General features: G+C 56.4%; 45 protein-coding genes and 1 tRNA gene (1 of these 46 running past the window's edge). 39 read left to right on the top strand and 7 right to left on the bottom strand.

Annotated elements, in window-relative coordinates; all coding sequences use genetic code 11:
* The first annotated feature begins 354 nt into the window (after positions 1-354).
* Both A6M21_RS18145 and A6M21_RS17040 read left to right on the top strand, forming a co-directional pair.
* Positions 355-735: a helix-turn-helix domain-containing protein gene (locus tag A6M21_RS18145; protein WP_201721921.1), complete on the top strand. Its 381-nt coding sequence runs from the start codon at positions 355-357 to the stop codon at positions 733-735.
* Positions 681-1,814 (top strand): site-specific integrase, encoded by a 1,134-nt coding sequence (locus A6M21_RS17040; RefSeq protein ID WP_078060840.1) that lies wholly within the window; start codon positions 681-683, stop codon positions 1,812-1,814. The genes A6M21_RS18145 and A6M21_RS17040 overlap by 55 nt, the downstream gene beginning before the upstream one ends.
* A 72-nt stretch (positions 1,815-1,886) precedes the next feature.
* Here A6M21_RS17040 and A6M21_RS17035 read toward each other — a convergent pair.
* Positions 1,887-1,974, bottom strand: a tRNA-Leu gene (locus tag A6M21_RS17035).
* Positions 1,975-2,204: 230 nt separating this feature from the next.
* Between A6M21_RS17035 and A6M21_RS17030 the strand changes: the two genes are divergently transcribed.
* The 5 genes from A6M21_RS17030 (at position 2,205) to ychF (ending at position 6,555) form a co-directional block, all read left to right on the top strand.
* Complete coding sequence (locus A6M21_RS17030) at positions 2,205-2,810, top strand: RNA polymerase sigma factor (protein WP_066671638.1); 606 nt, start codon at positions 2,205-2,207, stop codon at positions 2,808-2,810.
* 3 nt (positions 2,811-2,813) lie between these two features.
* Positions 2,814-4,109 (top strand): DUF4349 domain-containing protein, encoded by a 1,296-nt coding sequence (locus A6M21_RS17025; protein WP_078060839.1) that lies wholly within the window; start codon positions 2,814-2,816, stop codon positions 4,107-4,109.
* 221 nt (positions 4,110-4,330) lie between these two features.
* The gene (locus A6M21_RS17020) at positions 4,331-4,552 is read left to right on the top strand and encodes a NifU family protein (RefSeq protein ID WP_161486107.1); all 222 of its coding nucleotides are present in this window, start codon (positions 4,331-4,333) and stop codon (positions 4,550-4,552) included.
* Positions 4,553-4,618: 66 nt separating this feature from the next.
* Positions 4,619-5,470, top strand: coding sequence for a carbon-nitrogen hydrolase family protein (locus tag A6M21_RS17015; protein ID WP_066671634.1), 852 nt, complete (start codon positions 4,619-4,621; stop codon positions 5,468-5,470).
* Positions 5,464-6,555 carry a redox-regulated ATPase YchF gene (gene ychF / locus A6M21_RS17010; RefSeq protein ID WP_078060838.1) on the top strand — a complete coding sequence of 364 codons (1,092 nt, stop codon included), beginning with the start codon at positions 5,464-5,466 and terminating at the stop codon, positions 6,553-6,555. The genes A6M21_RS17015 and ychF overlap by 7 nt, the downstream gene beginning before the upstream one ends.
* A 590-nt stretch (positions 6,556-7,145) precedes the next feature.
* On the opposite strand, the gene A6M21_RS17000 is transcribed toward ychF, so the two are convergent.
* Together A6M21_RS17000 and A6M21_RS16995 are read right to left on the bottom strand one after the other, a co-directional pair.
* On the bottom strand, positions 7,146-7,805 hold the full coding sequence (locus tag A6M21_RS17000; RefSeq protein WP_066671627.1) for a response regulator: 660 nt from the start codon (positions 7,803-7,805) through the stop codon (positions 7,146-7,148).
* 30 nt (positions 7,806-7,835) lie between these two features.
* Entirely contained in the window at positions 7,836-9,017 is a 1,182-nt protein-coding gene (locus tag A6M21_RS16995) for a sensor histidine kinase (protein ID WP_078060837.1), read from the bottom strand.
* Positions 9,018-9,205: 188 nt separating this feature from the next.
* On the opposite strand from A6M21_RS16995, the gene A6M21_RS16990 reads away from it, so the two are divergent.
* The 19 genes from A6M21_RS16990 to A6M21_RS16895 all read left to right on the top strand — a co-directional run bounded on the left by A6M21_RS16990 (position 9,206) and on the right by A6M21_RS16895 (position 26,181).
* Entirely contained in the window at positions 9,206-9,427 is a 222-nt protein-coding gene (locus A6M21_RS16990) for a hypothetical protein (protein WP_066671624.1), read from the top strand.
* A 24-nt stretch (positions 9,428-9,451) separates the two neighbouring features.
* The gene (locus A6M21_RS16985; RefSeq protein ID WP_066671621.1) at positions 9,452-9,766 is read left to right on the top strand and encodes a spore coat protein; all 315 of its coding nucleotides are present in this window, start codon (positions 9,452-9,454) and stop codon (positions 9,764-9,766) included.
* Positions 9,767-9,948: 182 nt separating this feature from the next.
* Positions 9,949-11,133 (top strand): DNA polymerase IV, encoded by a 1,185-nt coding sequence (gene dinB, locus A6M21_RS16980; protein WP_066671618.1) that lies wholly within the window; start codon positions 9,949-9,951, stop codon positions 11,131-11,133.
* Positions 11,123-11,416 carry a hypothetical protein gene (locus A6M21_RS16975; protein WP_066671615.1) on the top strand — a complete coding sequence of 98 codons (294 nt, stop codon included), beginning with the start codon at positions 11,123-11,125 and terminating at the stop codon, positions 11,414-11,416. The genes dinB and A6M21_RS16975 overlap by 11 nt, the downstream gene beginning before the upstream one ends.
* A 232-nt stretch (positions 11,417-11,648) precedes the next feature.
* Positions 11,649-13,085, top strand: coding sequence for a SpoVR family protein (locus A6M21_RS16970; RefSeq protein WP_078060836.1), 1,437 nt, complete (start codon positions 11,649-11,651; stop codon positions 13,083-13,085).
* A 69-nt stretch (positions 13,086-13,154) separates the two neighbouring features.
* On the top strand, positions 13,155-13,784 hold the full coding sequence (locus tag A6M21_RS16965; protein ID WP_066671611.1) for an AAA family ATPase: 630 nt from the start codon (positions 13,155-13,157) through the stop codon (positions 13,782-13,784).
* Positions 13,785-14,304: 520 nt separating this feature from the next.
* Positions 14,305-14,583, top strand: coding sequence for a hypothetical protein (locus tag A6M21_RS16955; RefSeq protein WP_066671604.1), 279 nt, complete (start codon positions 14,305-14,307; stop codon positions 14,581-14,583).
* A gap of 25 nt (positions 14,584-14,608) precedes the next feature.
* The gene (locus A6M21_RS16950) at positions 14,609-16,156 is read left to right on the top strand and encodes an acyl-CoA carboxylase subunit beta (protein ID WP_066671602.1); all 1,548 of its coding nucleotides are present in this window, start codon (positions 14,609-14,611) and stop codon (positions 16,154-16,156) included.
* A 14-nt stretch (positions 16,157-16,170) separates the two neighbouring features.
* Positions 16,171-16,950 (top strand): enoyl-CoA hydratase-related protein, encoded by a 780-nt coding sequence (locus A6M21_RS16945; RefSeq protein WP_066671600.1) that lies wholly within the window; start codon positions 16,171-16,173, stop codon positions 16,948-16,950.
* A 373-nt stretch (positions 16,951-17,323) separates the two neighbouring features.
* Positions 17,324-18,334 carry a beta/alpha barrel domain-containing protein gene (locus tag A6M21_RS16940; RefSeq protein WP_066671598.1) on the top strand — a complete coding sequence of 337 codons (1,011 nt, stop codon included), beginning with the start codon at positions 17,324-17,326 and terminating at the stop codon, positions 18,332-18,334.
* Positions 18,335-18,605: 271 nt separating this feature from the next.
* Positions 18,606-18,932, top strand: a complete 327-nt coding sequence (locus tag A6M21_RS16935; protein ID WP_078060835.1) for an ArsR/SmtB family transcription factor — start codon at positions 18,606-18,608, stop codon at positions 18,930-18,932.
* Between the two features lie 108 nt (positions 18,933-19,040).
* Complete coding sequence (locus tag A6M21_RS16930) at positions 19,041-19,295, top strand: sulfurtransferase TusA family protein (RefSeq protein ID WP_066671596.1); 255 nt, start codon at positions 19,041-19,043, stop codon at positions 19,293-19,295.
* A gap of 1 nt (position 19,296) precedes the next feature.
* On the top strand, positions 19,297-19,725 hold the full coding sequence (locus A6M21_RS16925) for a hydrogenase iron-sulfur subunit (RefSeq protein ID WP_066671595.1): 429 nt from the start codon (positions 19,297-19,299) through the stop codon (positions 19,723-19,725).
* 4 nt (positions 19,726-19,729) lie between these two features.
* The gene (locus tag A6M21_RS16920; protein WP_066671592.1) at positions 19,730-22,438 is read left to right on the top strand and encodes an FAD-dependent oxidoreductase; all 2,709 of its coding nucleotides are present in this window, start codon (positions 19,730-19,732) and stop codon (positions 22,436-22,438) included.
* Positions 22,435-24,156, top strand: coding sequence for a CoB--CoM heterodisulfide reductase iron-sulfur subunit A family protein (locus tag A6M21_RS16915; protein WP_066671590.1), 1,722 nt, complete (start codon positions 22,435-22,437; stop codon positions 24,154-24,156). The genes A6M21_RS16920 and A6M21_RS16915 overlap by 4 nt, the downstream gene beginning before the upstream one ends.
* Position 24,157: 1 nt before the next feature.
* Positions 24,158-24,391: a transcriptional regulator gene (locus A6M21_RS16910; protein ID WP_066671588.1), complete on the top strand. Its 234-nt coding sequence runs from the start codon at positions 24,158-24,160 to the stop codon at positions 24,389-24,391.
* A 13-nt stretch (positions 24,392-24,404) separates the two neighbouring features.
* Positions 24,405-24,707: a 4Fe-4S dicluster domain-containing protein gene (locus A6M21_RS16905; protein WP_066671586.1), complete on the top strand. Its 303-nt coding sequence runs from the start codon at positions 24,405-24,407 to the stop codon at positions 24,705-24,707.
* Between the two features lie 12 nt (positions 24,708-24,719).
* Positions 24,720-25,676: a (Fe-S)-binding protein gene (locus A6M21_RS16900; protein WP_066671576.1), complete on the top strand. Its 957-nt coding sequence runs from the start codon at positions 24,720-24,722 to the stop codon at positions 25,674-25,676.
* A 37-nt stretch (positions 25,677-25,713) separates the two neighbouring features.
* Entirely contained in the window at positions 25,714-26,181 is a 468-nt protein-coding gene (locus tag A6M21_RS16895; protein ID WP_066671573.1) for a DsrE/DsrF/DrsH-like family protein, read from the top strand.
* A 40-nt stretch (positions 26,182-26,221) separates the two neighbouring features.
* Here A6M21_RS16895 and A6M21_RS16890 read toward each other — a convergent pair whose 3' ends face one another.
* Positions 26,222-26,854, bottom strand: a complete 633-nt coding sequence (locus A6M21_RS16890) for a MarC family protein (RefSeq protein ID WP_078060834.1) — start codon at positions 26,852-26,854, stop codon at positions 26,222-26,224.
* Positions 26,855-27,416: 562 nt separating this feature from the next.
* Between A6M21_RS16890 and A6M21_RS16885 the strand changes: the two genes are divergently transcribed.
* From A6M21_RS16885 to A6M21_RS16825, 11 genes are all read left to right on the top strand, one after another.
* Positions 27,417-28,802 carry a cytochrome ubiquinol oxidase subunit I gene (locus A6M21_RS16885; protein WP_066671684.1) on the top strand — a complete coding sequence of 462 codons (1,386 nt, stop codon included), beginning with the start codon at positions 27,417-27,419 and terminating at the stop codon, positions 28,800-28,802.
* A complete protein-coding gene (gene cydB / locus A6M21_RS16880) occupies positions 28,793-29,797 on the top strand; it encodes a cytochrome d ubiquinol oxidase subunit II (protein WP_066671570.1) in 1,005 nt (334 codons plus the stop codon). The genes A6M21_RS16885 and cydB overlap by 10 nt, the downstream gene beginning before the upstream one ends.
* Before the next feature lie 157 nt (positions 29,798-29,954).
* Positions 29,955-31,691, top strand: coding sequence for a thiol reductant ABC exporter subunit CydD (gene cydD / locus A6M21_RS16875; RefSeq protein WP_066671567.1), 1,737 nt, complete (start codon positions 29,955-29,957; stop codon positions 31,689-31,691).
* A complete protein-coding gene (gene cydC, locus A6M21_RS16870; protein WP_066671561.1) occupies positions 31,688-33,445 on the top strand; it encodes a thiol reductant ABC exporter subunit CydC in 1,758 nt (585 codons plus the stop codon). The genes cydD and cydC overlap by 4 nt, the downstream gene beginning before the upstream one ends.
* A gap of 245 nt (positions 33,446-33,690) precedes the next feature.
* Positions 33,691-34,587, top strand: a complete 897-nt coding sequence (gene gnd / locus A6M21_RS16860; RefSeq protein WP_066671557.1) for a phosphogluconate dehydrogenase (NAD(+)-dependent, decarboxylating) — start codon at positions 33,691-33,693, stop codon at positions 34,585-34,587.
* Between the two features lie 21 nt (positions 34,588-34,608).
* Positions 34,609-36,231: a glucose-6-phosphate dehydrogenase gene (gene zwf, locus A6M21_RS16855; protein WP_066671554.1), complete on the top strand. Its 1,623-nt coding sequence runs from the start codon at positions 34,609-34,611 to the stop codon at positions 36,229-36,231.
* Between the two features lie 214 nt (positions 36,232-36,445).
* The gene (locus tag A6M21_RS16845; RefSeq protein WP_078060833.1) at positions 36,446-37,123 is read left to right on the top strand and encodes a cyclase family protein; all 678 of its coding nucleotides are present in this window, start codon (positions 36,446-36,448) and stop codon (positions 37,121-37,123) included.
* Positions 37,124-37,129: 6 nt separating this feature from the next.
* Positions 37,130-37,642: a DUF1003 domain-containing protein gene (locus A6M21_RS16840; protein ID WP_066671546.1), complete on the top strand. Its 513-nt coding sequence runs from the start codon at positions 37,130-37,132 to the stop codon at positions 37,640-37,642.
* 35 nt (positions 37,643-37,677) lie between these two features.
* Entirely contained in the window at positions 37,678-38,592 is a 915-nt protein-coding gene (locus A6M21_RS16835) for a hydroxymethylglutaryl-CoA lyase (RefSeq protein ID WP_201721920.1), read from the top strand.
* A gap of 91 nt (positions 38,593-38,683) precedes the next feature.
* A complete protein-coding gene (locus A6M21_RS16830) occupies positions 38,684-38,944 on the top strand; it encodes an AbrB/MazE/SpoVT family DNA-binding domain-containing protein (protein WP_066671542.1) in 261 nt (86 codons plus the stop codon).
* Positions 38,941-39,360, top strand: coding sequence for a putative toxin-antitoxin system toxin component, PIN family (locus A6M21_RS16825; RefSeq protein ID WP_066671539.1), 420 nt, complete (start codon positions 38,941-38,943; stop codon positions 39,358-39,360). The genes A6M21_RS16830 and A6M21_RS16825 overlap by 4 nt, the downstream gene beginning before the upstream one ends.
* 25 nt (positions 39,361-39,385) lie before the next feature.
* On the opposite strand, the gene A6M21_RS16820 is transcribed toward A6M21_RS16825, so the two are convergent.
* From A6M21_RS16820 to fliK, 3 genes are all read right to left on the bottom strand, one after another.
* The gene (locus tag A6M21_RS16820) at positions 39,386-39,661 is read right to left on the bottom strand and encodes an EscU/YscU/HrcU family type III secretion system export apparatus switch protein (protein WP_066671682.1); all 276 of its coding nucleotides are present in this window, start codon (positions 39,659-39,661) and stop codon (positions 39,386-39,388) included.
* A 74-nt stretch (positions 39,662-39,735) separates the two neighbouring features.
* Complete coding sequence (locus A6M21_RS16815; RefSeq protein WP_066671537.1) at positions 39,736-40,053, bottom strand: hypothetical protein; 318 nt, start codon at positions 40,051-40,053, stop codon at positions 39,736-39,738.
* 50 nt (positions 40,054-40,103) lie between these two features.
* Entirely contained in the window at positions 40,104-41,045 is a 942-nt protein-coding gene (gene fliK, locus A6M21_RS16810; RefSeq protein ID WP_078060832.1) for a flagellar hook-length control protein FliK, read from the bottom strand.
* Between the two features lie 153 nt (positions 41,046-41,198).
* Here fliK and A6M21_RS16805 point away from each other — a divergent pair, with 153 nt between their 5' ends.
* Positions 41,199-41,978: a carbohydrate deacetylase gene (locus A6M21_RS16805; protein WP_066671532.1), complete on the top strand. Its 780-nt coding sequence runs from the start codon at positions 41,199-41,201 to the stop codon at positions 41,976-41,978.
* Positions 41,979-42,141: 163 nt separating this feature from the next.
* Positions 42,142-44,572, top strand: partial view of a PD-(D/E)XK nuclease family protein gene (locus tag A6M21_RS16800; RefSeq protein WP_066671530.1) — the 5' portion only. Its footprint extends 971 nt past the window's final position; 2,431 of the gene's 3,402 nt are visible here — the first part of the coding sequence; the start codon lies at positions 42,142-42,144; its stop codon lies off the right edge, out of view.

Below are 44,572 nucleotides of genomic sequence, written 5' to 3'. Positions count from 1 at the left end.
GGCGCCTTCTACCCACTCTATGTTATTATGTAACTAATGAGTTTTCAGAGGCGAAATATTTATCGCCCTGTCGGGCGATGCCTCTTTCATCCCACCCCACAAGGGGATGGGTTTTCAGAGGCGGTTTCTATAAGCTCCTTGAAAATTAAAGAAAATTTTTTGCTGCTGGCCCAGTTGCCGCGGGGTGAGCCGAGGCCCCGGTCGGGCAGGTGCTGGACAAAAGTGACGACGGGGGAAACAGCGCCCCTGGCGGAGGCCAAGCGCAACAGAGAAGCGCAAAGCAGCTCCCCGCCCGAGAGGGCGGATCGGCCGTCGTATGCCCCGTGCCTCGGGCCATGGGGGCGCGGGTACGTCGTGAAAGCACCGTCGGATCAATATTCGTCGCAAACTGCCGGTGGGATGGCCACCGCCGTAGAAGATTTTATTCTTCAAGTATTTGGGGGCAAAATGGGGGTTGATATTATGCCAGAATCAAAAATACTCACCGTTTTTGAAGTAGCGCAAATTCTACGAATTAGCCGTACCCATGCTTATCACCTGGTGAAACAGGGTGTTATCCCATCGATAAAGATTGGTCGGAGTGTCCGGGTTTATGAAAAGGCCTTCATCGAATGGCTTGAAAAATCCTCCTATCAGAGTGATATAATTAGCTTGTCCGAACCGCAAGAAAGGGGGAAACCATGGCCAAGCGGGATACGCGAAATCTCGTCCAAAAAGGTGATGTCTGGTATGTAGTTATTTCCGTAATGGTTGGCGGTAAGCGCAAAAAAATATGGCATAAAGCCGGCAAATCCTTGAAAGAAGCTCAAAAATTACGTAATGAGTTATTGCATAAACTGCAGACTAAAACCTACTCCTACTCTGGAAAGAAAACTTTCAAGGAGTTTTTACTCGAAAAATGGTTGCCTGATTATGCGGAAGTCGCCCTAAAAATCAGCACAATTGAAGGATACAAAAGCATAATCAGTAACCACATTATCCCTTGTATTGGTGATCTTAGAATGGACAGGTTATCACCATCTGACATACAGGGCTACATTGCCGATAGAAGACGTCATGGGTTATCTAATCGTACTATATTGCAACACTACCGGATAATTCATCAGGCTTTAGATCATGCCATTCAATGGGAGTTGCTAGCTACAAATCCGGCCGACAGGGTTAGACCACCTAGTTTTAGAAGCGAAAAGTTTAAGCCAGTTCTGCCGCCGATAAAAGAAGTAATCAGGATTTTAGAAACATTAAAGAACACTATTTTTTATGTCCCATGCAAAATTGCGTTCTATACTGGTATGCGGCGAGGTGAAATACTAGCGCTTAAATGGTCAAATGTAAACTTTGATGAAGAAGCTTTCATTGTAAACGAAACGATTTTTCCTTCAGAAAACGGGTTGGTACGGCAACTTCCCAAGAATGAAACCTCTATCCGGGTGGTAGCGTTTCCCCATTCACTGGCGTCAGTATTACAAGAGCAGAAGGAATGGCAAAACAAAAACAGGCTTAAATTTAAAGAATACTATCAAGAGAACGACCTCATTTGCTGTAAGGAGGACGGTTCCCCAATTAACCCGGATAGCTTCTCCAAGAGATTCGGGGAGACCTTGAAGAGGTATGATCTACCGCATATCCGGTTTCATGATTTGCGTCATTTGAATGTTACGGGCTTAATCGCTACAGGGGCTGACCTGGGTATAGTGCAAAAACAGGTGGGACATAGCTCCCTTGGTACTACGCTGGACTATAACCACCCGTCTTTTCACCTGCAAAAAAAAGCTGTCGAAGCCCTCGACAACACACTGCAAGACTTACGGTAGAATACGGGTAGAAAACGAGCGCGAATCGTTTTCTACCCCATCCTTATGAAAACCGTAAGCCCTTATCATTCCTGGTGCCGAAGGTGGGAGTCGAACCCACACGGGTGGTTAGCCCGGCGGATTTTGAGTCCGCTGCGTCTGCCAGTTCCGCCACTTCGGCATATCCTATTCATGGCGAGTCCAATTTTATCATAAATCAATGAGGTCTGTCAATGCCCGGACGTCAATTTGCCGGTGCTTCCGGTGCCCGGTCAGCCATATATATGCCGGGAGATTGTTCAGGTGCGGTTTTACTGGAAAATCTTTTTCCGGCAGAATCCGGCAGGATTGGCTTATAAATGTGTCGAATTAAATGAACCAGCGGAACTGCCGCATTAGGAGTGGATCCTTTTGTGTTTGGATGACATGGAGTTGGTTGCGCGCAGCAGGTCCGGTGACCTGGACGCTTTTGAGAAACTGATCGGCCGGTATGAAAAAAAAGTTTTTACAACCACTTACCGGTTTGTAGGGAATTATGCCGATGCCAGCGATCTGTCCCAGGAGACATTTATCCGGGTCTACCAGTCGCTGGCTTCTTTTCGTGGGGACTGTAGTTTTGCCACCTGGGTCTATCGTATCAGTGCCAACGTTTGCCGGGACGAACTGCGGCGCCGGGGCCGGCAAAAGAATGTTTCCCTGGAGGAGATGGCTTTCAGTCCGAATGGCAAAGAGCGTCCGGGTGGCGGCGTCCGTTCACCCGAAGAAATTTATGAGTGCAGCGAATTGCAGTGCATGGTGCAGGAATGTCTGCGTGAGTTGCCGGAAGAGTTCCGGTTGGTATTGATTATGCGCGAACTGCAGGGGCTTACTTACGACGAAATTGCGGCAGCGCTGGATGTTTCCCCGGGAACGGTAAAATCCCGTCTCAGCCGGGGCCGTCAGGCTTTAAAACAAAAAATTACCGACCGGCGGGAACTTTTGGGACTGCATCCGCGTCTATCAGGTAAGGGGGGATGAGCAATGCGATGTCAACAGATCCAGGAAATGTTTTCCGCCTGCCTGGACGGTGAACTGTCACCCTCCAAAGAAGCCCGGGTAAAAACGCATTTGATTTCTTGCGCCGCCTGCCGTGCCCGGTGGGAAGAACTTCAGTCGACGATGGAATTGGTGCGTAGCCTGCCGGAATTGTCACCCCCGCCGGAATTCCGGTCGCAGGTAAAGCAAAAGCTGGCCATGTTGCCCGCACCGGCGAATACATTGCCGGCGCGGGCGGGATTCCTATCCCGGCTTGTTCGGCGGCACGGTTTGATATCTGCCGCGGCGGCCATGCTCCTGGTGTTGGGGACCGCTTCCCTGCTTTGGTCTGGAGATCTGGCCGGCCGTTTGGGAACCGGACATAATCCGGTGAGGCGAAATTCACAGGTGGCTGATGTCAACCAGGGCGGCATTGCTTCCTCGAAAGCGGAAAAATCAGGACTGCCGGCAGCCGGCCGGAAAAAGGAACCGTTCAGCCCGAACAGCACAGTCCGGGACGGTAATATACCGGTCCCCTTCGGGGGGGGCCGGGCGGACGGCAATAACGTTAAAACAAATCAAACACAGGTTGACAATACCGCTCCGGTTCCGCCGGCACAGAAAGGCAATGATCAAAAAACCACCTTTATGGCCTTGTCCCTCCAACCCCGGGCACACCTTTCCGGTAACGACCCGGGTAGCCGGGGGACGGAACCGGCCGGGATGCGCCTAGTCCCGGGCGGGTCGGGTACCGATCCGGTACGGAAAAACGCTCCGTCGGGAGCGGATTGCGGGAATACCGGCGGGCAAACCGGCACCGCCGCTTTGAGTGATTCCACTGGTTTGTCCAGGCCGGCCAAAACGGTGCGTCAGGCCGGTGTTACCCTGCAGGCCGGGGACCGGGAGCAGGTCCAAAAAGGAATCGGTTTGCTGGCACAGCGCTATAACGGCATGATTAACCCGGATCCGGGCGGCAGTATCTTTACCGTGGTGTTGCCTGTAGATGCACTGGAGCCTTTTTTGGCCGGGCTTGCTGATTTGGGCCGGGTTTCTGAAGAAAAGATTGAAGGGCGTGATGTTTCCAAAGATTATTATGAGGCCGTAGACCGGTTGTCTGTATTGCAAAATGAGTTGACCGGCCAACAAGCGACCGGAGCCGGCAGCGCCTTCAATACAGCGGACGCCCAAACTGCCGGGGTGGACAACCGGATACTGCAGAGGGAAATTAACTGTCTAAAGGGCAAGATACAAAGTCTGGATGACGCCGTAAGCCGGGCTACGGTAAAAATTACACTTGATTGAGGCCGTGATTTTTGCACACAACCAATAAATGAGGAGGTCCGGCGTTTCAGTCGCTCCTCCGGCATGAGCGCCATCTTCAAGAATGGCCATTTTCAACGTAAATATTTTTCTTGCCAGAGAGACCGGAAAAAGGTAGAATAATAAGTGTTTTATGCCGTCCGGCTAATAATGGCGGTTCAATTGGCTCATAATAATATACAGCACGGAAAGGAGGCAAAACCTTGCGCGAGAAGGTGGAGGAGGTTCTCAACCGTGTGCGCCCGGCCCTGCGGGCGGACGGCGGTGATGTGGAACTGGTTGACGTCACTGATGACGGTGTGGTAAAAGTACGCCTGAAAGGGGCCTGCGGCGGGTGAGCGATGTCCACGTACACCCTGAAGATGGGGATTGAGCGGTCGCTCAAGCAGGCTATTCCGGAAGTGAAGGAAGTCATCCAGGCTTAGTCAAGAAAAGCCTCTGCAGCGGCAGGGGTTTTTTTCATCAATTATATTTTACCGGGGGAGGGTGCCATGTCATTTAAAGTGGCTGTTTGTCAACTCAAGGTCACTGAAGATAAGAAAAATAACTTGACCCGGGCCGGGGAAATGATCCGGCAGGCCGCCGCCCGGGGTGCCAGGCTGGTGGCTTTGCCGGAAATGTTTAATTGTCCGTATCTTTCCCATTTATTTCCCCGGTACGCGGAAAGTTACCCGGATGGCGAAAGCATTGCCATGCTGTCCGCGGCGGCCCGGCAGGGGAAGGTTTACCTGGTCGGCGGTTCCATTCCGGAGCGGGACGGAGATAAAGTTTTTAATACCAGCTTTATTTTCGGCCCGGACGGGCGGTTACTGGGGCGTCACCGCAAAGTGCATCTTTTTGACGTGGATCTGCCCGGCGGGTTGCGGGTTAAAGAGTCCAGCACTTTGGGAGCCGGCAACCAGGTGACGGTTATACCTACGGAAATGTGTCCGGTCGGGGTGGCCATCTGTTATGACGTGCGTTTTCCGGAATTGATCCGGTTGATGGCTTTAAAGGGAGCCAAATTAATCGTGATTCCGGCCGCTTTTAACATGACCACCGGCCCCGCCCACTGGGAACTGATTTTCCGTACCCGGGCCGTTGACAATCAGGTTTATTTTATCGGCGCCTCACCGGCCCGGGATGTCCGGGCCGCCTATGTAGCCTACGGGCATTCCCTGGTTGTTGATCCCTGGGGCCGGATTGTTTCCGGCGCCGGTGAAGCAGAAGAAGTCGTGCTGGCAGACATAGATCTCGATCTGGTGGAAAAAGTCCGGCAGGATTTGCCCCTGCTGCGTCACCGCCGCCTGGATCTTTATAGTTTGGCCGGAAACAATTTTAATGGGAGTGATCGCTGGTGTTAACATTTGGCATGGTGGGTTTGCCCATGGTCGGAAAGACCACCATTTTCAACCTGGTCACCGAATCGGGAGCCGAAACATCCAATTTCCTGACCGGAAAGACGGAAATCAATACCGGTATGGCCCGGGTGCGGGATGAACGGGTCGATTATCTGACTGCCGTATTCAAACCCAGGCGCACTGTTTATGCGCAGGTGCAGTGCAGTGACGTGCCCGGACTGGTCAGGGGGGCCAGTCAGGGCCAGGGGGTGGGAAACCAGTTTCTGGACGGCATCCGCGAAGCCGATTTGCTGGTGCATGTGGTGCGGGCGTTTGAAAATGAAAATGTGCCCCATGTAGACGGCGGGGTGGATCCATTACGGGATATTGAAACTGTGAGTATGGAACTGCTTTTTGCCGACATGGAGTTGCTGGAAAAGCGCATTGACCGGATTAAAAGCGGCAAAAAAGTTAAGAAAGAGGCGGCCGCGGAACTGGCGGTGCTGCAAAAATGCCTGGCTGCGTTGGAAAATGAAATTCCCCTGCATAGTGCCGGACTGTCAGAGGAAGAGCGGTTATCCCTGCGCAATTATAACTTTTTTACGGAAAAGCCGGTGATTCTGGTGGTTAATACTGATGAAAGACAGTTTAAAAGCCATGATTATCCGCAAAAAAACGCCCTTGAAGCCATGGCCCGGGAAAAGGGTCTGGAACTGGTGGAAGTCTGCGGCCGCCTGGAAATGGAGATCAATGAGCTGCCGCCGGAGGACCGGGAGCTCTTTCTGGCCGATCTCGGTGTTAAGGAGTTGGGCGTGGATCGCCTGGTCAGGGCGGCTTACGGACAACTGGGGTTGATTTCTTTCCTGACGGCGGGGGAGGACGAAGTGAAGGCCTGGACCATCCACCGGGGCAGCACGGCCAAAAAGGCGGCCGGCAAGATCCACTCCGATATTGAGCGGGGATTCATCCGGGCCGAAGTGGTTGCTTTCGAAGACCTTCACGCTCTGGGTTCCATGGCCATGGTAAAAGAAAAAGGCCTGGCCCGGCTGGAGGGAAAGGACTACATCGTGAAAGACGGGGATATTATCAACTTCCGCTTCAACGTGTAGCGGGACAGGCCATGAGGAATGATGCCGGGCGCGTAAATCACGGTATTATATGGCGTATCAGTTGAAAAAATATATGTATGAACAGATAGACTACACCAAAAAAAATAATATGAGGGTAGCACCGGGTTAAATACCGGTCGAGGAAATTATACACCGTCTGCACCACATCCGCCTGTCGGGACGGATGTAAATCCCAACAGGCCAATTTATTCTTCCAGTGATGCTTTAACCGCAGGCCGGCGGTTTCTGTCGCCATCGCCTTCAGCTCTGCTTCGGGTAAATAAATGGTCCGGCAGCTCAACAATTTCACCTCGGAACGTTATTCACCGGGTGTATCGGCGGTGGAATGCCCGTTTTCGCCGGCTATGCTCGCGCAAACAAAATTAAACAGAAAATGCCCGTTTCGGCCATCGTTCTACATTATATCCTAGCAGTTATTGTCGTAATTTTACATCATGCATAGGCCTCAATTACTTTCTCACTGTGGACTTAAACTTGGACAAGGCCATAGTCCCGGGTGTTGTTGGTCCGGAAATAACGACCGGGGGTAAAAACAGCCAAAAAAAAAGTGCCCGGGGGCACATAATCCGTTATATATGCACAATCTTGTTTTTTATGGCGTACAGGGCGGCCTGAGTGCGATCCGTAACGCTCAGCTTGCGGAAGATGCTGTACATATGGTTTTTTACCGTTTTTTCGCTGATAAAAAGCTTTTCGGCAATGCCGCGGTTGGTTTCGCCCCGGGCAACCAGCCGCAAAACCTGTAATTCCCGGGTGGTCAGGGCGCGACTGTCTTTGCTGCCGCCCGGGTTTTCCGGGGTGGATAAACGGCTGAATTCCTCAAAAACCCGGGCCATCAGGCGGGGCGAGATGAATGATTCTCCCCGGGCCACCCCCAGAATGGTGCGAATCAGATGGTCCGGACTGATATCCTTGAGCAGGTAGGCCGAGGCGCCATTCCGGATCATTTCGAACAGGTAGTCTTCCTGGTCGTGAATGGTCAGGGCAATAACCCCGATCTCCGGTTTTTTTTCCTTGATTGTCCGGCAGACGGCAATACCGTTTATTGTGGGCAGGTTGATGTCGAGCAAAATTATGTCCACGTCCATATTGGTGGCCATTTCCACCGCTTGTGGTCCGTCGGCGGCTTCTCCGATTACTTCGATCTGTGGTTCCAATGAGAGCACTTTGCGTAATCCTTCACGGATCAAGGCATGATCGTCGGCAATCAGCACCTTGATAGAATTCATGCTATCGCTCCTTTGTTTTGAAGTTTCCTGTTAAACAGGAACAGAAACACTGATCGTCGTTCCCTTTCCGGGAGCGCTGCTGATGGTCAGTTCTCCCTGTAAAATCTGTATTCTTTCCCGCATCCCAACCAGACCGTAACCATGTTCCTCCTGGTTTTCCGCAGCTGCTTCCGGATTGAAACCGCACCCGTCATCTTTGATCACCAGATTGATTTTTTTGGGCAATGTCTCCAGCTTGACCAGTACATGGCGGGCGCGGGAATGCTTATGTATATTGCTCAAACTTTCCTGAAAGATCCGGAAAAGGGCCACTTCCACCGCCGCGGGCAGGCGTTGCTGACCGCCCAGGACCAGTAGTTCCACCGGCAGGTTGTACCTGTTCTGGAATTCCGTTTGATAGCGCTTGATGGCGGGGATCAGGCCCAGATCATCAAGCACCATTGGCCTTAGATCGAAGATGATTTGCCGGACATCCGCCAAACCCTGCCGGACCTGTTGTTGCAAGGATTTCAGCTCTTCCTTCACCCGCGCCGGTTCAACGTCCATTATGGCCTGCAGATATTCCGTACGCATAACGATGTTGGCCATGGCTTGAGCCGGTCCGTCGTGGATTTCCCTGGCCACCCGGCGCCGCTCTTCTTCCTGCGCCCGCATGATGCTCAGGCCGAGTTGATGAATCTGTTCCAGTTCGCCGATTTTAGAGCCCAGATCCTGTAAATCGCCGGCCAAATAATTCAGCACGGTGCCCAACTGGGTGAGCATTTTTTCCGCCTTTTCCTGCATGGCCCCCAGTCGGCGCAGGTTTATCTCCAGATGATCCCGCCGGTAGCGCAACAATTTCTCCTGACTGCGTAACTCGGCCAGTTTGAGCTGCGCCCTCTGTGCTTCCTCATAAGCGCTCTTGATATCCAATTCTCCGTATTTTTTAAAATCCCGGCTTACCTCGGCCAGGCGGATGCGGGCACGCAATTCTTCTTTGGCCTGGTTGTCCACCTGCTCGATAATGGCTTTTACTTCTTCATATATTCCGTTCAGTTCATTTTTTACCTGCTCATATTCGGCCCGGGTACTTTCCGCGATGTCAAAAATATTGCGTTTTCCGTTTTCAATGGCGGTCAGGGTTTGTTTGAGCACGCGGTCCAGTTCCGCCGGATCGTAGCGGAAGGTTTTAAAATGTATTGACTTCCTGCCGTTCTTAGGTGGCGCTGCCATTTTCCAGCTCCTGTTCCGGTATTGAAACCCCAACCAAAAACTTATTCGTGACGAACCTTGACATTTCCTGCCGGGTCAGGTGCAATCATGTAAAAATATTGTCGAATTTGCTTTGTTGACGGAAAAATGGGAATAAAACGGCGATGGCGGAAAAATAATAGGGTTGAAAAAGGGGAGGTGACAAAAGCATGCATCATTGGCGGATGACGGAAATGGAAAAGTTGCACATTATGGAGCAACTCAAAGCTGAGGAGTTGTGCGCCAGGAAGTCGCAGTTCTACCTCAACCAGACCCGGGACCCGGCCGTCCAGAGCCTGCTGCAACAGTGTGTGGATAAAGGGCAGCGGCACATCAGCACATTGAACAATCTTTTGCAGGACGCCGGTCTTTCCGGCATGGCGCAGCATTAAAAACCAGGACAGGAGGTGTGATCTGTGCAGTTCAGCGATCGCGACATTCTTACCGATTTGATCACCGGTACCAAGATGATCTCCACCGGTTATCACACGGCCGTTTTAGAAGCGGCCAATGACCGGATCCGCAACACGTTGATCCACATCAACAACGAAGAATTGAATGCCCAGAAGCAGATCTTCGACTTGATGCATTCCCGCGGCTGGTACCCGCTGGATCCGCTGTATACCGGCGCCCCGATGGGCGCCGAGGCCACCGGTATCCGGGGACCGGAAGGACCCATGGGGCGTATGGGCCCGGGGATGCCGCCGGGCGGGGAAGTCCGCAACTGGTGAAACCGTTTAAAAGGGCTGGCCTTTTGGGGTACAGCCCTTTTAAATTTTTATGGTCATGATTTTATCCCGTCCCGGAATAAAAATTCCCTCTTGACCGCAAACGTAAGTTTTGGATATAATAGCCTAAAACATATGTTTCTGAAAAATATGTTTCCGAAATACGTTTTTGGGGGGAGGTGTTTATGTCGCGGACTATTTTACTGGCCGATATGAACGCCTTTTTTGCCAGTGTGCATCAGGCACTGGATCCGGCTTTGCGGGACAAGGCGGTGATTGTGGCCGGCGATCCGGCCAAACGGCACGGAATTGTCCTAGCCGCCAGCTACCAGGCCAGGGCCGAAGGCGTAAAAACGGGCATGACAGTGGGCGAAGCCGTGCTGACCTGTCCGGACGGCGTTTTAATCAAGCCGCAGTATCATCTTTACGTCGGTTTTTCCAGCCGCATCCTGCGTATTATGCGGGACTTCACCCCCCTGGTGGAACCGTTTTCCATTGATGAAGCCTTTATGGATGTTACCGGTTGCCGGAACCTTTTGGGTTCACCGGTGGAAATAGCCCGGAAGCTAAAAGAGCGCATCCGTAATGAGGTGGGCGTTACCTGCAGCGTGGGCATCGGACCGAACAAACTGCTGGCCAAAATGGCGGCCGGGTTGCAAAAGCCGGACGGTCTGACTGTACTGGAAGAAAAAGATGTTCCCGTCCGGTTGTGGCCACTGCCGGTGCGGAAGCTTTTCGGGGTGGGTCCCCGTTATGAGCGGCACTTGCGGCAGTTTAACATCCATACCATTGGAGACCTGGCCAATTTCCCGGTGGACGTCCTTAAGAGACGCTTTGGAGTGAACGGTGAGGTGCTCTGGCTCTGCGCCCGGGGGGTTGACTACAGTCCCGTCGACCCGGGCAGTTTGGAGATGGTGAAAAGTGTCGGGCAGCAGATTACCCTGCCCCGGGATTACCGGGGCGGGGAGGTCAAGGTGGTCGTCCTGGAACTGGCCGACCAGGTGGCCCGGCGGGTGCGGGCCGGCGGTTACGTGGGCAAAACAGTGGTATTATCTTTGAAGGATGCCGATTTCGCCTGCTTGTCGCGCCGGCGGACACTGCCCGGATATACCGCCCTGGCGGCCGAAATCCACCGTGCGGCGGTAATGCTGCTGGAAAGGCACTGGCCCGCCGGTTGGCCGGTGCGCCTGGTGGGAGTGGCCCTGGCCAATTTGATTCCGGCCCGGCAGGAGCAGCTTGCTTTGTTCGGCAGACAGGAGAAATTGGACCGGTTTGAACGGGGCTATGACCGGGTAAGAAATAGATTCGGGGAAAAGGCCATTTGCCGGGCCGCTTCCCTGACCGGGGCGGGCGCCTGGCATGCAAGGTAACAAATTGTGGGAAAGCCACCGTTTAATCCTGCCGGAAATGCGGGAGGTGGCTGCGCATACCTGCCGGGAATGCCGTTTTCTGGTCCGGATCCGGGGACGCGGGGAAAGCAGGCCGGGCTGCGTGGCCGCTATTTCCCGTTACGGCACGTTGCAAAACAGGGTGCCGCCGGAAATACACGCTCTGGATATCTTAAAGCTGGCCGGCCGGTCCGGCCTGGCGGAGGTTCTGGCCCGCGGGCGCCCGGAAGACCGGGCCTGTGGTTTGTTTATGGAGCGGTGCTGAGCGGAAATCCGCAGCCGCCCTTCACCGGCGGTGCGGCCGTTGAAAACTTCCGCCCGGAAGGGCGGGATTGTTTGTATGCTTTCCGGACCGCCGGTAAAAATAACGGTTTTTCTTTTGCCGGGAGACAATTCCCCCCGTTGCGGCACATAATCTATAAACAGGATGACTGACTGCAGCCGGAAAACAAGTTTGCCTGGAGAAAAGACGGCATTTTATACCGGGGGTGATTGCTTTGGCCAGGGATGAGCTGAGCCTTTTGAACGAAGCGGTGGAAAAGATTACCGCCAAGGCCGGGGAGTTTGGCCTGGATTTTTACAACATGTATTTTGAGATTTGCCCGGCGGACATCATTTATACTTTTGGTGCCTACGGCATGCCCACCCGCTTTTCACACTGGACTTTCGGCAAGGCCTATCATAAAATGAAGACCCAGTACGACTATAACCTGAGCCGCATCTATGAGATGGTGATCAATTCCGATCCCTGCTATGCATTTTTATTGGAGGGCAATTCACTGATTCAAAACAAGATGGTTATCGCCCATGTACTGGCCCACTGCGATTTTTTTAAAAACAACGCATATTTTCAGCATACCGCCCGCTATATGGTGGAGTCCATGGCCAGTGCCGCCGAGCGTTTCCGGAACTACGAATTCAATTACGGCAAAGAAAAGGTGGAGTCCTTCCTGGATGCGGTAATCTCACTGCAGGAGCATGTGGATCCCCGTCAGCGCATCAGACAACGGCCGAAAGATGATGAAGAACAAAAGAAATGTGGTTGCGGCCGGGGGTCGTGCGGCGGACACCAGCATCAAAAGACGCCATACGATGACCTCTGGGAACTGGACCGGTCCGAATGTCAGGGGCACTGCGCGGAAAAACCAAAAAAGTTTCCCGCACAGCCGGAGAAGGATTTGCTGACATTTATCATGGAAAACGCCCGGGATCTGGAGGACTGGCAAAGGGACGTCATTGCCGTGATCCGGCAGGAAATGCTTTACTTCTGGCCGCAGCTGGAAACCAAGATTATGAACGAAGGCTGGGCCACCTACTGGCATTTGCGCATTATGCGTGAAATGGACATGACGGAGGATGAGGCCGTCGAGTTTGCCAAGATGCACGCCGGAGTGATTGAAACTTCCCGCATGCGCTTGAATCCGTATCATCTGGGGCTTAAAATCTTCGAGGACATCGAAAAACGCTGGGATAAACCCACGGAGGAGGAGAGGAAAAAATACGGCCGTCCCGGAGGTGAAGGCCGGCAAAAAATTTTCGAAGTACGGGAAACGGAAAACGATATCTCCTTCCTGCGCAATTATTTGACCAGGGAATTGATCGAAGAAATGGATTTATACCTGTATAAAAAAGTGGGTTACGACTGGAAAGTTTCCGACAAGGAATGGGAAAAGGTACGGGACGGCATTGTGGCCGGCCTGACCAACGGCGGTTTTCCCTGTATCGTGGTGGAAGACGGTGATTTCAATAAGCGGGGGGAGCTTTATTTAAGGCATTGCTATGAAGGCATCGAACTGGACGTTTTTTACCTGGAACGGACTTTGCCGTACGTCTACCGGTTGTGGGGCCGGCCGGTGCATCTGGAGACGGTGGTGGACAATAAAAAAGTACTGTTTACCTATAACGGGGAGAAAAACAGCAAGAAATTTTTATAAGCATAACAGCCGCCGGAATTATGATATAATAACAGTTAATCAGTTGTACGAGGGGGAGCAGAAGTATTCATGGCGGAGCACAAGCAAACCAAAAAAATAGCCATTCTGGGCGGACCGGGTACGGGCAAGACCACTTTATGCAAACAGCTTGATGTGGACTTCAGTATGGCCGGATACATCAGTGACGTGTGCCTGGAATTTGCCCGCTCCTATATCGCCTGGTACGGTGTGCCCACCACCATCTTCGAGCAGTTCCTGCTTTACGAAGGGCAGAAGCGCCGGGAGGAAGAACTGGGATATTGTGATATTATCTTTTGCGATAACGCCACCATTTTGAATTATGTTTACGGCCTTTTGAGCTGCGATTTCAAAAACCCGCGGGAGGTTTACGCCCTGATGAAGCTGTACGAATGGGCTATGCGCGACCTCCCCGGTTACGAGGTTTTTTACATTCCACGCGAGTTTAATGTAGAAAAAGACGGTATCAGGTATCAGGACAACGATTTTGCCGTGGTGGTGGACACCAAGATTAAGAACTTCCTGGATATCATGAATGTGCCTTACACCATTATTAAAGGCGATTTGGAAACCAGGGTGCAGCAGATGAAGGAAAAAATCGGCTTCGTGGAGAAGCGCAAGCGCTGTCCCGCCGTTCATGAGGTGGCGACGGTAAAGGAAGACGGCACGTGTGAAAGCTAAGGCGGAAAAGGAAGGCCCGCAAGGCCCTTCCTTTTTTGATCTGAAACAGCCGTTCTTGCCGGCGTCGGACGTTCCGTGTAGCAGTTGGGGCATAAGTTCCGGAAAACAAAACAAGACCGGTGCATTCAGCAAGCGGACCGGCGGCGCCAATCGCGCGCCGGAAAATATTACCGGACTCCGGGGGGGGGGCATATTGGAGCTGTGATTGGAGATGTGTATCATTTTGGCCGGCATCCGGCCGGTTAAAATTAAGTGTAAATTAATAAAGACATAGCCGGCCGGGTCCGTTTAAGTTGGGGGTGTGCCGGTTTTTATCCTCTTCCGGAAACAGTATCCGTGCTGGTCGGAGTGTAAATAAACGATAACACTTTTGTCCTTGTCCCCGGCCGTTCGTGTGAATAGTCTGAAGCCGCTTAGGGTAATATTCAGCCTTTTACCCTATAATATCAACTGTTAAGGGAAAATAATTGGTTTCGTGCCGGCCTGTTGCGAGATGAAAGCGCCAAATGGGGGGATGGTCATGTTTTCCGGCGCTGATGGAGATGAAGAACTGCAATTTTTTGATGACCGGCGCCTTTATCCTTCCGGAGAGGAAGAGGAAGATTTTATGCCCCCGGTGTGTTGCGGAGTGCGGCCACAGGTGGTGGCCGCCATCGTGAGCGTTCTCCTGGGCGGCGGCCTGTTGCGGGAGGGGGAGAGAGTCACCGGGATCCGTCCCTGTTCGCCGCCGAAGGCATGGAAGTGGGCCGGGGTGCTGGCATTGATGCGTCAACGGGAGCGGGCTGTGGACAGAATTTGAAAAGCCGGACAAAGGGGTTGGGACGATGGAAGAAATCAACTTGAGACAACTTGAATCTGAATTGTTGGAAAAGGCGGAAAAGATTAAAAAAGGGGGCGCGCCCAAATATCACGAGAGCAATGCCGCCCGGGGCAAAATGTTTGTCCGGGAGCGGCTGGAGCTGTTACTGGATCCCGGTTCGCTAATTTGTGAGGACGGCTTCTGGGCCAACAACATGGCCGGGGATCTGCCCGCCGACGGGGTGGTCACGGTGGTGGGCAAAATCCACGGCCGTACGGTCTGCGTAATGGCCAACGACTCCACGGTCAAGGCCGGTTCCTGGGGCTGGCGCACGGTGGAAAAGATTCTGCGCATCCAGGAAACGGCACAGGACCTGAAGGTACCCATGCTTTACCTGGTGGATTCCGCCGGGGCGCGCATCACCGACCAGGTGGAGATGTTTCCCGGCCGGCGGGGCGCCGGGGCCATTTTCTATAATGAAGTGAAAATGTCGGGTATGATTCCCCAGATCTGCCTGCTTTTCGGACCATCGGCAGCCGGCGGCGCCTATATTCCGGCTTTCTGCGACGTGGTCTTCATGGTCAACGGCAACGCCAGCATGTATTTGGGCTCGCCGCGTATGGTGGAGATGGTGATCGGGGAAAAGACCACTCTGGAGGAACTGGGCGGGGCACACATGCACTGCAGTCAGAGCGGCTGCGGCGACCTGCTGGCCATGAGCGAGGCTGAAGCCATTGAGTCCTGCCGGCGCTATCTAACCTACCTGCCCCAGAACTACCTGGGCCGTCCTCCGATGGCCATGGCCCGGGCGGCGGCGTCCGGACGTTCCATCGAGGATATCGTGCCGGTCAAAGAAAGCGAACCCTTTAACATGTATGAGCTAATCGACTGTTTGATTGACGAGGGCACCTGGTTTGAAATTAAAAGACTTTTCGCCCCGGAACTGATCACCGGCCTGTGCCGCATCGGCGGCCGGGTGGTGGGCATTCTGGCCAATCAGCCGAAAGAAAAGGGCGGCGTGCTGTTCGTCGATTCCGCCGACAAGGGCGCCCGTTTCATGAGCCTGTGCGACGCCTTCAACATCCCCCTGCTGTTTTTGATGGACGTGCCCGGCTTCATGGTCGGCGGCGCGGTGGAAAGGCAGGGCATCATCCGCCACGGGGCCAAGATGATCTCGGCCATGTCCGAGGCCACGGTGCCCAAGATCTCGGTGGTGGTACGCAAGGCCTACGGGGCCGGCCTGTATGCCATGTGCGGCCCGGCTTTCGAACCGGACTGCTGCATGGCCCTGCCCGGCGCCCAGGTGGCTGTGATGGGTCCGCAGGCGGCGGTGAAGGCGGTTTACGAAAACAAGATCAACGCCCTGCCGCCGGAGGAAAGGCCGGAATTTATCCGGCAAAAACAGACTGAATATTTGCAGGATGTGGACATCTACCGCCTGGCTTCGGAACTGGTGGTCGATCACATCGTCAGCGGGCGCGATTTGCGCCAGGAGCTGATCGCCCGCTTTACCCTGTACGAATCCAAACGGCAGAAGTTCGCCGAACGCAAGCATCCGGTTTATCCGGTTTGAGGTGGTGACGGGGAGTGGATTACGAGACTATTAAATTGCAGCGCGGACCGGTGGCGGTCATTTCATTTAACCGGCCCCAGGCCATGAATGCTTTGAGCACGCAAATGGCTGCTGATTTGCTGGCCGCGCTGGAGGAACTGGCCCTGGACGATACTGTGTTTGCCGCCGTGCTCACCGCCGAAGGGGAGAAGGCCTTTTGCGTCGGGGCGGACCTGAAAGAAAGAAAAAATATGAGCCACGTGGAGATGAAGAAACAGCGTGCTCTTTTCGTACGCGCCTTCACAGCCGTGGCCATGTTTCCCAAGCCGCTGGTAGCGGCGGTGAACGGCTACGCCCTGGGGGGAGGGACGGAGTTTGCCCTGGGCTGCGATTTCATCATCGCCGCGGAAAATGCCGTCTTCGGCCTGCCGGAAGTGGGGCTGGCGATCATTCCCGGCGGCGGCGGGACGCAGTTGTTGCCCCGGGTAATCGGCCGCAACAAGGCCAAGGAATTGATCTTCACCGGCCGGCGGATCACCGCCGCCGGTGCGCTGGAGTTGGGTCTGGTGAATTACGTGGTGCCTGCGCCGGATTTGATGGAAAGAACGATGACCCTCTTGCGGGAAATTGCCAAAAACGGCCCCGTTGCCCTGCAGCAGGCCAAGCGGGCGATCAACCTGGGGGTGGAGCTGGATCTGCACACCGCCCTGGCCCTGGAGGCCGAATGTTACAACGTCTGTCTGACCACGGAGGACCGGGACGAGGGATTGAAGGCTTTTAACGAAAAACGTAAACCGGTTTACCGGGGACGGTAAGAAAAACGTCCGGCCAGTCTATTCCGGTTCACCTGACAGCAAAGCAAGCTAAATAATTGAAACGTGCCTTCCGGTTTTGTTCCGGCCGGCGCCGGGTTGGATAGAACAACCTGCAGGGCAAGGGAAGGCAAGGCAAGATATAAATCCACCCGCTCCGGGAGGGCGGAATCAGGAGAACGGTATAAATATTCTTTTGCCGGCGGTTAAGACATCAACATGCCGGTACGGATGTGCACGGGTCTTTGCCGCCGGGGGCCGTTTAATCCGTCCGCGGTTGCTGCGTCATTATTAATGTGTAGCGAACCGTCAATCCTGATTCGGCCGGTTTTACCGGTGGCAACCGGGAGCGGGCTTTTATTAGGGGGGCAATATCATGTTCGATTATCCGAAAAAAGTGATCCTGGGTGAGATCACCGTGCGGGACGGCTTTCAGCACGAGGAAAAATTCATTCCCACCCGGGCCAAGCTGTGGTGCCTGGAGGAATTGATCCTGGCCGGTTTTAACCGCCTGGAGGTGACCAACTTCGGCAACCCCCGGGGCATGCCCCAGTTTGCCGATGCGGATGAACTGTTCAAGCTGATCCGCACCAGCAAGCGGGTCAAGGACCGGCTGGCCGGCGTCGAGCTGACGGCCGTGACCATCCGGGAAAAGGCGGTGGACCGGGCCATCCGGGCAAAGAACGAAGGTTACGGGCCGGATCGCATTTTGATGATGGTGTCCACCTCTCCTTCCCATATGGTCAGGAATTCCGGTCTGGGTCACAAGGAGTACTGGGCGGAAGTGGAGCGCTGCATCAAAAAGGCGCACGATGCAGGTATTAAATTCAACGGCACGGTAAGCACCATTTGGGGCTGTCCGATTGAAGGACCGACGGAATTAAAGGCGGCGGTGGAAGTGACCAGGCGTTTTCTGGCACTGGGGGCCGACGACATCGAGCACGCCGACCACGATGGTTCGGCGCCGCCGGACAAGGTTTACGAATATTTTTCCCTGATCCTGGACGCCTTCCCCAATCCGGAGCTGCACATCGCCCATTTCCACGTCACCCGCGGCTGGGGGCTGGCCAATGTACTGGCCGCCCTGCAGGCCGGCGTCACCCACTTCGAAAGCACCCTGGGCGGCACCGGCGGCCAGCCGGCCAACTTTGTGGACGGGGTGCCCGTGGCCGGCACCGGCGACTATTATTACCAGGATCCGAATATCGTCGGTCTGGTTTCCACCGAGGATATGGTGGTGATGATGGACGAAATGGGCATTGACACCGGCGTTGATGTGGACCGCGTGCTGCAAATCGGCCGGACGGTGGAAAAAATCACCGGCCGGCGCCTGCGCAGTGAATGCATCAAAACCGGGCGCATTCCCAAAGGCCCCACCGGGCATTGAAGCGATCAAAATAACCGGCCGGTGAACGGTGTTTTACCGTACGGCCGGCGATCAAAACAATCGTTTATTTTACCGGTTTACCGGCGGGCATGATCCGTCCCGGCGGTTGGAAACGCTGATTTCCGCTGCACCCGGCCTGACTACAGGAGGATTCTTTCTGCGGTCAGGTTTTTTGTTTTTTGATCAAAAAAGCTATTGACAGGGCAGACTAAGGTGTGGGATAATACATTAAAGTTTTAATGATCATTAAAATGTTAATGGGTGATGACTGATGAACAATGCCGAGAACATGAACTTCAACGAACTGCCCATGCCCACCTGGGAGGAATGCCAGCGGGTGGCCGACTTTCTACAAGGTTTCTCCAACCCGGTGCGGGTGAAAATCCTCTGCGCCCTGCGGGAAGGGGAAAAAAGCGTGGGGGAAATCGCGGAATACTTGAACGCCAAACAGTCCAACATATCCCAGCAACTGCAGATTCTAATGGCCAAGGGTTATGTAGTCAAAAGGCGGGAGGAAAGGAACGTCTACTACAGTGTGCGTGACCGCCGGATTTATGCGGTCATGGAACAAATCCGCCGGCTTTCACAGGAGGAGTAGCGGTTTTTGCGGACGCAACCGGCAGTGAGAACGTTGGCCGGGGTTATTCAACTAACTGGCAAACTTTTTTAAAAAACATACTTAAAAAATGCCAAGGGGGAGATTTACATGACGCCGGAAGAACTGAAAAGCATCAAATCAAACAAAGTGGTGGACGCCAGGGGCACGTCCTGCCCGGGACCGATCCTGGCGGCGAAAAAGGCAGTGGCCCAGATCAAGCCGGGGGAAATCATGGAAGTGCTGTCCTCGGACGCCGGTACCAACAAGGATATTCCGGTGTGGACCAGGAAGGCCGGGCATGAGTTTTTGGGCACCGTGGAGGAGTCGGGCTACTGGAAATTGTTTATTAAAAGGATGAAGTAACATGGCGGAAAAAATGAGCGCAAAAGACAAGGATTTGCCCAAAATCCTTGTCTTTTCCACCAACAACATTTCCGATCCGGGCATCGACCTGGCGGGCAGTTCGCACATGCATTACCCGCCTTCCGTAGTGGTGCTCAGCATGCCCTGCACCAGCGGCATTAAGCCGGAATGGATCCTGTACGCCCTGGAAAAGGGGTTTGACGGCGTCTTTATCGCCGCCGACGGTGAGGAGTGTGCCTATCTTTCCGATTGTACGGAGCGGTCGGGCAAAATTGTCGCCCGGGCGCAGGAAATGCTTCAGGAGAAGGGTTTCGAGCCCCAACGGCTGCGCATGTCGGCCATCTGCTCGGTTTGCGCGGAACCGTTTACCAACCAGATTAAAGAATTTTCCGAGACCTTGCAAAATCTCGGGTCTGCCAGGAAGGGATAAGCCTATGAATTACGATATTCTCGTGGTCGGCAGCGGTATCGGGGGCATGGAATCGGCACTTAAACTGGGGGATATGGGCTACAAGGTTCTGCTGGTGGAGAAGGAGCCCAGTGTGGGCGGCAAAATGATCCTGCTCAGCAAGGTATTTCCCACTTTGGATTGCGCCAGCTGTATTTCCACGCCTAAAATGGCGGCCGCCGCCCACCACCCCAATGTAAAGGCCATGGTCTATTCGGAAGTACAGCAGATCCAAAAGCAAAAAAACGGCAAATTTAAAGTTAAAGTACGGCAAAAACCGACTTTTGTCAACCCTTCTTTATGCACCGGGTGCCGGCAGTGTGAAATGAGCTGCAACGTGGCCGTACCGGACGAATACAACTTCGACCTGGTGGCCAGGCGGGCGGCTTTCATCGCCTTTCCCCAGGCCGTGCCCAAAAAGGCCGTAATTGAAAGGCAAGGGTCCTCTCCCTGTTCCTTCACCTGCCCGGCCGGGATCAAGGCACACGGCTATGTGGCCCTGGTCAGAAGCGGCAAGTACAAGGAAGCTTTTGACCTGATCATGGAAACCACGCCCCTGGCGGGCAGCCTGGGCCGGGCCTGCTATGCCCCGTGTGAGGGGGAGTGCACCCGCGGGGGGCTGGAAGGACCGCTGCCGATCCGCAAGCTGAAGCGCTTTGTTGCGGATCAGTATTACCAGGAGCATGCCGAAACGGAATACAAACAACTGCCGGCGTCCACCGGCAAAAAGGTGGCTGTGGTCGGTTCCGGTCCGGCCGGTCTGACCGCTGCTTTTCACCTTGCCCAAAGCGGCCATCAGGTAAAAATTTTCGAAGCGGCGCCTGCGCCCGGCGGTATGCTCAGACTGGCCATTCCCGCCTACAGGCTGCCCAAAGAGGTGGTGGACCGGGACATTAAAAACCTCACCGCTTTGGGAGTGGAAATTGAAACCGGCGTGCGGGTCGAAAACCCGGCTGAGTTGAAGGAAAAGGGTTTCGACGCCGTATTCATCGCCACCGGCACCCAGTCTACCCGGGAGATGCGGGTGGAGGGGGAAAACCTGGACGGTGTGATCATGTCGCTGGATTTCCTGCGCGCAGTCAACCTGGGCGACAAGACTTCCCTGCAGGGCAAAACGGTCATGGTGGTCGGCGGCGGCAACGTGGCCATGGACTCCGCCCGGGTGGCCGTAAGGCTGGGGGCCAAAAAGGTGTTTGTCCAGTACCGGCGGAGCCGGGCGGAAATGCCGGCCCACCGCTGGGAAATCGAGGCGGCGGAAAAAGAGGGTGTCGAATTTCAGTATCTGTGCGCCCCCCAAAAGTTCATTGGTAAAAAAGGCAAGCTGACTGCCGTGGAAAGCATCAAAATGGAACTGGGTCCGCCCGATGCCGGCGGCCGGAGAAAACCCGTGCCGGTGGCGGGCTCTGAACAGACCGTACCGGTCGACCTGGTGATTACTGCCGTCGGTCTGTCCCCGCAGACGGAAAGTTTGCAGGGGCGGCTGGAATTGAATAAAAACGGCACCATCAATGTCAACCCGGAAACGCTGCAAACATCTGTGCCTCATCTTTTTGCCGGCGGTGATGTGGTCACCGGGCCTTCCATGATCGTGAATGCGGTGGCCCAGGGCAGAAGGGCGGCCTTCTTCATCGACCGCTATTTGAAGGGGGAAAGCCTGGCCGGGGTTGCCTTTGACGGACGGTTGCCGGTGGTGGACAAGGAACAGGTGCTGCAGAGGCAGCAGGGTTACCGCACCCTGGCGCCGGTGGAAAACAATGAGCCGCTGCAGCGCGGGGTGAATGACTTCAGTGAGGTGGAGCCGCCCCTCAGCGAGGAGGAAGCCCGGTACAGCGCCGGCCGGTGCCTGGATTGCGGCGTCTGCTCGGAATGCCATCAATGCGTGTCCGTTTGTCCGGCCAACGCCATTGATATGGAAATGCGGGCGGTAGAAGAAGAAGTGGAAGTGGGTTCCGTCATTGTCTCCACCGGATTCAGATTATTTCCCGCCCAGCTGAAAACCCAGTACGGGTACGGGCAGTTCAAAAATGTGATTACCGGCATGCAGATGGACCGCCTGCTGGCTCCCACCAGGCCTTACAATACAGTTTTGCGGCCGCACGACGGCAAGGTGCCCGACAGCGTGGCCTACATTCTCTGCACCGGCTCACGGGATCAGTCGGTGGATAACCCCTTGTGCTCCCGGGTTTGCTGCATGTACTCGGTGAAGCAGAATCAGCTGATCATGGGTGCTTTGCCCCTGGCTGACGTGACCGTATACTATATCGACGTACGTGCCTTCGGCAAGGGTTATGAGGAGTTTTACCAGCAGGCCAGGGCCATGGGGGCAAACTTTGTCAAGGGCCGGGTGGCCGGGATTGAAGAAAAGGAAGACGGCAACCTGATCCTGACTTACGAAGACATTGACAATGGTGGCACGGTGGCCAGGGCGGAACACGATTTGGTGGTACTGTCCGTTGGTCTTTTGCCCAATACGGAAGTGTTCAACCTGTTTTCTGGGGTGGAGCTGGCGGCGGATGAATACTTCTACGTCAAAGAAGTTGACGAGGACATCAATCCCGGCAAGACCAGTATCGACGGCGTTTTTGTAGCCGGCACCGCCTCCGGGGCCAAGGATATACCTGATTCCATACTGCACGCCGGTGCGGCCGCGGCCCAGGCGGCGGCCTATGTGGAAAGGACAAGGATCGGCACATGAGCAATAAAAAAATAGGTGTTTACATCTGCCATTGCGGCGGGAACATTTCCGATTATGTGGACGTGGAAAAGGTCAGGGAGGCCGTGGCCGGCGAGCCGGGCGTGGAGGTGGCCAAAACGGCCATGTTCACCTGCTCCGACGCCACCCAGCAGGAAATGCTGGAGGATATCCGGGAAAAAAACCTGGACGGCCTGGTGGTGGCTTCCTGCTCGCCCAAGCTGCACCTGTTCACCTTCCGGGGGGTGGCCAAAAGGGCCGGTTTGAACCCCTATCAGTATACCCAGGTGAACGTGCGGGAGCAATGTTCCTGGACACACACGGACGATCCGGCCGGAGCCACGGAAAAGGCCATCCGGCTGATCAGAGCCGGCATCGCCCGGACCAATTTGACCGAACCTTTGGAGCCTATTGTGGTCAACACCGTGCCTGCCGTGCTGGTGGTGGGCGCGGGCATAGCCGGGCTACGGGCGGCCGTCGGGCTGGCCGATCTGGGCCTGTCCGTCTGGCTGGTGGAAAAGGCCGCGTCGCCCGGTGGATGGGTGGCCGGGTTTGGGAAAATGTATCCCTACGACCGGTCAGGTAGTGATTTGATCAGCCAATTGACAGCCGAAGTGAAAAAGCGCAACAACATCACTTTATTCACCAATGCCGAACTGGTGGAAAAGTCCGGCAGCATCGGCGATTTTAATGTGGTCATCCGGGTCAACGGCGGGGAAGAAATCAAAGCCAATGTGGGCGCGGTCATTGTAGCCGCCGGTTTCGATGCTTACCAGCCCGGGGATGGTGAATACGGCTATGGCACGGACGGGGTGCTAACCCTGCCCGAGTTCAAGGCGCTGGTGGACAGTTCAGACGGCCGGCTGATGTATCAGGGCCGGGAAGTCAAAGACGTGGTCTACATCTACTGTGTGGGCAGCCGGCAGCCGGAGGGGGAAGACAGAACCTATTGCTCCCGTTACTGCTGCAACGCTGCCGTTCACGCCGCGCTCACGGCGCTGGAAAAAGATCCCGGACTGCACCAGTTCCATCTTTTCCGGGACATCAGAACTTACGGCAAGTTCGAACTGCTTTACAATCAGTCCCGGGAAATGGGTGTGCGTTATCTTAAATTTGATGAAAATGAGCCGCCGGTGGTGGAAAAGGACGCCGCCGGGAAGGTCAAGGTTACCGTCAAGGACCTGCTCACTTACAGTGAAGAAGTGGAAATCCGGGCCGATCTGGTGGTGCTGGTCACCGGCATGGTACCGCGGGAGAACAGCGGTTTGACAGACGTATTGAAGCTGCCCGTAGGCCGGGACGGATTCTTCAATGAAATCCATCCCAAGCTGCGGCCGGTGGAAACGGTGGTGGACGGCGTGTTCATCTGCGGCACCTGCCAGGGGCCGAAAAACTCCGCGGAAAGCGTGGCCTCGGCCCTGGCGGCGGTAACCCAGAGCGCTTCCATTCTCAAGAAGGGCTATGTGGAATTGGAGCCGTTGATTGCCGCGGTTAATCCGGAACTCTGCCAGTGGTGCGGGGAATGCGCCCAATCATGTCCCTACACGGCCATCGGCAAGGAGCAGTACCAGGGTAGGGAGGTGGCGGCGGTAAACCGGGCCGTCTGCAAGGGATGCGGCGGCTGCGCGCCGGTCTGCCCGCGAAACGCCATTGACCTCAAGGGCTACACGGATGCACAGGTTAGGTCGATGATCGACGCCTTTTTAAAGGAGACGGGCTAAGATGAACGGTAAAGCAAGAGATCCGCGGGAAGTAATCCGGGAGGAAATGCTCATGCACGGCCGGATTCTACAGGTGTTGCAGGACGGGCCGAAAACTGTGCCGGAAATCGCCGCCGCTGTTGATTATCCCACCCATGAAGTGATGTTCTGGGTGATGGGGATGCGCAAGTACGGCCGGGTGGCTGAAACCAAAGAAGTGACCGACGACGGTTACTACAAGTACCGGGCGGTATAAAGGAGGGGTAACGGTGGCCCAGGTTAATCCGGAATTCATCGATGAAGTGAAGCGGCCGGGGGAATTCAACGCCTCTGCTTGCATGAACTGCGGGGTGTGCACGGCCGTATGCGAAATGGGCATAGAGCTACTCCCCAGGAAGCTGTTCCGGTATGTTTTGTTGGGGATCAAGGACAAGGTGCTGGAAAACACCGAGACCATTTATTCCTGCCTGCTTTGTAAAATGTGTGAAGTAAACTGTCCGGCCAATGTGCATATTGCGGAAAATGTGCGTTCTTTAAGATATTACATTAATAAAAAGGTTTACAACCTTTAAGGAGAGGTAACCATGGCCTTACCGACCGGCGAAACCATCGGCATACTGGCGGATAACCTGCGCCTGCGCAATTCCGTCCTGCCCATTCCCGGCAAAAACGCCACCCGGTGGGCGGGCGGCCTGGGCATTCCCCGGGGCGGCGAAACCGTCCTGTATACCGGAATGATGTACCAGCTTATTCCTTACATCGAAGCAGTGAACAAATCGCAGGAAAAAATTGAAGATACCTGGCTGGTCAATTTTATCAAAGTAGGGCGGCTGATGAACCGGGTGATCAACATTTCCGGTTTCATGGGCCGGCCGTCCAAGAGCCTGCAGGCGGATTACAACAAAATGCTGGCCAACATCGCCCGTCTGCTGCGGCAGGCGGGAGTGGAATTCGGCTACCTATATGAGGACGAACTGTACTCCGGCGCACTGATCTACGACCTGGGGATGGATGATGTGCTGGCTGCACACGCACAAAAAGTATATGCCATTTTTAAGAAATACGGAGTGAAAAATTTAATCACCGTCGACCCGCACACCACCAACATGCTTCGTTCAGTGTACCCCGCCCTGATCAAAGGTTACGACCTGAAAGTGAAAAGCTACCTGGAAGTGCTGGTGGAGCGCGACATAAAACCGAAGCACAGCCTGGGGGCGGAAGTGGCCATTCACGACTCCTGTGTCTATGCCCGGTATGAAAATGTGCTCAACGAGCAGCGGACGCTTTTGGCCGGAGCGGGAGTCAAAGTCAGTGAACCGCCCGGGGCCGGGCTGTTCACCCACTGCTGCGGCGGCCCTGCCGAGTCGCTGTTTCCCAAAAAGGCCAAACAAAAGGCCCGGGAAAGGGTGGAGCAGATTAAAAGCGTGGCTCAAAATGGTGTGACCATGTGTCCGATCTGCTTCGTCAACCTGCAAAAGGCCGCCCGCGGGGAAATAAAACTGGACGACATCTCCAACTATCTGGTGCGCGCTTATCTCTAGAACCTGCCGGAAATCCACCGGGAGAGGAGGTGCGGATTTGAAAAAAACCATTATTGTTTTCAGCGGCGATCTCGACCGGGCCATGGCCGCGTTCATCATTGCCAACGGCGCTGCGGCCATGGGGGACGATGTGACCATGTTTTTCACCTTCTGGGGCTTGAATATCCTGCGCAAGCCGGAAAAGGTGAAAGTGAAAAAAGGCTTCCTGCAGGCCATGTTCGGCTGGATGATGCCCCGGGGCGCCGGTAAGCTGGGTTTGTCCAAGATGAACTTCGGCGGCATGGGCGCCTCCATGATGAAGAGCGTGATGAAGCAAAAGAATGTGGCCACCCTGCCTGAATTAATCGCCACCGCCAAGGAGCAGGAGATCAAAATGATTGCCTGCACCATGTCCATGGATGTGATGGGCATCACGGAAGAAGAAATGATCGACGGACTGGAATTTGCCGGTGTGGCCACCTACCTGGGCGAAGCCGACGAAGCCAATGTGAACTTGTTCATTTAAGGAAAGAAAGGCCTGCCGCGGCAGGTCTTTCTTTTATCCGTCAGCTCAGTCCCGGGAAGAGGCCGGTCAATCCGGCGGCCGCCATCTGCACGGCAATGACGGTTAAGAGCAGGCCCATCATGCGTGTGATCAGATTGATGGTGGCCTGGGGTAAAAGCTCTTTAACCCGGGGCGCATTGAGGAAAAGAATCAGCGTAATTAGCAAAACTGCCGCAAAAGCGGTAAAGGTCATGGCCGTGCCGGCCCAGTAATTTTGATAACTGCCGTCTAAAGCCAGCACCGTGGAAATGGTGCCCGGTCCCGCCAGGATCGGTGTGGCCAGGGGGGTGACTGAAACGTCTTCCTTGTTCAGCTGTTCGGCGTGTTCTTCGCGGGTGGGATGATGAACGTGGGACGGCCTTCCCTGCAACAGATTGAAGGCGATAAAGAAGAGCAGAATCCCTCCGGCGACCCGGAAAGCATTCAAACTAATGCCCAAAATACGAAAGATAATCTGTCCCGCCAGGGCAAAAAACAAAACGATCATTAAGGCAATCAAAGCGGATTTGCGGGCGGTGGCCCGCTGTCCGGCCCCGGACTCACCGGCTGTCAAAGCCAGAAAAATGGGCACATTGGCCACCGGATTCATGACGGCAAATATGGAGGCGAAGGCGTGCAGCCAGAAAACAGCCAATCGCAAGACACCTCCGGTCGGATGGATTAGTGTGCAGTATAGAGTTTATGTTTTCGACAGAACAAAATGTTATTCCTTCAAATTACCTTTTTTAAACTTTTGCCCGGCTGTAAGGGTGCACCCGGCTTTTATGCGCCCTTTTTCGTTTTTTGATGGGAAAAACTTGACAGTGAAAATAAAAGGAGTTATAATTTGCATTAATAGTATACCGGTTGAATATACTTTTACGGGCGCCTGATCATGGCTCAAGTGCGTCCGGGTGCCGGTTAAGGTAGCGGCTTTTTACGCTTTGCGCGGCAGGAGGATAACGCAGAAGAGAGGGGGGAGATCAGGCGATTAAAGTATACTGTTCCGGTTTAGATTAAAACCCTATTTTGAGAGGGTCGGCTTTGGGGCCGGGACGGTTGACACGGCCGGTGTGCCGGTGACGGTGGTTTTCCGTCAGCCGGTTGATTGATTGGAACACATGCCGCTGAAGCGTACCAGGAAGGAAACATGCGCCGCCGCTGATCAAGCGGCCCGTTTGCGGACGCAAACGCAAAACGTTCCGGGAGGGAAGTCCATGCTTGAGCTCTTATTATCCAGATGGCAGTTCGGTATCACCTCGGCCTATCATTTTCTGTTCGTCCCCCTCACCCTGGGGCTGTCGGTCCTGGTGGCTGTCATGGAAACCGTCTACGCCCGGACCGGGGACGAAACGTATAAGAAGATGACCCTGTTCTGGGGCAAGCTTTTTGTGATTAACTTCATTATGGGTGTGGTTACCGGTATCGTGCAGGAGTTCCAGTTCGGCATGAACTGGTCTGGTTATTCCCGTTTTGTGGGAGACATATTCGGCGCGCCGCTGGCCGTGGAAGCCCTGGCCGCCTTTTTCCTGGAGTCCACCTTCCTGGGCCTGTGGATCTTCGGCTGGGATAAGCTGCCCCGGGCCTGGCATGCCGTGACCATCTGGCTGGTGGCCCTGGCCAGCAACCTGTCCGCCTTCTGGATCCTGGTGGCCAACTCTTTCATGCAGGAGCCGGTGGGATACGCCCTGCGTAACGGCCGGGCGGAAATGACCAGCTTCGGCGCCCTGCTCACCAACCCGAATGTTTTCTACCAGTTTCCACACACCGTGCTGGCCGGGTTCACCACCGCCGCCTTTTTCGTCATGGGCATCAGCGCCTATCACCTGGTGCGTAAAAATCACCCCGGCTTTTTCCACCGTTCCTTCCGTTACGGTTTGACTCTGGGGGTGATCGCCCTGGTGCTGGTTATGGCCGTCGGCCACCTGCAGGGGCAGCACCTGGTCAAAGCACAGCCGATGAAAATGGCGGCGGCGGAGGCGCTCTGGAAAAGCGCCGATCCGGCCCCCTTCAATGTAGTGGCCTCAATCGATCAGAAAAATCAAACCAACGGCTTTGAGCTCCAAATACCATACCTGGTCAGCATTCTTTCCTACAATACTCCCTACGGGGAAGTAAAAGGGATCAAAGAACTGCAGGCTGCCGATGCAGCCCGGTACGGGCCGGGCGATTACATCCCGCCGGTGGCCCCCGTTTTTTGGAGTTTCCGGATCATGGTGGCGGCGGGAGTCGTCATGCTGCTGCTGGTACTGTATGCGCTTTATCTGAACCACAAGGGGCGGCTGGAAAACGGGCCACGTTTTCTTAAAATCATGCTCTGGGCCATACCACTGCCCTACATCGCCAACACCACCGGCTGGTTTATGGCTGAAATCGGCCGTCAGCCCTGGATTGTCTACGGACTGCAAAAAGTGAACAATGCTGTTTCACCTGCCGTTTCCGCCGGGGCGGTGCTGGCCACCATGCTTGTTTTCACCCTGCTCTACGGAGTGCTGGCGGTGGTGGATGTGTACCTGTTGAGCAAATACGCCCGGCTGGGGCCGGATGGAATCTCCGCGGACCGGGCGGCTAAATCCGGCGGGGAGGTGTCGTTATGGACTTGAACACGCTCTGGTTCATTTTGCTGGCCGTATTGTTCACCGGTTTTTTCTTCCTGGAGGGTTTCGATTACGGCGTGGGCATACTGCTCCTCTTTCTGGGGAGGGATGATATGCAACGCCGGATGATCATCAACTCCATCGGTCCGGTCTGGGACGGTAACGAGGTGTGGATGATCACCGCCGGCGGAGCCATGTTCGCCGCTTTTCCCAACTGGTATGCCACTCTTTTCAGCGGGTTTTACCTGGCCCTTTTCCTGATGCTGGTGGCGCTGATCCTGCGCGGGGTGGCCTTTGAATTCCGCAGCAAGGACGAACGCCCGGCCTGGCGCGGTCTGTGGGACTGGTTGATCTGGGGCGGCAGCCTGGTGCCGGCGCTGCTCTGGGGGGTGGCCATGACCAACCTGATCCAGGGAGTGCCCATCAACGCCCAAATGGAATACACCGGCACCTTCTGGACACTGCTCTCCCCCTACACTCTGGTGGGCGGCGTGGCGTCGCTGCTGATTTTCACCCTGCACGGCGCGCTTTTCCTGACCTTGAAGACCACGGGCGAACTGGCGGAGCGTGCCCGCCGGGCGGCCCTGGGGGCGGGCGCACCGGCCGTATTGGCCCTGCTCATCCTGGTGTTGATGAGCTATACCCGGACCGGCATTTTCGACCGGGCCGGGGCGGCGATCATGCTCTGGGTCGCTTTTGCCGCCCTGGTCCTGGCCTGCTGGTTTTTGTTCTACCGCCGTTACGGCCTGGCTTTTGTCGCCAACGGCCTGACTGTCGCCCTGGCCACACTGTCGCTTTTCACCGGCCTGTTTCCCCGGGTGATGGTTTCCAGCCTCAACCCGGCCTGGAGCCTGACCATCTATAACGCCTCCTCAAGTCCTTATACGCTGAAAGTGATGACCATTGTGGCCTTAACCCTGGTGCCGGTGGTGCTTGCCTACCAGGTCTGGACCTACTGGGTTTTCCGCCGCCGGGTGGACGGCCGGCATCTGGAGTATTAGGTGCTGTATGCGGTAACTGCCGCCCGGGATAGCGGGGGTTGCAGGGGCCAGACTGCTTTGGGACGGCTGCAGGGCCGGAAAATAATGAACGGGATACCGGGAGCGGGATTGCCGCTTCTGTCGGGCATTTTCATACTGGTAGAAGGGGGAAGCGGGGATGCTGGATCGGCGGCTCTGGCGCGAGGCCCGGGCGGCGCGCTTGTACCTGGCGCTCACCGTTGGTCCGGGGTTGGGTGCCGGCCTGCTGGCGGTGTTGCAGGCCGGCGTCCTGGCCCGGGTGGTGAGCCTGGTTTTCCCGGGCGGACAGGGGCTGGCGGCGGTCCGGCCCTGGCTGCAGGTGATGCTGGGCCTCATCCTGCTGCGGGCGCTTCTGGCCTGGGCCAGCGAGGCGGCGGCCCGCCGGGCCGCCGCCATAGTCAAACAGGACTTGCGCCGGCGGCTGCTGGATCACCTGCTGGCTCTCGGGCCGGCGTATGTGCGCGGGGAGCGTACTGGTGAACTGGTCAATGTGCTGGTGGAAGGGGTGGAGTCCCTGGAAGACTATTTTGCCCATTACCTGCCCCAACTGGCCCTGGCCGCGCTTCTCCCCCTGATGATCCTGGGCTTCGTCCTGCCCCTGGATCTGACCACCGGGCTGATCTTGCTTTTTACCGCCCCCCTGATCCCACTGTTTATGATTTTGATCGGCAAATGGGCGGAAAGGCTTTCCCGGCAACAGTGGGAGGCATTGAGCCGCATGAGCGCCCACTTCCTGGATGTACTGCAGGGACTGACCACCCTCAAGCTGTTCGGCCGGAGCAAAAGTCAGGCGGCAGTGATCGCCCGGGTGAGCGACCGTTTCCGGGAAACCACCCTGGGGGTGCTGCGGGTGGCTTTTCTTTCCGCCTTGATGCTGGAGTTGCTGGCCACCATCAGCACCGCCCTGGTGGCGGTGGCTCTGGGACTGCGCCTGGTTTACGCCCGCATTCCTTTTGAACGGGCCTTTTTTCTTTTGCTTTTGACTCCGGAATTCTACCTCCCCTTGAGACAACTGGGCGCGCGCTTTCACGCCGGGCTGGCCGGAGTCAGCGCGGCGGACCGTATTTTTGAGATCCTGACCCTCCCCGTTCCCGGGGTGCCTGACCGGGTGGTAGAGAAGACAGACCCCCCGGTGCCGGCGGAATTGCACATTTCTTTCGACGGTGTGCACTACGCCTATGAGGGGGGTACAAGGCCGGCTTTAAACGGGGCTTCCTTCGACCTCCGGCCCGGGGAGCGGGTAGCCCTGGCCGGCGCCAGCGGGGCGGGAAAGACCACCGTGGCCCGCCTGCTTTTGCGTTTTATGGAGCCGGACCGGGGGGAGATCGTGATAAACGGAATTCCCCTGCGTCAAATCCCTGCGGAACTGTGGCGCCGGCAGGTGGCTTATGTGCCCCAGCACCCCCATCTTTTTTACGGCACCATAGCGGAAAACATCCGGCTGGGCCGTCCCGGGGCCACCCGGGAAGAAGTAATGGCGGCGGCCGGACTGGCCGGGGCCGGTGAGTTCATCCGCCGCCTGCCGAAAGGATATGACACCCCCGTGGGTGAAGAAGGAATCCGTCTCAGCGGCGGTCAGGCACGCCTGCTGGCCATTGCCCGGGCTTTTCTGATTGATGCCCGCCTTTTGATTTTGGACGAACCCACCGCCGGCCTGGATGCCGGAAGCGGGCAGGTGCTCGAAGACGCGCTGGCGCGCCTGATGCACGGGCGTACGGTACTGCTCATCGCCCACCGCCCGGCCGCCATCCGCGGGGCGGACCGCATCGTGGTGCTGGCGGACGGCCGGGTGGCGGAGGAAGGGCGGCATGTTGAACTGATGGCCAAACAAGGGGTTTATTACCGTCTGATGACGGCTTTGCGGGGTGCGGCATGAATACTTTCCTGCGTTTGTTGAAGCTAATCGCCCCCTACCGGTGGCCGGTGCTGCTGGCGGCACTGCTCGGTTTTTTCAGTGTGGGCGGCAACATCGCCCTGCTGGCCGCCTCGGCGCTGCTCATCGCCCGGGCGGCACTGCATCCGCCGGTGGTGGCACTGATGCTGCTTATTGCCGGAGTGCGTTTTTTCGGCCTTACCCGGGCGGTATGCCGCTACCTGGAGCGTTATGTTGCCCATGACGTGACTTTCCGCGTGCTGGGCCGGATGCGGGCCTGGTTTTACGGGGCGCTGGAGCCCCTGGCCCCGGCCCGCCTGACGGAGTACCGCAGCGGGGATATTTTAAGCCGTATCGTGACCGATGTGGAAACACTGCAAAACTTTTACCTGCGGGTGCTGGCGCCGGTGCCGGTGGCCCTGTTGGTGCTGCCGGCGGTGTTTGTTTTCCTGGCTCAGTTCGAGTTCGGGGCGGCTCTGGCCTTTGCTACTTTCTTTCTGCTGGCCGGGGCGGGTATACCGTTGGTAATCATGCGGCATAGCCGGGAGCCGGCCCGCACTGTGGGGCGGGTCAGGGCGGAACTGAACGCCCGTCTGGTGGACGGCATCCGGGGGATGACCGAACTGGCGGCCTTCGGCCAGGCCGGCCGCTACCGGGAGCAGGTGGCGGCGCTGGGCCGGGAACTGGCCGGCCGGCAGGGGCGGTTGGCGGGGATTGACGCTCTGGGCGGGGCTTTAACCAGCCTGGCCGGGAACCTTGCCCTGTGGGCGGTGCTAATGTTGACTGTGACGGCGGTGGGGCGGGGGAAATTGGACTGGGTATACCTGCCCATGCTGGTCCTGGCCGTCCCGGGCGCTTTTGAAGCAGTGCAGCCCCTGCCGTTGTTGTTCCCGCAGCTTGAAGAAAGCCTGGCGGCGGCCCGGCGCCTTTTTGAACTGGCCGGCGCCCGGCCCGCCGTCCGGGATCAAGCCGGACCGGCAGGCGGGTCTCCCGTCCGGGATTTTTCCGGCCCGGCCTGCGAGCCCGCCGGGTATGATCTTGAAGTGGCCGGTTTACGCTTCCGCTACGCTCCGGATGAGCCGGCGGCGCTGGACGGTCTGGATTTTGTCCTGTCCGCCGGAGGGAAGTTGGCTGTTGTCGGCTCCAGCGGGGCGGGGAAGAGTACGCTGATCAACCTGCTGCTGCGTTTCTGGGATTACCGGGAGGGTTCCATCCGGCTGGGCGGCTGCGAATTAAAGACCCTCCCCCGGGAACAGGTGCGCCGGTTGATGGGGGTAGTCGCCCAGCATACCCACCTTTTTAATGCCACCATCCGGGAAAATCTCCTGCTGGCCCGGCCCGGGGCCACGGTGGAGGAAATGATCCGGGCCGCCCGGGAGGCCAGTATCCACGAATTCATTCAAAATCTGCCCCGGGGATATGACACTTACGTGGGGGAAGGCGGTTTCAAACTTTCCGGCGGTCAGCGCCAGCGCCTGGCCATTGCCCGGGCGCTGCTCAAGGACGCGCCCATTCTGGTTTTGGACGAAGCCACGGCCGGACTCGATCCGGTTACGGAGCGGGAAGTGCTGGCAGCCATCCGCCGTTTGACGGCGGGGCGCACCACCCTGGTGATCACCCACCGTCTGGCCGGCCTGGAGGAGATGGACGAAATTCTGGTCATGGACGGCGGCCGGGTGGTGGAACGGGGAACACAAGAGGAACTTTTGCGGCGGGACGGGCTGTTCCGGCGGATGTGGAAGCTGCAGCACCTGTAAACCGGGAATTTCGCTGCATTTTTCGGGCCCGGGGAAGGCATACTTTAAATGACCGGCCGGCTTTTATCAGTAGCACCCGCTGGCTGTTATACACCTGCCGGACGCTTCAAACTGAACCGGGCTGCTTTCTTCAGCGGTATTTTAGTTTTTTGCGTATGTTTGCTGTGCATACTTTAAGTAAACCGGGCCGCTTTATTTAGAGACACGTTGGCCGGGGCGATATTGATGCGAAGGGTGAGAAGGCTATGGAAATCGGTTTGGTTGGATTGGGCAAAATGGGCTTCAACCTGGTTCTGAACATGCTTGAAAAAGGCCACCGGGTAGTTGCTTATAACCGTTCACCGGAAAAGACCGGAAAGGCGATCGCGGCCGGGGCCGCCGGCGCTTACAGCCTGACGGAACTGGTGGAAAAACTGGCGCCGCCCCGGGCGATCTGGCTGATGGTGCCGGCCGGCGCGCCGGTGGATGAGACCCTGGAAAAGCTGGCGCCTTTGCTGTCGCCCGGTGATACGGTGATCGACGGGGGCAATTCCGATTACCGTGATACGCTGCGGCGGGCAAAAGAATGGCAAAAGAAAAACATTAACTTCGTTGACGTCGGCACCAGCGGCGGTACGGAAGGTGCCCGTCACGGGGCCTGTCTGATGGCCGGCGCCGGCGGGGAAATTTTTGCCCGGCTGGAGCCGCTGTTCAAGGACATCAGTGTTCCTGGCGGCTATATACATACCGGTCCCCCCGGCAGCGGCCATTTTGTCAAAATGGTACATAACGGTATTGAGTATGGGATGCTTCAGGCCATCGGTGAAGGGTTCGAGATCCTGGAGCGGGGACAGTTTAATCTGAATTTGCAGGCGGTTGCCCGGGTCTGGAACCACGGCTCGGTCATCCGCGGCTGGCTAATGGAGTTGGCTGAAAAAGCTTTTGCCGGAGATCCCCGCCTGGATAAAATCAAAGGAGTGATGCATTCCTCCGGTGAGGGCCTGTGGACGGCCGAAACAGCCCTGGCCCTGGGGGTGCCGGCGCCCGTGATCACCACTTCCGTATTCATGCGTTTCCGCTCGGAGCAGGAGGACAGTTTTGCCGGCAAGGTGGTGGCCGCCCTGCGCAACCAGTTCGGCGGCCACAAGGTGGAACAGGCTTGACAGCGAGGGGGCTTTACCGGTATGGCCGGCCAAAGTGAAGCGTGTATTCTGGTTATCTTCGGGGCTACAGGGGATCTGGCCCGGCGAAAATTGTACTCGGCGCTTTACGCCCTTTACCGGGACGGTATGCTTTCCGCAAATTTTGCCGTGGTGGGGGTGGCCCGGCGGGAAAAAACAGCGGACGGGTTCCGGCGGGATATTTTTCAATCCCTGCAGCAATATTCCCGTTATAAGCCATCTGAAGACCAAACATGGCCTGACTTTGCCGGGCGCTTTTATTATCTGCCCTTCGATCTTCGGGATAGATCCGGTTATGTCCGGTTAAAGGAACTGCTCGCTGAATTGGATGAACGCTACGCCGTACCGGGCAACCGCCTTTTTTACCTGGCCGTGGCGCCGGGGAATTTCGAGGCGGCCATCAACAACCTGGCCGTCGCCGGCCTGGCTGTCAACGAACCTCCCGCCTGGCAGCGCCTGATGCTGGAAAAACCTTTCGGCCGCGATTTGGCGTCGGCGGAAGCGCTGAACCGGCAGATCCGTAAATTGTTTGCGGAAGAGCATATCTTCCGCATCGATCATTATCTGGGCAAGGAAATGATTCAGAATATCACCGTGCTGCGCCTGGCCAATACCTTTTTTGAACCGGTGTGGAACAGGAACTATATAAACAACATCCAGATCAACTCGGTGGAGACGGTCGGGGTGGGGGAGCGGGGGGCCTATTATGAAAAAGCCGGTGCCCTGCGTGACATGATCCAGAATCACATGTTGCAGCTTTTGACATTAATGGCCATGGAACCGCCGGCCGGTTTGGAGGGCCGGGTGGTGCGGGACGAAAAAGTAAAGGTATTGCGGTCGCTGCAGCCGCTGACGGCGGAACGGGTGATCAAAGATACGGTCCGCGGGCAGTACGGGCCGGGTTGCATCAATGGAGAAAGTGCGGCTGGTTACCGGGCGGAGGCCGGAGTCGCTTCCGCATCCAATACCGAAACCTTTGCGGCCATGAAAGTTTTTATTGAGAACTTCCGCTGGGCCGGTGTTCCCTTCTATTTGCGCACGGGCAAAAGACTGGCGGTTAAAGGGACGGAGATCTTCATCCAATTCAACTCCCTGCCGGAGATTAACTATTTCAAGGACTACGGCGTGCTGACGCCCAATCTGCTGGTGATCAGGGTCAACCCTGTGGAAGGTGTACATTTGCAACTTAATGTGAAAAGACCGGGCACTAAAAACCTGATCGTTCCCATCACCATGGATTTTTGTCAGAACTGCGGTTTGGACATCAACTCACCCGAGGCCTACGAGCGGCTGCTTTTTGATGCCATCCAGGGCGATCCCGCCCTGTTTACCGGCTGGGAAGAGGTGGCCCTGGCCTGGCGCTTCGTCGACCCGGTGGCGGAAGTTTGGGCGCAGAGCGACGTGCTCTTTCCCAATTATGCCGCCGGCAGCTGGGGGCCGGCACAGGCGGCCGATTTACTCCTGCGCGACGGGTTGCGCTGGTGGCCGGTATGCGGCGGCAGGCGGTCGGACTTACCGGACTGCTGGCGCAATGCCGGTACGGCCGGCTATAACATTGCCCCGGCTGTTAATGCCGGCCCGCCGGACGGGCAGGCGGGTGAAGCAGCGGTATACGGGCCGCATTAAGGTCCGGGGCCGGCGTATTATCACCCGTTCCGCCAGCGAAGCAGCGGATGGTATACGCACCGCATTAAGCTGCGCCACGCCCGGCCATGCCCAACCCCGCCGTGCCGTGAAGCACCGGCCTACCGGCCGCATTAAAGTGTTAGCGGCCGGACGTTTACGGACTCCCATTAAATGAGGTACCGGGTATGCCGTACAGATTGAGGAGCAGTTGAACATGCTGAAAATATATGACGTCTCCATGGCCATTCATCCCGGTATGGCGGTTTACAAAAACAAAGCGGAAAAGCGGCCGGCCATGGAGGTGAGCAGGGATGAAAGCAAAGGCATCCTGGAAACCCGTCTTTATCTTGATGCGCACACCGGTACCCATGTGGATGCGCCCCTGCATGTCATCCCCGGCGGCCCCGGGGTGGAAAGCCTGTCTCCGGCGGCTTTTTTCGGCCCCTGCCGGGTGCTTGATTTAACCGGCGTGCCGGAGAAGATCGAGCGCCGGGATCTGATGCCTCACGGCCTTTCGGCCGGCGATTTTATCCTTTTCCAGACCAGGAATTCCTGGTCCACCGATTTTGACTTCAACTTTGTCTACATTTCCGCCGAAGCGGCCCAATATCTGGCCGAAGCGGGAGTGCGGGGAGTGGGCCTGGATGCGCTGGGCGTGGAGCGTGATCAGCCCGGTTACCCCACCCACCGCACTTTGCTGGCCCGAAACATCATGGTCATCGAGGGTCTGCGCTTGAAGGAGGTGCCGCCGGGCAGCTATTTCCTGCTGGCCGCCCCGTTATTACTGCCTGGCGTGGAAGCGGCCCCGGCGCGGGTGCTGCTTGCCGGGCGGCAGGATTTTTATTCATTTCTCTCGAATATGAATGAATCGCGAGAAATGAGATCGGAGTGATGATATTTGAAATGTGATTACTCTCCTGCAGATCAACAAGCAGAGAGCTGCGATCGAATAAATCAAAGAATTGACCGGTTGGTTAATGATTATGAGGAAAAAATTTTACTGCGCATAAACGGTGAATACCGGAAAAAAACCAAATGGTCGGACCGCCTGGCCGATAGAATAGCCGCCTTTGGCGGGAGCTGGAAATTTATCATTATTTTTTCCGTGTTCTTAACGTCGTGGATGGTTTGGAACGTGCTGAGTTTTACCAGGCATTTTGACAATCCGCCGTATATCCTTCTAAATTTGATTCTTTCCTTTATCGCCGCTTTTCAAGCCCCGGTGATCATGATGAGTCAAAACAGGCACGCTGAACAGGACAAACAGGAGGCTGTAATTGACTTTGCCATTAATTATAAGTCAGAGCAGGAAATCGATGACATTCAGAGTCACCTGCACCGGCTGGAAGCGGATATGAAGGAAATTAAAAGCATGCTCCATAATATGGTAACAGGGATGGAAAAAAAGTAAATGGTTACTATAACATATTCAGGGAGCGGATGCCTTTGCACTGGCCGGAAAAGGTACTGATACGGGAAGTGGGACCCCGGGACGGGCTGCAGAATGAGGCTGCTTTTGTCCCCACCGCGGTAAAAGTTCAATTGCTTGCGGCGTTGGCCGGGGCCGGGGTGAAGGCTATAGAAGCTACTTCCTTTGTGCATCCCCGGGCGGTGCCCCAGTTAAGGGACGCCGAAGCGGTGATGGAAGGATTGGACCGGCTTTTCATGCGGGGGAATGATGGGGTGAAATCACCGGCAGCGCCGGTGATCAGTGCGTTGACAGGCAATATGAGGGGTCTGGAAAGGGCCGTGCGTGCCGGGGTGAAAGAAGTGGTGGCAGTGGTTTCGGCCAGTGAGGCGCACAACCGGGCCAATATGCACATGTCCGTGGAAGCATCGCTGCGGCAGGTGCGTGAAATGGGCGCTGCCGCCGCTGCCGGCGGAGTGCGGTTGCGGGGGGCCGTGGCCACGGCCTTCGGGTGCCCCTACCAGGGCGACATTGCTCCCGGCCTGGTGGCCGGGGTGGTGGAAGGGATGTTACAGGCGGGTGTTGATGAAATCACTCTGGCCGACACGGCCGGCCTGGGCAATCCACGCCAGGTCTATGACCTGGTGACTTTACTTGCCTCCTGCTACCCGCGGGTTACCTGGGCATTGCATTTTCACGACAACCGGGGACTGGCCCTGGCCAACTGTGTGACCGGCCTGCAGGCGGGGGTGCGTATTCTGGAAGGTTCGGTGGCCGGGCTGGGCGGCTGCCCCTTCATTCCCGGCGCTGCCGGCAATGCGGCCACGGAAGACCTGGTTTACATGCTGCACCGCATGGGTATAGACACGGGCATCGACTTGGATGCCCTGGCCGGGTGCGCCGGCTTGCTGGAAGAACATCTGGGACGAAAAATATGCCGCAACCGTGTTTAGCGGTTTTTTAATTTTTACCGGTAAATATTGACAGGTAAGGAATGCAGTGATATGCTTTATGTAAGATGGTATTACCAGGGAGTTGATTTTAATGAGTGAAAGTTATATTGGACGAATAACCACAAAGGGGCAGGTAACTGTTCCGGTGGAATTGAGAAAGTCTCTGAACATTAAAGAAGGCGATTACATTCTCTTCGAAAAAAAAGGTTCCCGCGTAGAAATAAGGAAGATGATTCCTTCAAATGATTTTGAGGATTTTGCCAGGCCGATTAGAGAAAGGTTCCAGAGTGAGGGCATAACACCCAAGGACGTTGAGGAAGCGATCAAGTGGGCACGTCAGGGTGTAAAATGAAAATAACGGTAGATACCAATGTTCTTACTTCCGCCCTTGGGTGGAACGGTCCGGAAGCTGCTGTTATTGAAATGGTTCTGGAATCAAAAATAGAGCTTTGTCTTTCAGTTCAGATACTCGGTGAGTTTTACCGGGTTGTCCAATACCCTAAATTTGGCTTTAATGATGAGGAAGTCGATGGTTTTGTGGGCAGGCTTTTACCGGTAGTTACGTTTATATCTCCCATGCAAAAAATTAACGCTGTTACCGCAGATCCTGATGACAACAAAATCATTGATTGTGCGGTTGCCGGCGAAGCCAATTACTTAATCTCCGGCGATAAGCATTTATTGGAGTTAAACGAATACAAGGGAATAAGAATACTAAAAGCTTCAGATTTTTTACAGTTGTTATTGCACAATGATTTCATGGATTAATACCGGGGACAGGCCATTTTATTATTCAGTCGTCGTTCCCCGTTTTCTTATCCAGTTCATACACCCAGGCGATTATTTCCGCCACCACCCGGTAGAGTTCCGGGGGGATTTCCCGGCCGGCGCCCAGACCGGTCAGGGTCAGGGCCAGGTTTTCGTCCCGGTAGACGGGCACGTTATTTTTCCGGGCCGTTTCTTCGATTAATTCCGCCAGCCGGCCGCGGCCGGCGGCCACCACCTGCGGGGCGGCATCCTTTTCCGGGTCGTAGGCCAGGGCGGCGGCCGCCTTTGGTTTATCAGCCATAGAATTCACATCCACTATTAACATATCCGGGTACGTAAGCAATCCCGGTACCGCTTCGAGAAAATATGTGTCCATTATATGTTTTCGGCGGCTATAATCACTAAAAAATAAATCGTTATGACTGCCTGAGGCAAAAGGAAAAGCCACGCCAGCCAAACTTTCCGTTGATGCACGGAAAAAGCCGCACATAAGAGCAAAACAGGTAACAAGTAACCGGCTGGTTTAAAAACCGGGTGAGGTGAAGCCGTCAGATACCATGCAAATCCAAAAACCAGCAGGGCGGCAAGAATTAGCGCGTAGGCACGTCGCCGGATGATTCCGGCGGCGCCGATTAATAGTGATGCGATTATTACCGGCCAGTTGAGTAGAAGTTTAACTAAATACCAGCCCATATTTTCACCACCTTCCGGTCCGGGTGTTACAGGGGGGAAAACAGCTCTTTTCAAACGGTGGTATTCAGCGGTTGGTAAGTCGGTTCCAGGTCTGGGCGCAGCAGTTCACAGATGCTGTGCACCGGCCGGGCGGTTACCTGGATTTCCCCCACCCGGTAGCCCAGAGCGGTCAGCTTCGTGCGCAGGTTGTGCGCAGCCTGCTGTACCGGATGCACAAAACGTTCTTCCGCCACGGCGACCCGGGCAGTCAAAGTGCCGTCGTTATGGACCAGGTGGACCCATGTTTCCCCCAGCGCCGGGCTGTGCACCCGGACCACCAGGCCGGAAGGGAATTTTTGCGCCTGTTTTTTACCGTCCCGGTCATCAACTATATATAGCTCACCGTTAAAATTTGCTCCCTGGAAGGTAAAAAAACTAACCGCCTCCTGCCCTGGGAACAAAGGCTGGGCCTGGTTCAAAACCTCCTGACCTTTCGGAGTGGCACTGTCGTTACCCAACAGGTAATTGATTGCCTGATGCACTTTGGCGGCATCGGCGTGAATGTCCAGGGTTTCCAGCCAGGCCCGGACCGGCCAGTAGACCGCTTTCTCTGCCGCGGTCAAGTTCTTGCCCGCGGACAATAGCCCCAAAAGCAGATGGCGGTCCAGGGGCAGCTGCCATTTGAGCAGTTCACCCAGCAGTTTCGGTCCGTCCGGGCCGGGGGGCAGATCCAGCAGCCGGACCAGGATGGCGGGCGCCGGGGGTTTTACCGGCGGCCCGTCTAGCTTACGCAGTTGTAGTACGTCCGGCTTGACCGATTCCACCACGGCCCAAAAGCTCTGCCCTGCCGGCGGCAGTTCTCCCGTGGCCTGGAATAATTGGCCGGCTAGCCGTACAGTGGCCTGTGCACCGTTTACTTCCAGCACTTCTACTGCTACAGTCCGCCCCGGCTGCAAAGATACGGACAAATCTTGCTGAATTCCAGGTTGCAGGATAATTCCCGGTATTTGCATGGCTGAACATCCTATAAGCTTTTCTTTTATTTTAGCAATTGTTGCTATGTAGAACAATGGAAAATTGACCTTTGACACCACCTGCTTCTTTTGCTATCCTGCAGTTGTCTGGAATGACATAAACGAAATATTAAAAAGGAGAGACCGGCTCCAATGTTATTGATCATTAATGCCGATGACCTCGGCTATACACCGGGGGTAAACAGGGGCATTGTCAGGGCGTTGCAGGCAGGTGTGGTCACCAGTACCAGCTTGATGCTCAACCAGGCGGGTACGGATGATGCCCTGACCCTGCTGCGGCGGGGTTTGGTGCCGGCCGCCGGTGTGCACCTGTGTTTGACTGTGGGGCGCCCGTTGAGCCCTCCGGAGAGTGTGCCTTCCCTGGTGGACGAATCCGGGCGGTTTAAAAGCCGGCAGGCGTTGGGGCAGGAAACGCCGGCGCTGGATGATGTGCGCCGGGAATTTTACGCCCAGGTGAAAAGGGCATTAGAAGAAGGGATTAAAGTAACCCATTTGGATACCCACCATCACATGCATGCCCTGCCCGTGGTACTGGAGGCCTTGATCGAGGTGGCCGGGGCCTGCCGGTTGCCGGTGCGTAGTATTGATGAACAGACGCGCGCCCGTTTAAAAGCGGCCGGTGTCCCGTCACCGGATTATTTTTGCGGAGGCTGGTTTGCAGATGCCGTTTCCGCCGTTTCTCTGCAACGGTTCATCAGCGGGGGTTTGCGGCGTGGAGTACGTTCAATGGAATTGATGACCCATCCCGGTGAGGCGGACGAACTGTTGTTACGGATAAGCAGCTACTCCCGGGGGCGGGAAAAGGAACTGGCCCTGCTCTGCGCTCCGGCGTTCAAGCAGTGGCTGGCCGGGCAGGATGTGCAACTGGCCGGGTTTGCGGATATTTGCCCGGGTGAACGAAAAAAGAATTGACATACAGTTGTCCCGGCGCAAAGGTTAATATTATCATTATCGGACACCATATGTTTGTGCCTGTCATTGGGCAAGGATGGTAGCGGGACCGGCCGCGGCCGGTCTGGTGTCATATGAGATTATTAGTTGACCGGTGACTCCGGGAAAGGGGGGTCGTAGTTTTATGAACCGGCTGTTGTCTTATCTTGATTCTATTTGCCGGCGTTTTCCCGTTACTGAAAAGATCCTGGTGGTACCCGATCCGGTAAGCGGCAATGAAATTGGCCTGGCCCTGGCCCGGTCCGGGTGTGGCTGGGCCAACCTGCGCGGCGAAACCACAACCGGCCTGGCCATGCAGGTGGCCGGGGCCGCCCTGTCCCGGGAAAAGATCCGTTTTTTACCGGGGCACCTGACCGAACTGGTGCTGGAGGAAGTATGGCAGGAACTGGAGGCCGGTAATATTCTGCGTTACTACCGCCGGACGGGCGGTGCAGCCGGCCTGGTGCGGGCGCTGGCCAATACGGTTTTTGAACTGCGTATGAACGGTCTTACCGCCCGGGATGTTCCGGGGCATGGTCTGGCCGCCGCCGGCAAGGGGAGTGATTTGCGGGCCGTATTGGGCGCCTTTGAGCGCTATCTGGCCGACCGTGGTTATATTGATTTCCCCGGCTTGTTAAAGCTGGCTTTGAAACTGCCGGCTGCTCCCGGGAAAACCGGCGTCTGGAAAGGCGATAATGCAGCGCCGTTGAATATCCCGACCGAAGACGGCTCCGCTCCGGAGAGGCTTTTTCTGGTTCCATCCTTTATTCATTTTTATCCTCTGGAAAAGAAACTGATCGCCCGGTTGGCCGGCCGGGAACTGATCGTCATACCGGCGGAACCGGTTTACGGGCTGGCGACGCCGGATGGGTACTGGCCGCTGCCGGAAGGGACGGCGGACGGTCACAGTTGTCCACCGGGAGCAAACCGGCCGGGCGGCGGGGTGCCATCCACGGGGGAGGCGTCTGATGCGGCCGGCGGGCCGGCACGACGGGATGGATGCAGCGGTATTCAGTACCGTACCGCTGCCGCGGAAGCTGAGGAGGGGTCCGGGTGGCCGCTACCCGGAAACGGACCGGCAACCGCGGTTGGAACCGGCGAACGGCCGCCGGTCGCTTCCGGTGTGGAGCGTCTGGCCTGGCTGTACCGGGTGGCGGGGGCGCCGCCGCCCGCCTGCGACGGGTCTGTACAGTGCTTCCATGCCCACGGGATCACGGCCGAGGTGCGGGAAGTCTTGCGGCGCATAATGGCCGCCGGCCTGTCCCTGGATCAGGTGACGGTGGTTTATACCAGTGAAGCGTACATACCACTCTTTTATGAGCTAACCCGGCGTTTTGGACTGGGATTGACCGTGGCCGGGGGCATCCCCGTATCTTTCACCCGCCCCGGACGCGCCCTGCAGGGGCTGGTGGAATGGATCAAAAGTGGTTTTTCCGCCCGGGTGCTCGGCGATCTGCTGACGGGCGGTGATTTACAGCTCAGACTGCCGGTGAATGCCGGTGCCGGCCGGAACGGATCCAGCGGCCATACCCGGACTGTTCCCGGCATAACCGTGGCCCGGCTGCTGCGGGACGCCGGCATCGCCTGGGGCCGGGAGCGCTACCGCTTGCTGTCGGATCTGTCGCTCGCATACCGCCGGCGGGCGGAGTTCCCCGGCGAAGGTGAAGACGGCGGCCGGCGGGATTGGCTCCTGGAGCGGGCCGCTTTGGCTGACCAGTTGTTCACGCTGCTAGCGGAACTGCTCGCCATGATTCCCCGGCCGGATGAAAGGGGAAGGGTGGATTTCGCCGCCCTGGTTGAAGGGATGGCCGGCCTTTTGCGCCGGTTGGCGGCAGTCAGGGACGAAATGGATAAACCGGCATTGCATTGTTTGTTGCAGTATCTGGAGCAGGCCGCCACCTTTCCTTTCCTCGCCCTGGATCTGGAGGAAGCATTGAAAAGGGTGGGGGAGACGGTTGGCGGGTTGCGGGCCGGCGCCGGCAGTTCCCGTCCCGGTTCCCTGCACCTGGTCGATTATCAGCGTGCCGTCTGGACGGACCGGCGGTGCACCTTTTTTGTCGGGCTGGATGCCGGCGCCTTTCCCGGGGTTGGCCGGCCGGATCCGGTGCTTCTGGATGACGAGCGTGACTGCTTTATGCGTCCCCTGCCCCGCAGCAGCAGCCGGCTCCGGGAAGGCCGGTACGCCTTGGCCCAGGCACTGGCTTCCCGGCGCGGCCGGGTATGGTTGAGCTACTCCTCCTGCGATGTGATGCAAAACCGGTTGTCCGCCCCTTCTCCGGTGCTGCTGCAGGCCTGCCGCCTGCTGGCGGGCGATCCGTTCCTGGATTACAGCGATCTGGCCCGCCGGTTGGGGGCGCCTGCCGCCTATAGTCCGCCGGGGGGTGAACCGGCGCTGGATGATACAGAGTGGTGGCTGCACCGCGCCCTGGCCGGTCCGGGAACCGGCGGGGTGGAAACGGTGGCTTTATGCTATTCCGGCCCGGGGCGGGGGTTGAGGGCGGCCGCGGCCAGACGGGAAAACAGGTTGACGGAGTATGACGGCAAACTGGCTTCGGTAAACGGGGATTTCGACCCCG

It is taken from the genome of Desulfotomaculum copahuensis, assembly GCF_001655685.1.
GTDB lineage: Bacteria > Bacillota > Desulfotomaculia > Desulfotomaculales > Desulfovirgulaceae > Desulfotomaculum_G > Desulfotomaculum_G copahuensis.
Note: the sequence above shows the minus strand (reverse complement) of the source record. Positions and strands in the feature narration are given on the sequence as shown.

What these genes read in the sequence shown, in the direction of transcription:
- A6M21_RS17040 (WP_078060840.1), top strand. Translation starts at nt 681, where the DNA reads ATGGCCAAGCGGGATACGCGAAATCTCGTCCAAAAAGGTGATGTCTGG.
- A6M21_RS17025 (WP_078060839.1), top strand. Translation starts at nt 2,814, where the DNA reads ATGCGATGTCAACAGATCCAGGAAATGTTTTCCGCCTGCCTGGACGGT.
- A6M21_RS17015 (WP_066671634.1), top strand. Translation starts at nt 4,619, where the DNA reads ATGTCATTTAAAGTGGCTGTTTGTCAACTCAAGGTCACTGAAGATAAG.
- A6M21_RS17000 (WP_066671627.1), bottom strand. Translation starts at nt 7,805, where the DNA reads ATGAATTCTATCAAGGTGCTGATTGCCGACGATCATGCCTTGATCCGT.
- A6M21_RS16995 (WP_078060837.1), bottom strand. Translation starts at nt 9,017, where the DNA reads ATGGCAGCGCCACCTAAGAACGGCAGGAAGTCAATACATTTTAAAACC.
- A6M21_RS16990 (WP_066671624.1), top strand. Translation starts at nt 9,206, where the DNA reads ATGCATCATTGGCGGATGACGGAAATGGAAAAGTTGCACATTATGGAG.
- dinB (WP_066671618.1), top strand. Translation starts at nt 9,949, where the DNA reads ATGTCGCGGACTATTTTACTGGCCGATATGAACGCCTTTTTTGCCAGT.
- A6M21_RS16975 (WP_066671615.1), top strand. Translation starts at nt 11,123, where the DNA reads ATGCAAGGTAACAAATTGTGGGAAAGCCACCGTTTAATCCTGCCGGAA.
- A6M21_RS16965 (WP_066671611.1), top strand. Translation starts at nt 13,155, where the DNA reads ATGGCGGAGCACAAGCAAACCAAAAAAATAGCCATTCTGGGCGGACCG.
- A6M21_RS16955 (WP_066671604.1), top strand. Translation starts at nt 14,305, where the DNA reads ATGTTTTCCGGCGCTGATGGAGATGAAGAACTGCAATTTTTTGATGAC.
- A6M21_RS16950 (WP_066671602.1), top strand. Translation starts at nt 14,609, where the DNA reads ATGGAAGAAATCAACTTGAGACAACTTGAATCTGAATTGTTGGAAAAG.
- A6M21_RS16940 (WP_066671598.1), top strand. Translation starts at nt 17,324, where the DNA reads ATGTTCGATTATCCGAAAAAAGTGATCCTGGGTGAGATCACCGTGCGG.
- A6M21_RS16935 (WP_078060835.1), top strand. Translation starts at nt 18,606, where the DNA reads ATGAACAATGCCGAGAACATGAACTTCAACGAACTGCCCATGCCCACC.
- A6M21_RS16930 (WP_066671596.1), top strand. Translation starts at nt 19,041, where the DNA reads ATGACGCCGGAAGAACTGAAAAGCATCAAATCAAACAAAGTGGTGGAC.
- A6M21_RS16925 (WP_066671595.1), top strand. Translation starts at nt 19,297, where the DNA reads ATGGCGGAAAAAATGAGCGCAAAAGACAAGGATTTGCCCAAAATCCTT.
- A6M21_RS16920 (WP_066671592.1), top strand. Translation starts at nt 19,730, where the DNA reads ATGAATTACGATATTCTCGTGGTCGGCAGCGGTATCGGGGGCATGGAA.
- A6M21_RS16915 (WP_066671590.1), top strand. Translation starts at nt 22,435, where the DNA reads ATGAGCAATAAAAAAATAGGTGTTTACATCTGCCATTGCGGCGGGAAC.
- A6M21_RS16910 (WP_066671588.1), top strand. Translation starts at nt 24,158, where the DNA reads ATGAACGGTAAAGCAAGAGATCCGCGGGAAGTAATCCGGGAGGAAATG.
- A6M21_RS16900 (WP_066671576.1), top strand. Translation starts at nt 24,720, where the DNA reads ATGGCCTTACCGACCGGCGAAACCATCGGCATACTGGCGGATAACCTG.
- A6M21_RS16885 (WP_066671684.1), top strand. Translation starts at nt 27,417, where the DNA reads ATGCTTGAGCTCTTATTATCCAGATGGCAGTTCGGTATCACCTCGGCC.
- cydB (WP_066671570.1), top strand. Translation starts at nt 28,793, where the DNA reads ATGGACTTGAACACGCTCTGGTTCATTTTGCTGGCCGTATTGTTCACC.
- cydD (WP_066671567.1), top strand. Translation starts at nt 29,955, where the DNA reads ATGCTGGATCGGCGGCTCTGGCGCGAGGCCCGGGCGGCGCGCTTGTAC.
- cydC (WP_066671561.1), top strand. Translation starts at nt 31,688, where the DNA reads ATGAATACTTTCCTGCGTTTGTTGAAGCTAATCGCCCCCTACCGGTGG.
- gnd (WP_066671557.1), top strand. Translation starts at nt 33,691, where the DNA reads ATGGAAATCGGTTTGGTTGGATTGGGCAAAATGGGCTTCAACCTGGTT.
- zwf (WP_066671554.1), top strand. Translation starts at nt 34,609, where the DNA reads ATGGCCGGCCAAAGTGAAGCGTGTATTCTGGTTATCTTCGGGGCTACA.
- A6M21_RS16845 (WP_078060833.1), top strand. Translation starts at nt 36,446, where the DNA reads ATGCTGAAAATATATGACGTCTCCATGGCCATTCATCCCGGTATGGCG.
- A6M21_RS16830 (WP_066671542.1), top strand. Translation starts at nt 38,684, where the DNA reads ATGAGTGAAAGTTATATTGGACGAATAACCACAAAGGGGCAGGTAACT.
- A6M21_RS16825 (WP_066671539.1), top strand. Translation starts at nt 38,941, where the DNA reads ATGAAAATAACGGTAGATACCAATGTTCTTACTTCCGCCCTTGGGTGG.
- A6M21_RS16820 (WP_066671682.1), bottom strand. Translation starts at nt 39,661, where the DNA reads ATGGCTGATAAACCAAAGGCGGCCGCCGCCCTGGCCTACGACCCGGAA.
- A6M21_RS16815 (WP_066671537.1), bottom strand. Translation starts at nt 40,053, where the DNA reads ATGGGCTGGTATTTAGTTAAACTTCTACTCAACTGGCCGGTAATAATC.
- fliK (WP_078060832.1), bottom strand. Translation starts at nt 41,045, where the DNA reads ATGCAAATACCGGGAATTATCCTGCAACCTGGAATTCAGCAAGATTTG.
- A6M21_RS16805 (WP_066671532.1), top strand. Translation starts at nt 41,199, where the DNA reads ATGTTATTGATCATTAATGCCGATGACCTCGGCTATACACCGGGGGTA.